The sequence below is a fragment of the Haloarcula montana genome, from assembly GCF_035666295.1.
Lineage (GTDB): Archaea > Halobacteriota > Halobacteria > Halobacteriales > Haloarculaceae > Haloarcula > Haloarcula montana.
The window spans coordinates 336,615-394,285 of record NZ_CP142029.1; the positions used below are offsets into that span (position 1 = coordinate 336,615).

The 57,671-nt window shown below is 60.2% G+C and carries 50 protein-coding genes and 7 pseudogenes (1 of these 57 only partly in view); 28 read left to right on the forward strand and 29 right to left on the reverse strand.

Annotated features, from left to right (window positions below; all coding sequences use genetic code 11):
* Positions 1-50 precede the first annotated feature (50 nt).
* A complete protein-coding gene (locus tag VJ109_RS19155; RefSeq protein WP_324760975.1) occupies positions 51-1,079 on the forward strand; it encodes an LLM class flavin-dependent oxidoreductase in 1,029 nt (342 codons plus the stop codon).
* A 54-nt stretch (positions 1,080-1,133) separates the two neighbouring features.
* On the opposite strand, the pseudogene VJ109_RS19160 reads toward VJ109_RS19155, so the two are convergent.
* The 3 pseudogenes from VJ109_RS19160 to VJ109_RS19170 all read right to left on the reverse strand — a co-directional run.
* Positions 1,134-1,480: pseudogene (locus VJ109_RS19160) on the reverse strand (winged helix-turn-helix transcriptional regulator).
* Between the two features lie 89 nt (positions 1,481-1,569).
* A pseudogene (locus VJ109_RS19165) lies at positions 1,570-1,932 on the reverse strand (RNA-guided endonuclease InsQ/TnpB family protein); the annotation flags it as partial.
* A pseudogene (locus tag VJ109_RS19170) lies at positions 1,922-2,413 on the reverse strand (DUF8170 family protein); the annotation flags it as partial. The pseudogenes VJ109_RS19165 and VJ109_RS19170, both read right to left, overlap by 11 nt.
* Before the next feature lie 128 nt (positions 2,414-2,541).
* Between VJ109_RS19170 and VJ109_RS19175 the strand changes: the two are divergent.
* The 3 genes and pseudogenes from VJ109_RS19175 to VJ109_RS19585 all read left to right on the forward strand — a co-directional run.
* Entirely contained in the window at positions 2,542-2,955 is a 414-nt protein-coding gene (locus VJ109_RS19175; protein WP_324760977.1) for a PadR family transcriptional regulator, read from the forward strand.
* 122 nt (positions 2,956-3,077) lie between these two features.
* Positions 3,078-3,401, forward strand: coding sequence for a DUF6788 family protein (locus tag VJ109_RS19180; protein WP_324760978.1), 324 nt, complete (start codon positions 3,078-3,080; stop codon positions 3,399-3,401).
* Between the two features lie 68 nt (positions 3,402-3,469).
* Positions 3,470-3,568, forward strand: a pseudogene (locus tag VJ109_RS19585) (IS1595 family transposase); the annotation flags it as partial.
* A 108-nt stretch (positions 3,569-3,676) separates the two neighbouring features.
* Here VJ109_RS19585 and VJ109_RS19185 read toward each other — a convergent pair.
* The 6 genes and pseudogenes from VJ109_RS19185 to VJ109_RS19210 all read right to left on the reverse strand — a co-directional run.
* Positions 3,677-3,937, reverse strand: a pseudogene (locus VJ109_RS19185) (transposase); the annotation flags it as partial.
* Between the two features lie 107 nt (positions 3,938-4,044).
* The gene (locus VJ109_RS19190; RefSeq protein ID WP_324760979.1) at positions 4,045-4,743 is read right to left on the reverse strand and encodes a DUF2270 domain-containing protein; all 699 of its coding nucleotides are present in this window, start codon (positions 4,741-4,743) and stop codon (positions 4,045-4,047) included.
* Positions 4,740-5,168, reverse strand: a complete 429-nt coding sequence (locus VJ109_RS19195; RefSeq protein ID WP_324760980.1) for a helix-turn-helix domain-containing protein — start codon at positions 5,166-5,168, stop codon at positions 4,740-4,742. Before VJ109_RS19195 ends, VJ109_RS19190 begins: the two co-directional genes overlap by 4 nt.
* Positions 5,169-5,226: 58 nt before the next feature.
* Positions 5,227-5,700, reverse strand: coding sequence for a DUF6691 family protein (locus VJ109_RS19200; RefSeq protein WP_324760981.1), 474 nt, complete (start codon positions 5,698-5,700; stop codon positions 5,227-5,229).
* Positions 5,697-6,161 carry a YeeE/YedE family protein gene (locus VJ109_RS19205; RefSeq protein WP_324760982.1) on the reverse strand — a complete coding sequence of 155 codons (465 nt, stop codon included), beginning with the start codon at positions 6,159-6,161 and terminating at the stop codon, positions 5,697-5,699. The genes VJ109_RS19200 and VJ109_RS19205 overlap by 4 nt, the downstream gene beginning before the upstream one ends.
* Entirely contained in the window at positions 6,161-7,333 is a 1,173-nt protein-coding gene (locus tag VJ109_RS19210) for an MBL fold metallo-hydrolase (RefSeq protein ID WP_324760983.1), read from the reverse strand. The genes VJ109_RS19205 and VJ109_RS19210 overlap by 1 nt, the downstream gene beginning before the upstream one ends.
* A 223-nt stretch (positions 7,334-7,556) precedes the next feature.
* Here VJ109_RS19210 and VJ109_RS19215 point away from each other — a divergent pair, with 223 nt between their 5' ends.
* The 7 genes and pseudogenes from VJ109_RS19215 to VJ109_RS19245 form a co-directional block, all read left to right on the forward strand.
* Entirely contained in the window at positions 7,557-7,808 is a 252-nt protein-coding gene (locus tag VJ109_RS19215) for a sulfurtransferase TusA family protein (RefSeq protein WP_324760984.1), read from the forward strand.
* Complete coding sequence (locus VJ109_RS19220) at positions 7,805-8,398, forward strand: DsrE/DsrF/DrsH-like family protein (RefSeq protein WP_324760985.1); 594 nt, start codon at positions 7,805-7,807, stop codon at positions 8,396-8,398. Before VJ109_RS19215 ends, VJ109_RS19220 begins: the two co-directional genes overlap by 4 nt.
* Before the next feature lie 481 nt (positions 8,399-8,879).
* On the forward strand, positions 8,880-9,026 hold the full coding sequence (locus VJ109_RS19225) for a hypothetical protein (protein ID WP_324760986.1): 147 nt from the start codon (positions 8,880-8,882) through the stop codon (positions 9,024-9,026).
* Positions 9,027-9,032: 6 nt separating this feature from the next.
* Complete coding sequence (locus VJ109_RS19230) at positions 9,033-10,400, forward strand: glycine cleavage T C-terminal barrel domain-containing protein (RefSeq protein WP_324760987.1); 1,368 nt, start codon at positions 9,033-9,035, stop codon at positions 10,398-10,400.
* 107 nt (positions 10,401-10,507) lie between these two features.
* Positions 10,508-11,173 (forward strand): helix-turn-helix domain-containing protein, encoded by a 666-nt coding sequence (locus tag VJ109_RS19235; protein ID WP_324760988.1) that lies wholly within the window; start codon positions 10,508-10,510, stop codon positions 11,171-11,173.
* On the forward strand, positions 11,157-12,392 hold the full coding sequence (locus tag VJ109_RS19240) for an MFS transporter (RefSeq protein WP_324760989.1): 1,236 nt from the start codon (positions 11,157-11,159) through the stop codon (positions 12,390-12,392). The genes VJ109_RS19235 and VJ109_RS19240 overlap by 17 nt, the downstream gene beginning before the upstream one ends.
* Before the next feature lie 46 nt (positions 12,393-12,438).
* A pseudogene (locus VJ109_RS19245) lies at positions 12,439-12,826 on the forward strand (transposase); the annotation flags it as partial.
* A 236-nt stretch (positions 12,827-13,062) separates the two neighbouring features.
* On the opposite strand, the gene VJ109_RS19250 reads toward VJ109_RS19245, so the two are convergent.
* A complete protein-coding gene (locus tag VJ109_RS19250) occupies positions 13,063-15,309 on the reverse strand; it encodes a hybrid sensor histidine kinase/response regulator (protein ID WP_324760990.1) in 2,247 nt (748 codons plus the stop codon).
* A gap of 209 nt (positions 15,310-15,518) precedes the next feature.
* Here VJ109_RS19250 and VJ109_RS19255 point away from each other — a divergent pair, with 209 nt between their 5' ends.
* Complete coding sequence (locus VJ109_RS19255) at positions 15,519-15,851, forward strand: AMP-binding protein (RefSeq protein WP_324760991.1); 333 nt, start codon at positions 15,519-15,521, stop codon at positions 15,849-15,851.
* 48 nt (positions 15,852-15,899) lie between these two features.
* Entirely contained in the window at positions 15,900-16,064 is a 165-nt protein-coding gene (locus VJ109_RS19260; protein WP_324760992.1) for a hypothetical protein, read from the forward strand.
* Here VJ109_RS19260 and VJ109_RS19590 read toward each other — a convergent pair.
* A pseudogene (locus VJ109_RS19590) lies at positions 16,061-16,699 on the reverse strand (transposase family protein). The gene VJ109_RS19260 and the pseudogene VJ109_RS19590 sit on opposite strands and share 4 nt — an antisense overlap.
* A 153-nt stretch (positions 16,700-16,852) precedes the next feature.
* Here VJ109_RS19590 and VJ109_RS19265 point away from each other — a divergent pair.
* From VJ109_RS19265 to VJ109_RS19290, 6 genes are all read left to right on the forward strand, one after another.
* Entirely contained in the window at positions 16,853-18,154 is a 1,302-nt protein-coding gene (locus tag VJ109_RS19265) for an MgtC/SapB family protein (RefSeq protein ID WP_324760993.1), read from the forward strand.
* Between the two features lie 318 nt (positions 18,155-18,472).
* Complete coding sequence (locus VJ109_RS19270) at positions 18,473-19,804, forward strand: ABC transporter substrate-binding protein (protein WP_324760994.1); 1,332 nt, start codon at positions 18,473-18,475, stop codon at positions 19,802-19,804.
* Between the two features lie 61 nt (positions 19,805-19,865).
* On the forward strand, positions 19,866-20,756 hold the full coding sequence (locus tag VJ109_RS19275) for a carbohydrate ABC transporter permease (RefSeq protein ID WP_324760995.1): 891 nt from the start codon (positions 19,866-19,868) through the stop codon (positions 20,754-20,756).
* Between the two features lies 1 nt (position 20,757).
* Complete coding sequence (locus VJ109_RS19280; RefSeq protein WP_324760996.1) at positions 20,758-21,636, forward strand: carbohydrate ABC transporter permease; 879 nt, start codon at positions 20,758-20,760, stop codon at positions 21,634-21,636.
* A 21-nt stretch (positions 21,637-21,657) separates the two neighbouring features.
* Positions 21,658-22,827: an ABC transporter ATP-binding protein gene (locus VJ109_RS19285; RefSeq protein WP_324760997.1), complete on the forward strand. Its 1,170-nt coding sequence runs from the start codon at positions 21,658-21,660 to the stop codon at positions 22,825-22,827.
* Positions 22,828-23,336: 509 nt separating this feature from the next.
* Positions 23,337-24,140: an IclR family transcriptional regulator gene (locus VJ109_RS19290; protein WP_324760998.1), complete on the forward strand. Its 804-nt coding sequence runs from the start codon at positions 23,337-23,339 to the stop codon at positions 24,138-24,140.
* Positions 24,141-24,208: 68 nt separating this feature from the next.
* On the opposite strand, the gene VJ109_RS19295 is transcribed toward VJ109_RS19290, so the two are convergent.
* Positions 24,209-25,402, reverse strand: coding sequence for an iron-containing alcohol dehydrogenase (locus VJ109_RS19295; protein ID WP_324760999.1), 1,194 nt, complete (start codon positions 25,400-25,402; stop codon positions 24,209-24,211).
* A 215-nt stretch (positions 25,403-25,617) separates the two neighbouring features.
* On the opposite strand from VJ109_RS19295, the gene VJ109_RS19300 reads away from it, so the two are divergent.
* Positions 25,618-27,132 carry an aldehyde dehydrogenase family protein gene (locus tag VJ109_RS19300; protein WP_324761000.1) on the forward strand — a complete coding sequence of 505 codons (1,515 nt, stop codon included), beginning with the start codon at positions 25,618-25,620 and terminating at the stop codon, positions 27,130-27,132.
* A gap of 469 nt (positions 27,133-27,601) precedes the next feature.
* Here the strand turns inward: VJ109_RS19300 and VJ109_RS19305 are convergent, their stop codons facing one another.
* Positions 27,602-28,864, reverse strand: coding sequence for an RNA-guided endonuclease InsQ/TnpB family protein (locus tag VJ109_RS19305; RefSeq protein ID WP_324761001.1), 1,263 nt, complete (start codon positions 28,862-28,864; stop codon positions 27,602-27,604).
* A complete protein-coding gene (gene tnpA, locus VJ109_RS19310; RefSeq protein ID WP_324761002.1) occupies positions 28,861-29,265 on the reverse strand; it encodes an IS200/IS605 family transposase in 405 nt (134 codons plus the stop codon). Before tnpA ends, VJ109_RS19305 begins: the two co-directional genes overlap by 4 nt.
* 245 nt (positions 29,266-29,510) lie before the next feature.
* Here tnpA and VJ109_RS19315 point away from each other — a divergent pair, with 245 nt between their 5' ends.
* Both VJ109_RS19315 and VJ109_RS19320 read left to right on the forward strand, forming a co-directional pair.
* Positions 29,511-30,767 (forward strand): Zn-dependent hydrolase, encoded by a 1,257-nt coding sequence (locus VJ109_RS19315; protein WP_324761003.1) that lies wholly within the window; start codon positions 29,511-29,513, stop codon positions 30,765-30,767.
* 89 nt (positions 30,768-30,856) lie between these two features.
* Entirely contained in the window at positions 30,857-31,300 is a 444-nt protein-coding gene (locus tag VJ109_RS19320; protein ID WP_324761004.1) for a RidA family protein, read from the forward strand.
* Here VJ109_RS19320 and VJ109_RS19325 read toward each other — a convergent pair.
* The 4 genes from VJ109_RS19325 to hutU (VJ109_RS19340) all read right to left on the reverse strand — a co-directional run bounded on the left by VJ109_RS19325 (position 31,297) and on the right by hutU (VJ109_RS19340) (position 37,301).
* On the reverse strand, positions 31,297-32,898 hold the full coding sequence (locus VJ109_RS19325) for an N-acyl-D-amino-acid deacylase family protein (protein WP_324761005.1): 1,602 nt from the start codon (positions 32,896-32,898) through the stop codon (positions 31,297-31,299). The genes VJ109_RS19320 and VJ109_RS19325 overlap by 4 nt on opposite strands.
* Before the next feature lie 208 nt (positions 32,899-33,106).
* Positions 33,107-34,105, reverse strand: coding sequence for an NAD(P)H-dependent amine dehydrogenase family protein (locus VJ109_RS19330; RefSeq protein WP_324761006.1), 999 nt, complete (start codon positions 34,103-34,105; stop codon positions 33,107-33,109).
* A 92-nt stretch (positions 34,106-34,197) separates the two neighbouring features.
* Complete coding sequence (locus VJ109_RS19335; RefSeq protein ID WP_324761007.1) at positions 34,198-35,589, reverse strand: dihydroorotase; 1,392 nt, start codon at positions 35,587-35,589, stop codon at positions 34,198-34,200.
* Between the two features lie 2 nt (positions 35,590-35,591).
* Positions 35,592-37,301 (reverse strand): urocanate hydratase, encoded by a 1,710-nt coding sequence (gene hutU / locus VJ109_RS19340; RefSeq protein ID WP_324761008.1) that lies wholly within the window; start codon positions 37,299-37,301, stop codon positions 35,592-35,594.
* 138 nt (positions 37,302-37,439) lie between these two features.
* Here hutU (VJ109_RS19340) and VJ109_RS19345 point away from each other — a divergent pair, with 138 nt between their 5' ends.
* Complete coding sequence (locus VJ109_RS19345; RefSeq protein WP_324761009.1) at positions 37,440-38,921, forward strand: HAL/PAL/TAL family ammonia-lyase; 1,482 nt, start codon at positions 37,440-37,442, stop codon at positions 38,919-38,921.
* Between the two features lie 4 nt (positions 38,922-38,925).
* On the opposite strand, the gene VJ109_RS19350 is transcribed toward VJ109_RS19345, so the two are convergent.
* The 4 genes from VJ109_RS19350 to VJ109_RS19365 are packed head-to-tail and all read right to left on the reverse strand — an operon-like array spanning position 38,926 to position 42,182.
* The gene (locus VJ109_RS19350; RefSeq protein ID WP_324761010.1) at positions 38,926-39,618 is read right to left on the reverse strand and encodes an ABC transporter permease; all 693 of its coding nucleotides are present in this window, start codon (positions 39,616-39,618) and stop codon (positions 38,926-38,928) included.
* Positions 39,611-40,570: an ABC transporter ATP-binding protein gene (locus VJ109_RS19355; protein ID WP_324761011.1), complete on the reverse strand. Its 960-nt coding sequence runs from the start codon at positions 40,568-40,570 to the stop codon at positions 39,611-39,613. The genes VJ109_RS19350 and VJ109_RS19355 overlap by 8 nt, the downstream gene beginning before the upstream one ends.
* Positions 40,567-41,190, reverse strand: coding sequence for an ABC transporter permease (locus tag VJ109_RS19360; protein WP_324761012.1), 624 nt, complete (start codon positions 41,188-41,190; stop codon positions 40,567-40,569). Before VJ109_RS19360 ends, VJ109_RS19355 begins: the two co-directional genes overlap by 4 nt.
* A gap of 35 nt (positions 41,191-41,225) precedes the next feature.
* On the reverse strand, positions 41,226-42,182 hold the full coding sequence (locus VJ109_RS19365) for an ABC transporter substrate-binding protein (RefSeq protein ID WP_324761013.1): 957 nt from the start codon (positions 42,180-42,182) through the stop codon (positions 41,226-41,228).
* 69 nt (positions 42,183-42,251) lie between these two features.
* Here VJ109_RS19365 and VJ109_RS19370 point away from each other — a divergent pair, with 69 nt between their 5' ends.
* Positions 42,252-42,947: a helix-turn-helix domain-containing protein gene (locus tag VJ109_RS19370; RefSeq protein WP_324761014.1), complete on the forward strand. Its 696-nt coding sequence runs from the start codon at positions 42,252-42,254 to the stop codon at positions 42,945-42,947.
* Between the two features lie 9 nt (positions 42,948-42,956).
* Here VJ109_RS19370 and VJ109_RS19375 read toward each other — a convergent pair whose 3' ends face one another.
* Together VJ109_RS19375 and VJ109_RS19380 are read right to left on the reverse strand one after the other, a co-directional pair.
* Positions 42,957-43,832: a sulfurtransferase gene (locus VJ109_RS19375; protein WP_324761015.1), complete on the reverse strand. Its 876-nt coding sequence runs from the start codon at positions 43,830-43,832 to the stop codon at positions 42,957-42,959.
* A 59-nt stretch (positions 43,833-43,891) separates the two neighbouring features.
* Entirely contained in the window at positions 43,892-44,470 is a 579-nt protein-coding gene (locus VJ109_RS19380; RefSeq protein ID WP_324761016.1) for a carboxymuconolactone decarboxylase family protein, read from the reverse strand.
* A gap of 199 nt (positions 44,471-44,669) precedes the next feature.
* Here VJ109_RS19380 and hutU (VJ109_RS19385) point away from each other — a divergent pair, with 199 nt between their 5' ends.
* The 3 genes from hutU (VJ109_RS19385) (at position 44,670) to VJ109_RS19395 (ending at position 50,806) form a co-directional block, all read left to right on the forward strand.
* Complete coding sequence (gene hutU / locus VJ109_RS19385) at positions 44,670-46,412, forward strand: urocanate hydratase (RefSeq protein ID WP_324761017.1); 1,743 nt, start codon at positions 44,670-44,672, stop codon at positions 46,410-46,412.
* A gap of 52 nt (positions 46,413-46,464) precedes the next feature.
* On the forward strand, positions 46,465-47,682 hold the full coding sequence (hutI, locus tag VJ109_RS19390) for an imidazolonepropionase (protein ID WP_324761018.1): 1,218 nt from the start codon (positions 46,465-46,467) through the stop codon (positions 47,680-47,682).
* A 562-nt stretch (positions 47,683-48,244) separates the two neighbouring features.
* Positions 48,245-50,806, forward strand: coding sequence for a cation-translocating P-type ATPase (locus VJ109_RS19395; protein WP_324761019.1), 2,562 nt, complete (start codon positions 48,245-48,247; stop codon positions 50,804-50,806).
* Positions 50,807-50,873: 67 nt separating this feature from the next.
* Here VJ109_RS19395 and VJ109_RS19400 read toward each other — a convergent pair whose 3' ends face one another.
* Both VJ109_RS19400 and VJ109_RS19405 read right to left on the reverse strand, forming a co-directional pair.
* Complete coding sequence (locus tag VJ109_RS19400; RefSeq protein ID WP_324761020.1) at positions 50,874-51,455, reverse strand: VIT1/CCC1 transporter family protein; 582 nt, start codon at positions 51,453-51,455, stop codon at positions 50,874-50,876.
* A 5-nt stretch (positions 51,456-51,460) separates the two neighbouring features.
* On the reverse strand, positions 51,461-51,751 hold the full coding sequence (locus tag VJ109_RS19405) for a DUF211 domain-containing protein (protein ID WP_324761021.1): 291 nt from the start codon (positions 51,749-51,751) through the stop codon (positions 51,461-51,463).
* A gap of 98 nt (positions 51,752-51,849) precedes the next feature.
* Here VJ109_RS19405 and VJ109_RS19410 point away from each other — a divergent pair, with 98 nt between their 5' ends.
* Positions 51,850-53,832 carry an oxidoreductase gene (locus tag VJ109_RS19410; protein WP_324761022.1) on the forward strand — a complete coding sequence of 661 codons (1,983 nt, stop codon included), beginning with the start codon at positions 51,850-51,852 and terminating at the stop codon, positions 53,830-53,832.
* Here the strand turns inward: VJ109_RS19410 and VJ109_RS19415 are convergent.
* The 3 genes from VJ109_RS19415 to gfo6 form a co-directional block, all read right to left on the reverse strand.
* Positions 53,776-54,231, reverse strand: a complete 456-nt coding sequence (locus VJ109_RS19415; RefSeq protein ID WP_324761023.1) for an EamA family transporter — start codon at positions 54,229-54,231, stop codon at positions 53,776-53,778. The genes VJ109_RS19410 and VJ109_RS19415 overlap by 57 nt on opposite strands.
* Before the next feature lie 1,246 nt (positions 54,232-55,477).
* The gene (gene dgoD, locus VJ109_RS19420) at positions 55,478-56,626 is read right to left on the reverse strand and encodes a galactonate dehydratase (protein ID WP_324761024.1); all 1,149 of its coding nucleotides are present in this window, start codon (positions 56,624-56,626) and stop codon (positions 55,478-55,480) included.
* Positions 56,627-57,059: 433 nt separating this feature from the next.
* Positions 57,060-57,671, reverse strand: partial view of a D-xylose 1-dehydrogenase Gfo6 gene (gfo6, locus tag VJ109_RS19425; protein ID WP_324761025.1) — the 3' portion only. The gene runs 462 nt beyond the window's last position; the window shows 612 of its 1,074 coding nt (coding positions 463-1,074); its start codon lies beyond the right edge, outside the window; the stop codon is at positions 57,060-57,062.

Genomic DNA, 57,671 nt, shown 5'->3' on the forward strand with positions numbered 1-57,671 from the left:
TGAACGATGCCTAACCAAACCGTTATTTCTCGCAATCCCCGATCTCGGCCATGGATCTCTCTATCGTTGATCTGTCTCCCGTACCCACTGACGGGACCGCGAGTGATGCGTACGTGAACACCGTAACGGCTGCTCAGCGGGCCGAGCAACTCGGGTACTCCCGGTTCTGGGTGGCGGAACACCACGGGATGGCGGACACTATCGCCGGGACGACGCCCGAAGTTCTGCTCGGGCACCTCGCCGCCGAAACGGACTCGATCCGACTGGGGTCGGGAGCGGTCTTGCTCAATCACTACAGCCCGTTCAAAGTCGCCGAACAGTTCGGCGTGCTGGACGCGCTCGCTCCGGGACGGATCGATGCGGGACTCGGCCGAGCGAACGGATCGCCAGCCGCAGACCGTGCACTCGGAACGGACCGCCGCGTGCAGAATCCCGACGAGGACCACGCAGAGAAGATTACGGCCGTCGTCAACCATCTCTACGACGACTACCCAAGCGACCATCCATACGGTGACCTGACTCTTCCGCGTTCGGATGGGAATACACCCGATCCGTGGGTCCTCGGATCGAGCCCCTCCAGTGCCGCTATTGCCGGTGAGCTGGGACTTCCGTACTGCTTCGCCGCGTTCATCCGACCGGAGTTGGCCACCCAATCGTTCGAGGAGTACCGAGCGCAGTTCCAGTCGTCACCACTGGCTGGCGGGACGGACGAACCACAGGGGATGATCGCAGTGAACGCAGTCTGTGCAGCGACCGATCAAGAGGCTGCACGGCTTCGGTCGGTCGCGGAAGCGACCTACAAGCGAATGCAACGCGGCGTCGTCGGGACGAGACCGACGATCGATGACGCAGTCGACGAACTCGGTGGCGTGCCCGAACCGACTCCCGGGACGCTGGACTCAGACGAGTGGCCGCGGGCGATTTCTGGTAGTCCGGAGACACTCACCGGGCTTTTGGAGCAGCTCACCGACCGTGTCGGCGTTGACGAGGTAATGATTCAACACGTCGTTTCGGACCACGACGACGCGCTGCGTTCGCACGAATTACTGGCTGATGGTGTCGGACTGACGGAGCAGTGACTGTCGCTGTCAAAGTCCACCGCTGCAGGAAATAACTGGTCGTATGCCGGACAATCATGTCGACGATAGCGAGTGTCCGACAGACCGTTTCACAGTATCATCGACGCTTCCTAGCCCAGTGCTGTCTCCCGTCGTCTCGACACCGTACTCTTCACTCCGGTCGAACAACGAATCGATAACTGGTTTGATCCCATTCCCGCGCTCAGTGAGTGAGTATTCGACCCTGACGGTTGGTCGGAAACGATTGTCCGGGCGACGAGTCCCTGCTCCTCGAGCGAGGAGAGGCTCTCAGAGAGCATCTTCGACGAAATTCCCTCGAGATCGTTCTTGAGACCGCTGAATCCCATGGGGCCGTCTTCGAGAAGATAGTAGAGGATGCGTGGATGCCACTTCCGTCCCAGGACGGCCTGCGTGTCGCTGAATACCGAATCCGGGTCAGTGAACTACCCCACCCTACTCGCTCACCGCTGACGCGGTTCGCTCCTTGAGGGAACATCTCCCACGCCGCTCCTGCGCGGTTCCGTAAGTTCCCCGGTAGCTCGACCAAGCCCTTCGCGTCGAGGTCTTCGACCGCTACGAAGTCGTACTCCCGAGCGTAGTAGTTCGAGAGCTTGTGGAGGAAGTCGTGGCGCTTCCGTTTCAAGTCGGCGTGACGTTCGGCCACGACTCGGCGCTGTTTCTCCCAATTCGCAGACCCGTGTTCCTTCCGCGAGAGGTCGCGTTGTGCGCGTTCCAAACGTTCGCGATCGTCGGACAGGTCGAGGGATTCGACGGCGGTTCCGTCTGTGTCGTGGGCGTACTTTATAATGCCTACGTCGATACCGACGCACTTCTCGGGATTCTCGGGCTTCGCGGTCGAACAGCTCGAAGACGCCGTCCTGCATCCAGCCGAAGGGGTGTTCTTCGTCCTCATACACCCGCTTGAGGACGTGGCTTTTCGAGAAGAACTCCGTCGTGCCGACGAGGAGTCCCTGTTCAACGAGAAAGTCACTCGGTTCCTTCTCGGCGACGCCGACCAGGTAGGTCACGATGTCGGCGATCAAGCAGAACTTCTGGATGCTGTTGTCCCACTCGCCACGGATGTCGACCATCCGGAAGGCGTAAGCGTCCTGCCGGCGATTGAGTCGATCAACCACGAGATTCAACCGGCGGATCGGTTCCCGGTCGTAGTTGCCCAAGACGAAGTACGAACGTTCATTTTCGTAGACGGGAGTCAGTTCGCTCAGGGCATGGAGGATCTCCTCGTTGTCCGTCAGCGAAATCTCTTCGTCGTCGAGTTGGTCCTTCGCACTCGTGAGGACTTCCTCGGGGACGGGCGGCTCATCGTCGGACATATACGACCCCTCTCAGCGCCATGCGATATGGTTTATGGAGTAAATTACCAACTTAACCAGGTGTGGTTTACTCCAAAGTATTTTACTCAAGGGTAAACTACTCTCTGCCGGGCTGTGTATCGTGTCGTATGAGTACCGACCTGGAGACGGCTGTGGGAATAGAATCCCACGAACTCGTCCACTTCGTCACCCAACAAACCCGATTTGTGCTGATCAACAACATTCACCAGCACCCCGCGCAGCTCCCCTCGATGTACGAACTCGAGGAGCTCAACCCCAGTGTGAGTGAATCTACCGTCTACAAGCACATTCAGAAGCTCATCGACGCCAGCATCGTCAACGAGGTCGCCCTGGACGACGATCAGCGCCGACAGAGCTACCCGTGGAAATTCTACGGCCTGACCGAGGGGGGTCGAGAGTTCCTAGAGGAGTACAACCTACTCGCCGCGGAAGAGACCCTCCAGCAGATCTACGATACTATCTCCGACAAGCCCGAGAAGATGGTCAAGTACGAGAACGCACCCCGTCCTGACGACGTCTAGCGGCGTGTCTCTTTCCGAATAGTTTGCTCTTCGGACTCTTTCGCCCGTAACGACGCGAGATCGTATTAACCAACAAATCTATGCCGATACGTGCTTTGTTGGTTAACACGAGGCGACCGCTAATGTCCTACGAGCCCCCGACGCCGCCAGCGGAACTCCCGACAGAGATCGTCAACACACTCAACGGCTACTCGTCAGACCAGCTCCAGCACGTCGCACGCTACGCTGAAGAGCTGGCAGAGCACAAAGCTCGCGAAGCGCGTCCCGAGGAGGAGTCGGCGGACGACGAGATCGAGCAGCGACCGGGCGATTTTCCGGACGGCGTCCCGTCGAAGGCCACGATCACAATCAAGGAAATCAACGACAATCGCTACTACTACTGGCAGTGGCGAGAAGGAGAGAAGGTCAAATCAAAATACAAATCGCCAGTCAACCCAAGCGAGTAAGGCGACAGCTGCTGGTATTTCGCCGGATCACACCCCCCATGAGCGAAGTGAATTCCCGGGAAACTCATCGAACCTTCGGCATCGGTCGCTCACTCAACCTAGCGGGTGAATCTGCCGACTCAATCGTTGATTGTCTCGGTATCGGGGCTTTCCGCAATTCTACATAACAGCGAGACGGGCGTCTGCGAGACCCAGCTCCGGTGTTAGCTTCCCGAAACGTGGACCGCTACGAGACAGTGACATCTCCAGTAGAATCCCGATCGTCTCAACGGCGCAGTAAACCACCATTGGGAGACGCACGGGAAGCCGACGACGACTGTACCGTTCTCGGTCGTGTCGATTTCCCAATTCTGGTTGTTGACGGCGAACGGCTGACTCTGTCGGTAGCAAATCGTCCCGTCCTTGCTGTGGTCGGATTTCGCCTCTCGAATGGCTTGGTTCTGGATAGCCGAGTAGAGGTCGTTGTTGATGCTGGCTGTGGTCACGGACTTCCCGAAGTCGCCGTTCTCCCATCCGTCGATGCAGAACTGTTTAGTGATACATGAGTGTTACTAGACGGTCTTTCCACAGCTTTGCATAAGAGCGAATGGGTATCTCGCCGGGGCACAACAACCCCCGGGTCCTCACGGCAAACGAGGTGTCGTTATTCGTGGGGGCTTCTGAGATCCTCTGTCCGCAGTTCATCGTGTGCTCGCCACGTTCGGGGCCGCACAGCAATGAACACCGTCCCAGCGAACACCAGGGCGACCGCCCCTGTGACGACGGTCCCAGGAAGTATCCCCACCGTTGCGCTCGCCGGCCACTTGGCCGGGCTGAACGCCGTCACCCGGAGTACCCACGCACCGTTGAGAATAGCCAGCAGCGGCAGATACACGCGTCGCAGCCGGTGGGCAATCGCCTCCTCGGCGGAGATCTTCAACGCGGGCTGGTGGTAATCCGACGCGAGCCGGCGGCGCCAGTCGTCAGCCGGCTCCCGAGTTGGATCAAGTCCGACGGCGAAGACGTTCCGCTGGAGGGTCCGAACCCGTGAGCGCCACATGTCGTAGGCACGATACCGACGCGCCTCGATGACCAAGAAGAGCCCGACGGCGAGGTTACCGATGAGCAGGACATAGTGTGGGTTAGAGGCGTTTGTGAATGCCCACGTCAGGATAGCCGCGAGCAAGAGCACCGCCCAGTTCGTGGTCCGATCCAACCGTTCGCGCCACAGCTTCATCCGGTGGACCTCACCTCGATAGAGGTGAGCCATCGCACCCGACGGCCCCATCTCCTCGTCGAGGAGGCCGTGGCCGACAGCCGGGTCATCAGCCATCTCGTCCGGATCGGTGGTTTGCTGGCTCATTTGGGGTCAGGTGGCGCCGCTGGTTCACCATCGGTCTCGACATCGCCGTCGACGTCGTCGTACTTTTCACGGAACTCGACGATGAGTTGTCCCATCATCGCGTACCAGTCGTTGAGCAGCCGCTGCATGTCGTCGGCAATCTCGTCCGGGTCGGTCGGCGAGAATACGTGGTAGTAGCTGCCCGACTCGAAGCTTCGCTGGTCCGTCTCGACGATGCCGGCCTCCTGCAGCCGCTGGAGGGCGCGATACGCTGTGGTCCGTTCGCGGTCGATCTCCTCGGCGAGTTCGTCCACTGTCAGCGGCTCGCCTGATTCCACGAGGAGCCGGAACACCTGGCGGTCGAGGTCGTTCAGGCCGTGGAAACAGTCTAGCAACGACTCACACTCGAGGTCCCGGCCAAGCATGTCGGCCATCGAGTCAACCATTATCTGTTATCTCCGGGAGCAGTGCCAAATACGTTTGTGAGGTCCGACTGCGGTGGGCTCATGTTCCGCCCTCCGCCGTGGTGCTGGTGTCCGGGAGCGCAGTCCGGAGCCAGCCCTGGAGGTACGCGCCGGCGAACATCCCTCCGATCGCCCACAGGATCGGGAGATTGCCGACGCCCAAGCTGGCGTATGCAGCACCGGGACAGATACCAGACAGCCCCCAGCCCACGCCGAACACCGCGCCGCCGGCGAGGACGTTCCGGTCGAACGTTTTCAACCGTCGGCCGTACTGACGGCCAGTTAGCGGTGCCTGGCGGCCGGACCGCACGGCGAGGGTGATCGTCACGGCGGTCACGGTCGCGGCGCCGCCCATCACGAGCAGCAGACCGAGATCCTCGAACTGCAGGAAGTCAAGGACGACCTCCGGGCGGGCCATCCGCCCGACTGCAAGGCCGACCCCGAACACGAGCCCACCGATGAAGACGACGGGCAGGAACAGCGGATGCTGTTCGTGGTCCGGTGTGGTACTCACGGCACCACCCCCACGGCTGCGACAAGTTGGGCGGTCCCGATGGCGATCGCCAGGAACGTGATGACGCCGACGATGGATGTCCGGGAGCCAGAGCCCACGCCACAGACACCGTGGCCCGAGGTACAGCCCTTCCCGAGCCGGGTCCCGACGCCGACGAGAAGGCCACCAACGGCGAGTCGCCACGGCTGGACATCGGTCGTCCACGGCCCGGCACCGAGCGTAAACGCATACGCCGCAGCGCCGAGGACAATACCGACCGAGAAGACGACGCGCCAGTCACGCGAGGCTCGATAGCGGGCGAACCGCGGCTGGTCAGATACGTACGACAGCGTGGATTCGAGGAACGTACTCGCCCCTGCCGGAATCGCCGTCGCGAGATAGATGACGGCGGTCCCAACTCCGATGAAGACCCCGCCGAGCAGGTACGGCAGCCAGCCGTTCGGGAACAGTGCGTCGAGCATCAGTCCCCCGCAGCGCAGTTGTTCGGCCCCAGTTCCATCGTGAACGCTTCGTTGTCGTCCGCGCTTGCGCGCCCGAGGTTCGTCGCGATGATGTCCTCGTAGTTGGCCGGCCGCGGCGGCATGTCCTCGAGGACGAACGGGACGAACGCCTCTCGGTCGAGCCCGAGCAGATCTAACTCGTTGTGCAGGTCATCCAGCGACCCGAGGTACGCGCCGTCCTGGCGAGGATCGGTCGTTTCGCCGAAGTGCGCCGGTGCCACGAGCGTCTCACCCGGCAGGGTCAACAGTCGCTCGTGGAGCGTCTCGTACAGCTGTTGGGCTGCCGTGCGAGCGCCTGCATCCCCTTCCTCGAGGTCGGGCCGGGCGACGCTGTCGATGAAGAGCGTATCCCCGGTCAACGCGAGCTTGTCGTCGATCCGATAGGTCGTCATCCCGGAAGTGTGTCCCGGCGTTGCGCGAACGGAGAGGGTCGCCCCGCCGACGGCAATCCTCTCGTCGTCGCGAACCGTCGTCACGTCCTCGGTGTAGGTCACGCCGCGGTCGGCGGCTGCGGCCGGCAGCACGGCAGTCGCGCCCGTCGCGGCGGCTAGCTCCCGCAACCCGCTCACGTGGTCGGCGTGGATGTGGGTGTCGAGGACGTATTCAATGTCGGCATCGAGGTCGGCGGCGTCGGCCACGTATCGATCGACGAAGGCCCGAAGCGGGTCAACGACCGCGGCAGCGCCGTCGTTGACCACCATGTACGCCAGACAGCCCGACGACGGGCGGCGGTACTGTCGGACGAGCGTCCCGGTCGCCAACTCGATGTCCGTGTGTTCGTACAGTCTGGCCCACCCCCGCATTCCATCGGCAAGGTGTGAGGTGTTGTAGCCCGCATCAGCGAGCAACCCGGCGACGAACTCACTGGACTGCCCTTTTGCACACGTCACCACGACAGGCTTGTCGGCTGGAATATCGGCGACCAACTCCTCGTCGATACCGTCGAAGAACTCGAAGTACGGCACATTCACCGTCGTAACGTTCTCACCGCCGATGTGCCACTCCTCGAAATCGCTCTTTGCGCGGGTATCGAGGAGAGTGACTCGATCGCCAGCATCGATGCGTTGTTTGAGTGACTCGGCGCTCGTCGGCTCAACGTCCGCCTCGGTGTCCGGGAATTCTGGGGAACTCATACCTCTTCCTTACTGACCACCGTCTAAAAGGATTGCGTTTATTTTGCAATATATCTGTAGCCCCTGAACTCTGGTGATCCTACGAAGCAATACGTACCATAGCAAAATAACCAACTAAATAGCTGTAGAGTTGGCTGAAACGTGTTTATACGAAATGAAGAAATTGTGGCTGTCCCGAAATACTCTTGTACTCCCAATTCAAGATTGCAAATAGGGTGCAATAATGGATTCCGACATACCGACAGAAACACTGGATGTCACCGGTGAATCGTGCCCGATGCCGGTCGTGAAGACCAAGCAAGCCGTTGACGACCTCGCAAGTGGAGACCTGCTCGAAGTCCATGCGACGGACGCGGGGAGTGTCAGCGACATCGACGGCTGGGCAGACGGGACGCCGGGTGTCAAACTGGTCGAACAATCCGAACAGACAGAGAACGAGGAAACGGTCTACGTGCACCGGGTGCGCGTCAAATGAGCACTGACGCCGAGGCGGCCACACCTGACGAGTCACGTACCGAGGCCGCGGAGCGTATTGCAGCGCTGGAAACACGTATCGAGGAACTGGAGGATGCGGTGGCCAATGCTACAGCCGCCGAGAGGGACGATGAGAAGTCGATGGTAATCATTGCGACGCAGGGAACTCTCGATATGGCGTATCCGCCGTTGATCCTTGCTTCGACAGCGGCAGCCTTCGACTGGGATGTCACCGTCTTTCACACCTTTTGGGGGCTCGATATCCTCCACGAGGAACGGGCGGCAGATCTGAAACTGTCCGCAGTCGGCAACCCTAACATGCCGGTTCCAAACGCCATCGCTGCGCTACCGGGGATGGACCGGCTGGCGACAACGATGATGGAACGTCGGATCGCCGACAACGACGTTGCGACAATCGGGGAGTTGCTTGAGACATCGTTGGAGATGGGAGTTGACCTCCAAGCCTGTCAGATGACGATGGATCTGATGGACTACGATGACGATGCGTTCTACGACGGCGTCACAGTTGGCGTCGGTGCGGCGACTGCGCTTTCACAGATGGCTGACGCCGACCTCCAGTTGCTCGTATAAATTGAGAAGGGGAGAAGTTCGTAGACAGTTCCCCGATACAGCGCGAGAACGGGCTCCCAGACTACGACGGCCACCTGATGGGGTAGTTCCGGGCACTGAAAGACCTCGTTGCGATATAGTCGACAAGGGTGTGTTCACCCAGTCGACGGCTCACCGGTACTTCAGGCAGAAACTCGGTGAGTGGGTCGGGAAGCCCCAGGAGGTGCGTATCCCGAGCGGTGAAGCACCGTCTACAGACGCGACACGCAGCCGCTCGCAGGTCGATCTGCGTCAAAGCAGATGGTGGTTTTTTTGGGCAGAAAGGACTGGCCCCACCGTAGGCTCGTGATTTGATGCCCGAGAACCCAGACGACGATCCATTCCACGATTGCGAGTTCGGTACCGACACAATGACGAATCTACTGGTACTCCGGGACCCGATATAAAGGGGTTATACGAATAAGCTACAGAGCAATACAGTTACGAGTCGTTCCCTGATCGTATGGCAACGAAAACCCGCGCCGACCAGGATAGCGCGACCGACTTAGAACTCTATCTCCCCGCCGGGGTCACGCCGTCGGGCGAACCCGGTCGGCTCAAGCGCCTCTGGGGACACCTGTTCAACCACGGCGTCGAACCTCCGAAATAGATCGTAATGTGCGAAAACAGACACCATCAGAACCACCCAAGCGTGGACCAGTCGGACCGCATCGTTCCCCGAAACCTCCGGCAGACGGGCGATGCCGATGTCGACCTGGTGATATCGAACCGGGTCCGGGAGTCCCCGTTCTGGCACCTCTCCGTTGAGGAAGGCTGTCATGAGGCGACAGTGTACAACCATATGTATCACCCCCGGGCGTTCATCGACCCCGAGGACGGCGGGGCGGAAGCCGAGTACGACCTGCTAGTGAACCACGTCGCGCTGTGGGACGTCGCGGTTGAGCGTCAGATCCGTGTCAAGGGCCCCGACGCCGAGGCGTTCGTAAACTTCGTCATCACGCGGGACGCGACCGATATCGAACCGATGCGGGGTAAATACGCCATCTGCTGCACCGAGGACGGCGGCATCCTCAACGACTTCGTCCTGTTGCGCCTCGACGACGACGAGTTCTGGTTCTCCATCGCCGACGCGGATCTGCTGCAGTGGCTGGAGGGCGTCACGGTCGGGAACGATTTCGAGGTTGATATCGACGAGATCGATGTCTCGCCAATGCAAGTACAGGGTCCGAAATCGCCCGACGTGATCGAGTCGCTCATCGACGCCGGGATCGAAGACGTTCCGTACTACGGCCTGTTGGAAGCGACGATCAACGATATCCCGGTGTTGGTGAGTCAAACGGGCTTCTCCGGGGAGGCGGGCTTCGAGATCTACGTCCGTGAGGCGACGACGAACGCCGAGGCAGTGTGGAACCCGGTTCTGGAAACCGTCAAAGACCACGGCGGTGCCGCGGCGCCGGTGAACGGTCGTCGACGGATCGCCGCCGGGATCCTATCGCTGGGGCAGGATATGGACTACGAGACGTCGCCGTTCCAGGTCAATCTCGGCTACCAAGTCCCCGACGACAAGGACGCCGACTACATCGGGAAAGCCGAGCTGGAACGCCAGAAGGAAGCCATCGAAGACGGCGTGTATCCATTCACGCACAAACTGGTGGGGCTGAAAATGGCCGGCGAGCCGATCATCGAGTGGGCCTCGGACTTCTGGCTCATCTCCGACCCCGAGACGGGCGAAGAGTGTGGCTACCTGACCTCGGCGGGATGGAATCCGGAGCTCGAAGCCAACCTCGCCCTCGGCTACGTACCGGCAGAGATGCTCCAGGCCGCGACCGACGGTCCGCTCGACGACTCGATCTACGACGCCGACATCGACTTGGAGTTCGAGGTACACCTCCCGGATGAGTATGCAGAGGAGCCCGGCGAACCTGTTTATGCGACGGTAGCGAAGGTCCCGTTCAAGCAGTCGGCCAATCCTAGTGCCCGCGAACAGGCCAAGATTCACGCCAGGGACGGTACGGAGGAGTGAGCGTGATTCATACCATTGGGCGTCAAGAAAATGACGTTTCGTGTGAATCAACGTAATGCCGGTCGATCGGGAAGGATAATATATCAAATCACCTACTATACAGGACGATGACTGGTATTAAAGCTGCTGTGCGAATCGAGCATCCCGACATAGTGCTCACAGAGACCGTCGCACACGACCGAACTTCGAGCGTCAGATCGGTGTCAGAGGCAGGGACCGACCCGACCTCGGGAAAGTTCTTCTACCGTGTAGAGTCGTCTGACTTTTCCCGGTTCGAAGACGGACTGCGGAACGACCACACCGTTGGCGAATTTGAGCGGGTGATTGAAACCGGAGACGGGAAAGCGATCTACAGTTTCGGGTATACCGACGAAGCAAAAATCTTCTCGCCGGTCATCTCGACCGAGAACGGTGTCGTGCTCGATATGGAGAACGACGGAGACGCCTGGATATTCACCGTCTGGCTGCCCGAACGGACGAACTTAGCTGCTCTTTGGGATACTGCGCGACGGCACGACATCGACATCGAGTTACTGCGTGTGAACCAGTATACCAGTTTAGGCTCGACGGACGCCGGGTTGACCGACAGTCAACGGGAGGCACTACTCGTCGCGCTGGAAGCGGGGTACTTCGAGGAACCACGGAACGCGACGCTCGGCGAGGTCGCTGCTGAACTGGACATCTCGCAGCCGGCGGCCGGCGGGCTCCTTCGACGTGGAATCGAGCGACTCATCGTCTCGTCTCTGGCGGAGGAGAGTGACCGACCTGACTGACGACTGTCCGTTCGCCGCCGGGTCAGAAAGTCGGTGGACAACCATCGCGGCCGGATGGTTGCTGCTTCTGTTCGTCGGTGCTTACCTGATCACGCCAGCCAGTCTCCTCCCGCTGGTGATGAGCGACCTCGGAATCACCGAGGCCACAGCGGCCGCCCTCGTCTCGATGCCCCAGGTCGCTGCAACAGTGATTGGGATTCCAGTCGGAATTTATTTGGACCGCGTCGAGACCCGTGTGACGGTGCCAGCTGCAGCAGCCGTGCTCCTCGTCGGCAGCGCTGGCGACTGGGTCGCTGCGAGCGGGGGCACCGTTTCGTTGTTGATCGCCTCGCGATTGTTCGCAGGCGTCGGGATGTTCGTGCTGTGGGTGACCTGCATCAACGTCGCGTCGAGTACGTTTCCACCGACGAGGCGGGCGACGGCGACGTCTATCATCATCTCGGGCTATCCGGCGGGATACGCGATCGGGCACCTGGGTGCGCCACGCGTCGCCGCGGTCGTTGGCTGGCCGGGGGTGTTTCCAGCCTTCGGCGTCGCGGTGCTGGTGATGTCGGTCGCCTTCTATGTCGCTGTCGGGCGCGTATCGCGGTTCCACACGTCTACGGAACCGATGACGCTACTCGGGTTCAAACAGGTGGTTCGGAACCGGAACGTGTGGGCGGTTCTCGCCGTCACGGTGCTGGGCTACTCGCTGTATATGATGTTCAACTCGTGGATGCCGACGTACATCACCCGACGGTTCGGCGTCTCGCTGGCGGAGAGCGGCGCGTTCGTCGCGCTGTTTCCCGCCGTCGGGGTCTTCGCCCGCCCGATCGGTGGGTGGCTCTCGGATATGGTGCTGGGCCAACGGCGACGGCCCGTTTTCGCCGCTTCGTTCGTCGGAGCGACGATGCTCGCGGTCGCGATGTTTTACAGCACGACAATCGCGGTGCTGGTCGCGATACTCGTTCTCGCAGGGGTGTTCGTCCAGCTCCAGATCGGGTTGATGTACCAGTCGATACAGGAGTTTGTCGAGCCTCGGGCCGCCGGGACGGCCGTCTCGCTGGCGAGCGTGGCCGGGTGGTTGGGGTCGTTCGTCGCACCCGTAGTGGCCGGGGAGTTGGTCGCCACTACGGGGATCGACGCCGCCCTGTTCGCCTTCGCGGTCGGTCTCGGCCTGACTGGTGGACTTACTGTCTGGCAGATGGCCGAGTCTGGCGAGTCTACGGCGCTAGTCTGATTGTACCGTGGGTTGAACATCGGTGAGAGATTCCCAGCACGTGCTCGAGCAGTTAGCCGAAAACCGTATCAAATATGGAAACAGGATCCGCGGATTCCTCTCCGATCACGGCATCACCGGAGACGTGAAGCCCCTGACTAAGGAGGCGATAGTTCCTGCGGGAACTCTCGCTCCCGACGCCATGGGCCTCGTTGCGAAAGTCGTATATTGAACTGATTGAGACGGTCACCGAGGAAATTCGGAACCTCGAAGAAACGATCGAAGAGCGCGCTGGGTCTCTTTCAGAGACCCAGCTGCTGATGACGATTCTCGGCGTGAGTTACTTTACGGCGTTAACGATATACGCCGAGTTAGGCGATATCAGTCGATTCGACGGCAATAAACCGGTTGTCAGCTACGTCGGGTTGAACCCGGTGATCCGCGAGTCAGCAGACCTCCACCTGCGGCCCTACTACGGTGGCGAGGACGAGCCAGATGGTCTTCTTCGAGTTGCTCCAAGAGGACTACGACAAGGACATCGACGGCGTCGTTTCGGTGGTCAATCCAGACGCCCACGAATAGCTCCATGAAACCGATTGATAGCTGGGAGGGTCGTACTGACGTAGTGAACCACTGGTATCTGTCTCTGAGCCGTCAGATTTGGCTGTTCAAGATACAGGGCGCGTATTCATCATATGTCGCCGGCTACGTCTCGGAACTCGAATCGTGCCCCGCCCTCGCTACTTTTGCTGAGAGATACCGTCCAGTTGTGAGCTTGAGCGATGCGGTTGACTATTGTGAGACCGATTCCACTCCCACTGAACCCTGTGGTATAGCCATGTTCGAAAACAGTATCGCGCTGTTCGGGATCGATCCCTTCCCCGGTATCCTCAACGAAAAACCCGTTATCAAGTGGCCCAACCCGAACGGTCACATCTGGACCACCGTGACCGACAGCATTTCGGAACAGATTCTCGAACAGTGTCGTAAATTGACTCCGGTCACCGGTTACAATACACTCCTCAGTCGAAAGCGTCGCTGATCGTGTATCGATCAAACTCCACGCTTCATGGGCGATCTCCGGAAGAGAAACAGGTTCATGTTCACCATCCGTCGTCCCATGGCGTGCGAGTGCGGTAAGATCTGTTACGAGTTCCTCGATTCGCGTGAGTGACCGCTCTATGTCATCAAGATTCGAGGCATCGCCGGTTTCTCGGTATAAATCGAGCCGGCCCGTTGCAACAGATAACGGATTACGCAGATCGTGAGAGACCATACTGGCGAACTGTTCAAGCCGCTCATTACGCTCCTCAAGTTCATCTTCCCGGTCTCGTAATTGCTGCTCCTGCTCGATCTGGTGAAGCGCGGTCACGAGATGGGTTGCGAGAAGTTCGCCAACAGTTTCGTCTTGGTGATCGAACTCCGACGGGGTCGGCGAGCCAGCGATCAAGATTCCGAACGCTCCAAGCGGCAAGTACAATTCGCTTCGGAGTGCAGTTTCTGGGTTGTACGTATCCAGGTCGTCACGGACATCATCGATAGCAACCGGAGATCCCTCTGAATACACGCGCCAGGCGATTCCTTCTCCGTTTTCGAATGTCGGAAGCTCACCGACCAAGTTCTGGATCTCAGTAGTGCTGGCCCTCGGAACGAGCCCATCAACTCCGTCGTCATAGAGATGAATCGCACATGCCTCCAGCCCAAGTACATCTCGTGCCGCTTCCACCCCGACCGCTGCTACTTCCTCGACCGTATCGGCATTCAATAACTGCGGTATGGTATGGTTGAGGTCTTCGAGTTGTTGTTCCCGGTGTTTGCGTTCCGTGATGTCTGTTGAAACCCCAAAGACACCATCAACCTCACCGGCGTTGTTTCTGGTAGGAACTTTGAGTGAGAGAAAAATCCGTTCAGCATCGCCTACAGTAATTCGTTCTTCGACTTCGAGTGGCTCACCAGTGTTGAGCACTCGCTGATCATTCTCCCAGACAGCGTCGGCCATTGCTTCTGAGTGAACGTCCGCGTCAGTCTGCCCCACGATCTCGGGACTCTGAAGATCGAACAATCGTTCGTACTCGGCGTTCACAAACACGTAGCGGCCATCAGCATCCTTCAGATACATCACAGCAGTCGTATTCTCCAGGATGAGTTGGAGCCGCCGGTCAGCCTCTTGCAAATCAGAGACGACGTGTTTCCGGTCGAGATGCGCAGTGATTAACTGAAGAATCGTTCTGAGGAGTTCTTTCTCTTCGGGAAGAAATGGGTCCGTCTCCTTCTTGGCTACTGTTGGGTCCACATAGCCGACTGTGAGTTCAAGTTCGGTGCCAGCGAGTGTCACGTCGTGAGCAGTCAGACAGTACGCTGGTGACTCGTAGTCCGATGACGTGAATGTGTCACCGTTCACAATGAGTTGTGCGACGGCTTGTTCTGGATATTGCAAAGATCGTGGGATGTACTCCACGATTTGCTGGAGTGGTTTCGTCGAATATTCCTGGTTCTCTGAGAGAAGATTACTGATCGTCTGGATGGCCGTGAGTTCTTTGAGTCGCTCTTTGAGCTGGTGTTCTGTCTGGTATTCAGCAACTGCGTGGCGTATTCTCTTAGCGAGCCGGTCGTACTGTTCCGTCCCCCGTTTTTGAAGGTAATCAGTAACGCCGGCGGAGATGGCCTGGCTGGCGATTTCTTCCGAGCCTTTCGCAGTGAATAAGATGAACGGCAGGTCGGGGTACTGGTCGCGTACTGACTCTAAGAATTCGAGCCCGGTCTGCTCGGGCATCTCGTAGTCACTGACGATACAGTTGACAGAATGAGATGTAAGATAGTCGTTCGCTTCGCCTAACCGTGTAGCCGTGTGAACCGTCGCCGAGGGGAGTTTTTGTTCGAGAAACGTCGCTGTAAGATCCAGAAAATCTGCATCGTCATCGACACAGAGAATATGCATTACGATGGAGGTGGGAACCAGCATAAAAAACGGTTCTGGTGAACCACCTCAACAGCATAGTGCTGTACAATACGACTCTACTGTTGTGCTTGAATTTGCTGAATACTCCCTCTCTAGTCGGGTTGTGGGGAGAACTGTGAAGACTGTCAGCCCGGTACGTACGTGTAGAAGATTCACAGTACGCGGCCGAGCGTCTGTATACGTACGCCGTGTACCCTCGAACGCTCCCCGGACTCTTCGACCGTGCCCTGCGGAAGTACGCCGACCGCACCGCGCTGAAAGACGGGACGCAGTCGCTGACGTACGGGGACGTCGACGACCGATCAGCGAAGGTAGCTGCGGCACTGGTGACCCTCGGTATGGAACAGACGGACCGGGTGGGCGTCCTCCTCGGGAACGCGGCGGAGGGGCCGGTCATGGATATCGGAATCGCGCGGGCTGGCGCGGCACGGCTCCCGCTCAATCCACAGCACAGCACCCAGGAGTTACAGTACCTCCTCACCGACGCTGGCGTGGAGACCCTCGTCTGTAATGCGGCATGACTGGATACCGTCGCGGCTGTTGCAACGAGCATCGACTCGCTGCGAACGGTGGTCGTCGTCGGCACCGACGACCCACACTCGGTCGACGCCGTCGACCTCCACCACTACGACACACGCCTCGCCGACTACGACGGCGACGCCGACACGCCGTCGCCCGACCCCGAGGACGTCGCCGGCCACTACTACACCGGCGGGACGACGGCATCGCGTTAAGTTTGGCGTGAATTGTGGTAGATAGCGAAGGCTTCGAGCCACTCTTGAGCTGTCTCTAGCTCGACATGGCTAAAATTATTCGCAAATAAGAAGGTTCGCTGTTCTACTTCCCAAAAAATATGTTCGGTAGCATTCCGATCTCCCTGTGTAAGCGTCTAAAATCGGTAGTCATCTTCAGCCAGAACTGGACCGAGATAATCAGCACCGTCGATAAGAAATAGCACGTCGTCAAGCTGATATCGATGGTGGAGCTCGGCCAAAAACCACCGCGTCTCTGTTTTGTCGCCGTCGGAAAGAGGCTGACGTGCAGGATTTCGTTCGTTTTGGGATTAACAGCGCCGTACAGCCAAAATTTCTGCCCATGGGGGGCAGATCGTCTTTTCGTCGACCGCGAGTTGATCCGCAGTCACCGTTGGGATCGGCTGTAGATCGGCCTTGTGAACCCACTCGTGGATCGAGACATGACTGCGTTGGACCTCAAACTTATCGAGAACTTTACTTGTATACAGAAGTGATATAATCGTCAGATAACATTGGATGCCCACTTGAAACGCCGACTCGGGAGTCCGTCGACGCTCCACGAACGACAAGTCGAGCCACACGATAGATCCACTGAGGCGGTCGAATTCGGTTATACATACTCTGAGTTCGTCCGTCTCATTCTCTAACGTAACGCGACCCCAACCTCAAGGCCAACACCTATTACTTATCAGTATAGTTGTTTCTATATAGAACATAGTAGTATATAGGCTATATAAAAATGACGGAACCACCGCTTGTAAGCTAAGATGACTGTACTGAGTGCAATCGCGAATACGGCTGTTTTCGGAGGTATAGAGGGGATAACTGTCGATCCTGAGATACTGCACCTTTTTATTGCAGGTGCGCTGGGGATGCTGCTTGGACTCGAACGAGAGTGGGCAAACAAGTCGGCGGGCATCCGCACGTTTACCCTGACCAGCCTGGTCGGGGCTGCCGCAATGTCGCTCAACGAGACGATCCTCCTCGCTTCTGGAGGAGCATTGGTTCTCGTACAGGGGGGGTTGCTCGGGATTCGGGGTATCGTCGCACAGTGGACCGGCGACGATGGTGACCTAGAGTCTGGCTTATCCCTGACAACGTCGACCTCACTCCTTGTCGCGTACGCGGTCGGAATTTTGGTCGGAGCCAATCACGTCTTGATCGGCGTCATCATCGGCATAACGTCGTCGTTCCTGCTAGTTCTTCGGAGAGAGCTACACGAGTTTGCGAACCAGTTATCGCGAGAGGAAGTCCGTAGCGCCGGTGAGTTTGCGATCATCTCATTTGTCGTGTATCCGCTCCTGCCTGGCGGAACGTACGGGCCGTGGGATGCGATTGATCCGAAACTGGTCTGGATGCTGGTGATCGCGGTCAGTGGAATCGGGTTTGTCAACTATATCGTGATGCAACGATACGGCAGTAGGGGGATCGCTGTCACTGGCTTTTTCGGCGGTTTGGTGAACTCCACCGCCGTGATCGGTGAAATTGCGGGCCGTGCAAAGAACAATGTGGGAATCACAGAGCTCGCAGTGGGAACGATACTAATAGCTGATGCAGCGATGGCGGTCCGGAATTTAGCGATCATCGTTGCATTCGTCCCCGAGTCGGCTGTCAGCGTTGGACTGCCGCTCGGTCTGATCGCCATCAGTGGCGTCGGACTCGCTTATTACGATAACGACTGGGAGGGTGATCTCGAACTGGATTTCGACTCGCCGTTTAGCAGCGCGAATGCGCTGAAGTTCGGCGTGCTCTTCCTTGCCGTCTTGATTCTCACTGCTGGCGCACAGCGCATCTTCGGAACAACTGGCTTCCTGATTACGAGCTTCCTCAGCGGCATCGTTTCGAGCGGCACGACAACAACGACTGCAGTGACGCTGACATCGACTGGTCAGATATCGCCGGCAGTAGCGGCACAGGGTGTGCTGGCAGGAACCCTCTCCAGTATCCTCGTGAAAATCGGGTTTGCAGCGAGTATCAACCGTTCACTGTTAGCGCCGGTAGTGCGAAAGTCACTCTATCTGTCGCTGATCGGAATCGGTGGTGTGGTCGTCAGTCTCCAGTTGACATGAACAGGCAGAGCTATCGGAGGGAGTGGTACGAGGGCCGCCGCGGCCCCTGCGGCAAACGAAAGGCCTGTGATTTCGTCAGCAGCGGTTTCTGCTGACGTATCACCGTTCGAGATGCGGGGGACCCTAGGTGACGTACACCAGAGCTATTATTACTCTCGACGGAACGGTGTATCGAGGGGAGTCATTAGTTCTCTCGCCTCACTTTTCATGCTTAACTAAACACTACCCTCCCAAATATAATAAAAGTTTAATAATCATGCGATACTGCAAGATAAATGCATGGTGAGAGATACCTATCGTCGAAGCTTTATTAAAGGAGTGGGCGCCGCAACCATCGTCGGGTTGGCAGGCTGTAGCGGGGATACCGGCGACGGATCAAGCGGCACCGACAGTGGGACCTCAACCGGCGGAACGACGGACGGAACGACGACAATCGAGTTCTGGCCTGCGTGGGGAAGTTACTACGAGGAGACGTTCAACGAGATGATCGACCGGTTTGAATCGAACCACGATATCACCGTCGAGACGTCGGCACAGGGGTCCTACGGCGAGGCGCAGAAAGCCGTGTTCTCTGCTGCCAAGGCCGGCAACGCCCCGGACATCGCGCACCTCGGCAAGAACAGTACGGTCATCGCCCGTGACACAGGCTATTTCAAACCCATCGGAGATGTCATGCCCGACCTCGACACGAGCCAGTACATCGGGCCGGCAATCGGCTGGAGTGAACTGGAAGGCAAACTCTGGTCGCTTCCGTTCAACAACTCCCAGATCCTCCTGTACTACAACAAGGACCACTTCAGAGAGGCCGGCCTCGATCCGGAGTCACCGCCACAGACCTTCCAACAGGTCAAGGAGTACTCACAGCAGATCGTTGATCAAGGCGTTGCTGAGAAGGGGATCAGCTGGCCAAACGTTGCCTGGTGGACGATGAGTTGGCTCTCGGAACAGCAACAACTGTTCTGTAACAAAGAGAACGGTATGAACGGTGCGCCGACTGAGACATTCCTGGCCAGTGATGCCGCGGAGACGATGTTCGACTGGTGGATCAACGACATGGCGGACCTCTATCACTACCCCGGCAAAGACGACTGGGGGGCGTCCGAAACGGCGTTCAGGGAGGGAACAGCGTCGATGCATATGAACTCATCCGGTGGGCTGGCGTACCTCCTCGGAGGATTCCGTGACAAGGGGATTGATGTCGGCGTTGGCCGACTGCCGACACCGAACATGGAGCACGGCGGCCACAGCACCGGTGGCGCTGCCGTCTGGGTGACGGACAAAGACCGGAGCAATGCCAAACGCGATGCAATCCGGAAATTCCTCCGGAGTATGACAGGACCGGAACAACAGGCGCTGTATTTCAAAAACACCGGCTACTTCCCGTCGCACAAGGAGTCAATCACTCAGCTCGAAGACGAGGGCTTCTTTGCCGATAATCCGCTCTACGACACCGCGTTCAATCAGCTTCAGCAGTGGGAAGCTGTGCCTGCGACCCAGGGGATCTTCATGGGAACGCTTCCCCGGACAACGGATCTGATTATCGACCAGACTGACCGGATGTGGCAGGGTAAAGATGTCGACCAGGCGCTGGCTGACATGAAAAGCGAGGCTGATGAACTCCTCAGCTCGTATGAGCGGGTCTCGTACTGAGCCCGGGTAGTTGGATAGAGTGATGCATTTTATAATAGTTGGCTTGATTGAGGACTAACATATGCAGGTGTACCGCAACCGGATTCAAGGCGTCCTGTTGTTGCTACCAACGCTCGTCGTGAGCCTCGCGTTCTTTTATTGGCCGGCCTGGAAGACGATTCAACTGAGTCGTGTCCGCACTATCGGGGGCGTACAGAAGATCCCGAACGGCTGGGACCACTTCACGACGCTCGCGACCAGCGGTTCGTTTCAGTATTCTGTGTCGATGAGTTTCGTGTTTGCGTTCATCGTCGTTGCCGGGTCGATGCTCATCGGACTGTACCTCTCCTATCTCATCTACCGCGTGTCGGCAGGGCAAACGGTCTACCTTGTCGCTGCGATCTTCACGTACGCGCTCTCGTTCGCCGTGACTGCCAACATCATGGACGTCCTGTTCAATCCGACCGTCGGCTTGTTTAAAGAGGCGCTCACGGTGGCGACACAAGCTGTCGGAATCCAGTTTGCGTTCGACTTCACGACGAACCCGCTGTGGGCCTGGATATTCGCGACCGGGGCCACAATGTGGAAAATGATCGGATACAACGTGATATTCATGATGGCGGCACTGAGTGGAATTCCCGAGTCGATCAACGAAACCGCCCGGATTGACGGGGTTGGGAGCTTCCAATTGGTCACCAAGGTGTACATTCCGATGATCTCCCCGACACTTGCGTTTCTCGCTATCGTCAACACGGTAAACGCGTTCTTCCTGCCGTTCCCGGTGATCCAGGAGATTTCGGGCGGGCCGAGTAACACACTAAACATCCTGATATACGATATCTGGATGACGTACAACAACAGCGTCATCGGGCTTGCGTCGGCGAAATCGCTCGTGCTGTTCGCGATTGTCGGGCTGCTCACTGCCGGACAGCTGTACCTCTCAGATCGGTTTGCACATTACGGGGGGACCTGAGATGGCGAGCGAACAGGGCCAGACGACACAGCGGGACGGTCAGCTGATAGACCTCACCGTGGTCAAACAACGGCTCCGCCAACAGCCCGGCCTGCACCTGAGCTTGATCGGGTCGCTGGTCGTCTTGGCGCTGCCGGTCATCATGACCGTGCTGATGAGCACGCAACCGAGTACAGAAATAAGTAGCAGCACGCTCGCCGGAATCGGGTCGGAGGGACTGAGCAACTACCAGCAGGTGCTTTTTGACGCCAATTTTGCGACCTATCTGGTCAACTCCCTGATTATGGCGCTCGCGATTGCCGTCGGGAAAGTGGGCATTGCGCTGCTTGCGGCACTCGCATTGGTGTACTACGACCTCCCGTTCAAGCGGCTTATTCTGCTGTTCATCCTATTCACCTTAGCGCTCCCTGTGCCGGTCCGTATCGTTCCGATGTACGAAATCATGGTCTCGCTCAACTGGGAGAATTCGATGCTGGGACTCGTCGTCCCGTATTTCGCGAGCGCAACATCGGTGCTTCTGCTCAGACAGCATTTCCGCTCGATATCGGATTCAATGGTCGAGAGTGCGAAGCTCGACGGAGTCAGCCCGCTGAAATTCCTGGTTTACGTGCTGATACCGATGTCGAAAAGCATGATCGCGGGACTGTTCACCATCGCCTTCATCTGGGGGTGGAACCAGTACCTGTGGCCGCTGATAATCATCAACGACCAGTCAAAGCAGGTGCTCCAGGTCGGCCTCGCACAGCTCAACCCGACCGCTGGCGAAGCACTCTGGGGGCTTATCATGGCCGGCGCAGTCATTACGTTGCTGATTCCGATGGTGCTCATGCTCGCCCTGCGGGAACCGCTGCTTGACACAGTCAGTATGCAGACCAAGTAATCACTGAGACACACGAATCCTATGACCTCAAACACAGACGCGATCCCCATTACGCTCAACGGTATCGGTAAACAATACGGCGATGTCACTGCTGTCACTGACCTCGATATGGCGATCCAGCCCGGCGAGTTCCTGGTCATCGTCGGGCCCAGTGGGTGTGGCAAGAGCACCACCCTTCGGATGATTGCCGGGTTAGAGGACATCACCTCCGGTGAACTCCGGTTCGACGGAACCGTCATGAACGACGTAGAACCCAAGGACCGCAACGTCGCGATGGTGTTCCAGAACTACGCGCTCTACCCCCACATGAGCGTCGCTCGGAACATGAGCTTCGGCATGAACTCGGCCGGCGACTACACACAGGAAGAGATCGACCAACGGGTCGGGGAAGCGGCCGAGACGCTCGGGATCTCGGCGTATCTGGACCGCAAACCCAACCAGCTCTCAGGAGGTGAGCGACAGCGCGTGGCGATCGGACGCGCCCTCGTGCGTGATCCCGATGTCCTGCTGTTGGACGAACCGCTGTCGAATCTGGACGCGAAGCTCCGTGTCGAGATGCGCTCCGAACTGGCCGCACTCCACGACAAAGTCCAGACCACATCGGTGTATGTCACCCACGACCAAACCGAGGCAATGACCCTCGGTGACCGCGTGGCCGTTCTCAACGAGGGCGAACTCCAGCAGATCGACCCGCCACAGGAGCTCTACGACCGGCCAACCAACAAATTCGTCGGCGAGTTCATCGGGAGTCCACAGATGAACTTTCTCCCCGTCGACGTCCGGACAGCCAACACCCAGCCGCTGGTAACAGGCGAGACCGGCGAAGCGACGAGTTTCGAGGTCGCACTCGGTGGTGCCCCGCAGGTCGAGTCCGGCCCCTACACACTCGGCGTCCGGCCGGAGGACCTGTACCCGGTCGATACGTTCGACCACAGCCCAAGGGAGCCAATCACGCTCGAGGTGGATATGACCGAGCCACTGGGTGACGTGAAACTCGTGTACGGAATGCTCGCAGGCCAAGAGATCATTGTGCAGGTAGACCCACATTACGAGGTGGAAAAGGGAGAGCGGATAGAGTTGGTCGCTGACCCGAACAAGCTACACCTGTTCGACCGGCAGACCGGTGACTGCGTCTATCACTCGTACGATGTCGCCGAAGAGCAGCAGGTAGAACAGGGATCACAGTCTTGAGCAGGTCGGGAAGTCACCGCGGCAACGCATCACTGTAACAGAATTCGATCACCGTTTTTTGTGCGCTGCTCAACTCGCCGATGATGGCCTTCGAGTAGTGTCTTTATGTAAAAAGTCAGTCAGTGGCAGTCCGCGGCCGCTGGACTGTGCATCGATATTCGTGAACGCCTCACGGGGCACTGGGTTCGCAGACTGGAAGGTGTGTACGGACCTCTGCTCCCAGCCTGTACTGTTTCGCTGAATCGAACTTTTAAACAATGTCCTCAACCGCCCGACCCATTGCTTCGCTACCAGTGTCCGTGGGTTGATGTGTCTATACAGGGCGCTCGTCAGAATAATAGCCGTACGTCTGTTATCCAAGCCGCGTGTCCCGCTATCTTGTTTCGCTCAGTCGAACTCCAGAGCGTTGTCATGTTATACTGTGACACAGAGGGGGTGCGGTGGGGAGTAAGGCCCAATGAGTTTCGTTCTACCGTACTCTTATATTGATTCGGGCACTGGCATCACGTATGACTGAAACAGACGAACAGTACACCGTCGAAACGACCCAGCAATCGCTGCAAATTCTCGATATCGTGGCGGAGACGGGCGGGACCAGACTCCGGGAGATACAGTCAGAGCTGGACGTCGCCAAGAGTACGGCACACAAGCACCTGCAGACGCTCCAGGCAAACGGCTTGTTAACCAAACGCGGGGAGACCTACCACGTCGGATTGAAATGTCTGAATCTCGGAGAAGAAGCCCGGAGTCGGTGGCCCGGGTCACCGCATATCGACGAAGCGATCGGAACCCTGACAGAGCGGACAGAGGAGGAGTGTGACTTCGTGGCGCCGGATCGAGGCCGGATCATCACTATCGCCGAATCCTACCACAAATGGGCCAAATACGACGATTCGGGACGCGATGGTGGGTCGAAAGATTACCGTGCGCGGACGGGGTCGTACTACCGGATGCACGCGACTGCGTCCGGGTTGGCGATCCTGGCGACGTATCCACGGGAGAGGGTGGACGCGATCATCGACCGATGGGGTCTCCCCGCTCGAACAGAGTACACGATCACCGACCGCGAGCAGTTGTATGACGAGCTCGCGACGATTCAGGACCGCGGGTACGCCATCGACAACCAAGGCTACACTGAGGGGATGCGAAGCGTCGGGAAGGCCGTGCACGGCTCTGGCGAACAGGTGATCGGCGCACTCAGTATCTCGGGTCCGACCTACCGTGTGGATGGGATGGTGCTCGAAGAGGAGATCCCGAACGCGTTGGTTGCTGTCGTTTCGGAACTCGAAGCCAAGCTCGGTCAAGCCAGGTGAGCGGCGACCTAGTGGAAGGGAGGATCTCGCCGTCCCTGATCGTTCCCAGGGCTGGCACAGCGGCTCTGTCAGTACGCGTCCTGGGCTATCTCGTAGAGGTCATCGACATCGGCCGCCCGGGGGTTGTCGTGGATTTCAATGGTGTCGAGTGATTTCTCGGCGATGGTCCGGAGGTCCGATTTCTCGACACCCACCTCCGAAAGCGTCGAGGGCAGGTCGACTTCATCGATGAGCGCCTCGACAGCGTCGACGGCTGCATGGGCGGCCTCGGTGTCCGAGAGTCCGGATACGTCGACCCCCATCGCGTCCGCGACCTCGGCGTACCGCGTGGGATACTCCGCAAGGTTGTACCGCATCACCGGCGGCGTGAACACAGCGATCGCCTCGCCGTGGGGGATGCCGGGATACATCCCCCCTGTCACCTCTGCCAGCGAGTGAATTGCCCCGAAACCGGCGAAGTTTTCGCAGAACCCCGCCATGTGAGAGCCAAACAGCATCTGCTCACGGGCTTCCATCTCACCGGTCTCGTAGGCTTCTGGGAGATACTCCGGCACGAGCCCCATCACGTGGCGTGTGTATGGCTTGACCAGTTCCGGTGCCCCCGCTGCGACGTGATTTTCCAGCGCGTGCGAGAACGCGTCAAAGCCCGTCGCAGCCGTCTGGCGTGGCGGCAGCGAGGCGGTCAGCTCCGGGTCCACGAGCGAGATCTCCGCGCCCAGGTACGGGCCGTTCGGGTACAGCGGCGGCTGGCCGATCGCCATCTTGAACTCCCGCTCTTCGGACGTGATTACGGCCCAGTAGTCGACCTCACTGCCTGTGCCAGCCGTCGTTGGGATGGTCACCAGGGGATGGGTGTGGTTGTCGATGTTGCCGGCTGTGACCTCCTCGGGTGTACTGACCTCATACTCCTCCAGGTCACCCTCGTTGGTCGTCATCAAGGTCGCACATTTCGCCGTGTCGATGACGCTTCCCCCGCCGACGGCTACGACTACGTCGTGACCTCCAGTGGTCAGGACCTCGACGGCTGCTGACACCATCGACACCGTCGGGTTGGGTTCGACCTCATCAAACACATCGTATTCGATACCCGAAGCCTCCAGTGATGAGAGCACTCCGTCCAGGATGCCGGCCTCACGGATCCCTTGGTCGGTCACGACCAGCGCACTGTCCCACCCCTGAGAGTCGATCACATCCCCTGTCCGGTCGCTTTTGCCGTTACCGAACTCGACCCAAATCGGGAACGAAAGGGTGGACTCGTTCATCGTCATCGGCGCTCCCCTGTGGTTTCCGAGCGGTTGGGACACGCTACACTGCGCACGCAGCAAGGGCTGTCTTGTCGCATTCATGCCAATTTTTATCCCATCAAATATTAATGTACTGGTACAAGCAAAGACATACAGTACCGTCGTGGGGAACTGAAACACGCTCGCTGGACACCAGCCGGTACTTTTTACTCCTAACCATTCGATCGCATGGTATGGGTAGTCAACCTCCCGACCGGAGTAGTCTCTACCGTGCTCACGTCTCAAAACACGATGAGGTGCGAGCCGGTGCTAAATTCGAGGCGTGGATCAACGGCGAGACACACACGACCGACGATACCGTTGCAGTCTACGACCCTGTTATCGACGAGCAGATACTCACTGTGCCTGACTGCACGGCGACCGAGGTGGATGCGGCAGTGACTGCGGCCTGGGACGCGTTCGACAGGACGTGGGAGTCGACGGTCCCACGCGACCGGTCCTCGCTGCTGTTCGAGTGGGCGGACGTGCTCGAAGACCATCTTGACGAACTCACACTGCTTGAGTGTCTGGACTGTGGAAAACCAATTTCACAGGCCCGGGGTGAGATAGAGGGGGCTATCGATACGCTGGAGTATTACGCGTCAGTCTGTCGTGCACAGCGGGGCAGTGAGGCGCCCGCCGCCACCGACCTCCACCTCTACATGAAACACGAGCCCTACGGCGTCGTGGGTCAAGTCGTGCCGTGGAACTACCCACTTTGGGCGGCCGCGTGGAAACTCGGACCAGCCTTGGCCGCTGGGAACGCCTGCGTGCTGAAACCCTCCAGTGAGACACCGTTATCAACGCTCCGGGCCGCGCAGCTCTCGGCTGATATTTTCCCGGATGGGGTGCTTAATGTCATTACGGGTAGTGGAAGTACAGCGGGGAAAGCACTCGTGGAGCACGACGACGTGCGGAAGGTTTCTTTCACTGGAAGTACCGAAGTCGGCAGTGGTGTGATGCAGGCGGCGGCGGACCGTGTCGCGCCTGTTACGCTCGAACTCGGTGGGAAGTCACCGTTTATTGTGTTCCCTGATGCTGACCTCGACAAAGTTGTTGACGCAGTCGCTGACGGGATATTTTACAGCACTGGCGAGATCTGTGATGCGTTGTCCCGGGCACTGGTTCACGAGTCTATCGTCGACGAGTTCACCGAACGGTTTGTCGAGAAGGCAGAGTCGTACGTTCTCGGGGACCCACTGGATGAGGCAACCACGATGGGACCACTCACCTCGGAGGACCAGTTCCAGACAGTCACCGACTACATCGAGACCGGCCAAGAAGAAGCAACACTGCTGTGTGGTGGTGGACGGCCCGACGATCCCGCGCTGGCTGACGGCTGGTACGTTGAACCTACTGTTTTCGGTGACGTATCAAACGACATGACGATTGCACAGGAGGAAATTTTCGGCCCCGTCCAGACAATCAACACGTTTGCTGACTACGATGAGGCAATCTCCCTCGCAAACGACACCAAGTACGGGCTTGCTGCTGGGATCGGTACCGAGCGTACTTCGCGCGTCCATCAGACGGCAGATGACCTTGATGCCGGGCTCGTGTATGTCAACGAGTACGGACCGATCCTGCCCGAAGCACCCTACGGCGGGTTCAAACAGTCCGGGTTCGGGAAAGACCTTGGATTAGAGGCACTAGACCACTACCGCCGGACAAAGAGTGTATACGTGAACCTTGACGATCCGTCGTTGTAACTTGCCGAGACGATTGGTCAATAGCCGGATCTCTTCCTAGACATACACTATATGTATCCACTCTGATGAGTGTTATTCTTCTTTGATGGATTTGGCACCATAACTCAGGTATTATTTGTCTGCTCGGAACCACTCGTCGACAAGCGTACCGAATACGATACTCGATATGCTGATGCGGCGAAATCCGTCCGCCGACTCTCACTCACGCCGTTCGAGGCTCCCTATGGTACTGTCCGAGAAACTAGCGACCGTATCGATATCGTGTATCAGACTGCAGACACCGCTATCGAGACACTCGAATCGGACGGCGTCGTCGAAGAGATAACCGGCAACGAATAGAACCGCGTCTTCAGGGGCGGGAGGATGTCAAAGACGTCGTTGAGCGGCCCGCAAACCACTCCTTTGTGCCTCATTCTCTGATAACATCTGAACACTTCTGCGTCGGAGAACCGGTACGATGGTCCGTGAACTACCCCTGCCTACTCGCCGCCGTTGGCGGCTCCTTGAGGCAGGGGCTTCCTGGTTCGATGACGCGCTTTGCAGGAACCACCGTGGTTCCCGCAGGGAGCGCAGTCTCCACAGGCGTTCCTTCGGAGTGACCCACTCCTAGTTTGGCGAGTCCGCGAGAAAGTATGTTCCACGCCGCGTTTGCGTCTCTGTCCACCTCAAGCCCGCAGGCAGGACAGGAATGTTCACGCACCCACAGCGGTTTGTCGGTTTCGACGCCACACTTCGCACACTCTTTGGTTGTGCCTTCGGGTTCAACTTCCACGAAGTGTGTGCCCTCACGCTTGCACTTGTGTTCAAGAATATCGGTGAAGGTGTTCCATGCTGCCGACGCCGTGTTGCGACTGTTACGCGGTGATTCTAGCATGTCTTTCACGTCGAGGTCTTCGACGGCGACCAGTTCATACTCCCGAGCGTAGTAGTTCGAGAGTTTGTGCAGGAAGTCACGCCGCTTTCGCTTGATGTCGAGATAGCACTCAGCGACACGCCGACGTTGGTTCTCCCAGTTGTTCGACTCGTACTCTTTGCGTGAGAGTTTCCGCTGCTCTCGTTCGAGCCTGTCGCGTTCTTCCGAGAGGTCGAGTGATTCGACTGCTACGCCGTCAGTATCGTGGACGTACTTCAGAATACCCACGTCGATGCCGACCATCTCGTCAGTGTCAATATCCTCTAGACATGGCTTGGCTGGCTGGTCTGTGTCCATCTCGATTCCGAAGATGGCGAACCACTCGCCGGTTTTCTCCTTTTTGAGCGTGACTTCTTTCACGGTGGCGTTGTCGGGCAGCGGTCGGTGGAGTTCGATGGGAATATCTGCGAGTTTCGACAGCGACACCACGGTCTGACCACCCTTCTTGTCGAGTTCGAAGCCAGACTGGTTGTAGGTGAAACTGCGAAACTCCCGAGGTGACTTCCACCGAAGTTCACCGACGTTGTAGCCTTGTTCTTTGAGTTTCCCGAGAGCAGTGATGTTCTTGGCAATCCGCATGACAGTGGGCTGAAGCACCTTCGAGTAGATGTCGGTGAGTGTATCCCACCAGTCTTTGAGGTCGGGAAGCTCGTCACGGATCATGCGGACACGCTGTTTGACGGTGCCCTCGTCTTCTGGAATCTGGTTGAAGCGGTACAGCGCGTGATTATAGAGTTGACGACAGGTATCGCGGTGGTAGTCCAGCGTCTCACGCTGGCGTTCGGTCGGCTTGAGGCGATACCTGTAGTTATAATTCATGCTCGTTGGTTTTCGACGTACTCTTTCAATACATCCAGTGACACTTGTCCTGTCGAGAGGAGACAGTACGAGTCGTTCCAGAATGAGTCGCCCCACAGGTCAGTTTTGAGTTCATCTTCGTACTCGTTGCGGATGCGTCGAGCAGTTGCGCCTTTGACAGTGTTGATGAACTTCACGAGGTCTGTGGTTGGCTCAGCCTGGAACAGGATATGAACGTGGTCGTCTTCGCCGTCGAGATTGGTCAGTGTGACACCGTACTTGTCCGCGAACCCCTCGATGACCCCACGAATGAATTGGGTTCGCTCCTCGGTGAGCACACCACGCCGATACTTGGTGGTGAGTATCAGGTGGTAGTGGAGTGAATGCACCGAGTGCGCTCCCGTGTCGAGGTCGTACTCCATTGGGTTCAATCAATATTTGTATACCCTAGTAGAAAGAAGTTACGACTACGTGGGCCTGTGGGCCATCAACAGAACAGTGTATGGAAGATGATGACGGCGCTGTATCCCCTCCCTACTGTGCTCCTTGTCCGCTTGCGCGGACTGCGTGCTCCTTGAGGGAGGGGGCTTAGCGCCTGCTATCAGCTAAACAGGACCACCCGAACGGTGGTCACGGATTTATGAACGGGGCGGCGAAGCGTAGAGATATGCACGTCGATACGGACCGTCTGCGTGAGGATATCGAGGCGAACGCACGGTTCGGGGCAGTCGATGCGTCCAGGGGCGTCGGCCGGACCGTTCTGACCGGCAGCGAGGCGGACAGGCAGGTCAGAGAGCGCTTCGTCGAGCGGTTGACTGCGGCGGGCCTGTCCGTCCGTGTCGACCCTGTAGGAAACATCGTCGGTCGCTGGACGCCGGCAAGTTGCGATCCGGAGGCCGCACCGGTCGCGGCCGGGAGCCATCTGGACTCCGTGCCTCGGGGTGGAATCTTCGACGGGCCGCTGGGGGTCTACGCGGCGCTGGAGAGCGTCCGTGCCATGCAGTCGGCCGATGTTGCTCCCGACCGGCCGATTGAGGTTGTCTCGTTCACGGAGGAAGAGGGGAGTCGGTTCGGTGCCGGAACCCTCGGGTCGTCCGTGGCGGCGGGACAGCGGACGCCCTCGGAAGCGCTGTCGCTCACGGACGACGACGGTGTCTCCCTCGAAGAGAGGCTGCAGGGCATCGGCTTCGCCGGCGACGACACGGTTGAGGCCGATCGGTGGGATTCGTGGGTGGAACTCCACGTCGAACAAGGGACGACGCTCACGGACACCGGTGCCGGAGTCGGTATCGTCGACTCGATTACGGGCATCACGAACTGTGAGGTGTGCATCACCGGCGAGGCAGACCACGCGGGTTCGACGCCGATGAACGAGCGAACCGATGCGTTCGCGGCGGCATCGGAGTTCGTCCTCGATCTGGAACGTGCCGGTCGGGACTGTGCCGAGACGAGCGACGCCGCCGTGGCGACTGCCGGGAAGGGATCTATCGCGCCGAACGCGCGAAACATCGTCCCCGAACGCGTGGAGTTAGACCTCGATATCCGGGATGTCGACCACGACAACATGACGCGGATGGTCGAACGCTGTCGGGACAGCCTCGCGCGGTTGGAGCAGAGTCGGGGCGTGGACACGTCGATAGAGCGGTACCGGGACAGCGCCCCGACGCCCTGCAGCGACCGGTTTCTCGTAGCGGCCGAGACTGCGGCGACAGCGACCGGCGTCGAGTCGGTACGGCTGTCGTCTGGCGCGATGCACGACACGGCCAACGTCGCCGCCGTCACCGACGCCGGCCTGCTCTTTGCGCCGTCGGAAGGCGGCTACTCACACTCCCCGCGGGAGTGGACCGACTGGAACGACTGCGCCGCGGCGACGGCCGTGCTCGCGGAGACCGTTCGCTCGCTCGCATCGGACGACAGCGAATGACCGGCGGCGCGGGTCCAGTTGGGGGGAGGGCTGTCGGACCACCATCCGGAGGGTGACGTTTTTTCCCTGATATCGATGATGGTGGGGCTGTGACCAGTTACGCTATCAACCCCCCGGAACTCAAAGACGCCCGGGACATCGGCTACAACCACGCGCGTATCGACGGCGGGACCTTCTACATGGCCGGGCAAGTCGCCATGGACGCCGACTCGACGGTCGTCGGGGACGACATCGAGACGCAGGCCCGGAAGGCCTACGAGAATGTCGGGATTCTGCTCGACGCTATCGACAAGGGCTTCGGCGACATCTCGAAGGTGACGACACACATCGTCGATCCGGCCGAACACTACTACGACGGCTACAAGGAGGTCTACTGGGAGACCTTCGACGAGCCGTACCCGTGTCACACCGTGCTCGGCCACGACCAACTGGCCAACGAGGAGTACCTCGTCGAGATCGAGGTCGAGGTCCCCCTCTCGCCGGCCGACATCGAGACCATTGAGGCCGACGGCGAGACGATACGCGAACTCTAACGCGACGCCCGGAGCGCCTGGCCGGGGGCCGCGCCGGTCGTCTCGCCGTCCCTGACGACGAACTCGCCGTCGACGAGCACATGGTAGATGCCCTTGGGGTGTTGTCTGGGGTTGTCGTACGTCGCCGGTGAGGAGACGATATCCGGGTCGAACACGACGAGATCCGCGTCCATCCCGGGGCGAACGATGCCTTTCGTGTCCAGCCCCATCGACCGCGCGGGCAGGGAGGTCATCTTCCGGACGGCCTCCTCCAGCGACAGGAGATCCGCCTCGCGGACGTACTTGCCCAGCACCCGCGGAAACGCCCCGTAAACCCGTGGGTGAGGGTTTCCGCCGAAGAGCCCGTCGGTGATGACGTTGACCCGCTCGGAGCTGAGGATGTCGCGCACGTCATCCTCGTCGATGAAGTGGTTGATGACACTGACGCCCAGTTCCTCCTCGGCCAGCAGATCACAGACGGCGTAGACCGGCTCGGTGTCCCACCGATGGGCCAGTGCCGCGACGGACTCGCCCTCGACATCGCTGTTTGCGTCGCTCTCGACGGAGGCGATAACGACGTTCTCCCAACCGGAGTAAGCGCCGGGGTTGTCCCAGCCCTCGATGCGGTCCTGTTCGATGTCCGCTCTGATGCGCTCGCGGGCCTGCTCGTCACGGAGGTATTCGACCGTTTGCTCGGGTCCCTCGGCGTGGACCCACGGCGGCAGAACGTACGACAGCAGTGTGTTGCTCGCTGTGTAGGGGTACTGATCGGCCGAAAAGTCGACGCCCCGCTCGCGGGCCGTTTCAACGAGCGCCAGCGCCCGGTCGGACTTGCCGTGCTGGAGCGGGCCGCCCAGTTTGAAGTGCGAGAGATGGACCGGCACGCCGGCTGTCGCGCCAATATTGACGAACTCGTCCAAGGCGTTCCAGATGTCCCCCCGCTCGCTGCGGATGTGGGCGACGAACGGACGGCCGTACGGCGACAGTTCCCCGGCCAGCGCGGTCAGTTCCTCGGTCGTGGCGTAGGAACACGGCGTGATGACCAGCGCCGTCGACAGCCCGAACGCCCCCTCGTCCATCGCTTCGGCGACGAGGTCCCGCATCTCGGACAGTTGTTCGTCGGTCGGCTCCGCGTCCTCCATCCCCAGCACGTTAAACCGCACCGTCCCGTGGCCGACCAGGGTCCCGACGTTCGGCGCGACGCCCGACTCCTTGACGGCATCGAGATACGCGCCGACGCCGCCCCACGTCCACTCGTGGTCGACCCGCCCGGCTAAGCCAGCCAGCTGATTCTGCCACTCTTCGGAACCACCCTCCCGGTACATCGGGGCCATCGAGAACCCGTCTTGGCCGAGTATCTCCGTCGTGATGCCCTGCCGGACCTTCGGCGCGAGCGTCGGGTCGGAAAACAACTGGAGGTCCGAATGCGAGTGGGTGTCGATGAAGCCTGGCGAAACGACGTTCCCGCCGACATCGACGACGGTCTCGGCGTCCATCGACTGCTCCGGAACGCGACTCACGTCGGTTATCTCGCCGTCTTTGAGACGGACCGTGCCGCGGAACCACGGGGCACCGGTCCCGTCGACGATACGGGCGTTCGTGAGAAGGATCGTACTCATGGCGCTACTGTGGACCGGCAACTCGCGTATATATACACCCCCCATATGGGTACGGAAGGTTACGCTGAAAAGACCAGGCCAAGCACGGACAGCGTCACCACGCTGGCAGCGAGCAGCGCCGCGACGGCTATCGCCCGCCAACCGCGGTCAAGGGCGGCCACGCGTCCCGCGGCCGTCGCCAGCAGTCGAGTCGCGCGGTCGCCATCGTTCAGACTTCCCGGGTGAACGTCGGTATCAGGTCCGTCATGCTCCGCAGGCCCGGTTCGGCGGCGATGACCGTCGGGGCGACGTTGGCGACGACCGCGGAGGTGCTCACGTCCCCGTGGTAGCCACCGTCGACCGTGACGGAGACGGGCGGTTCGCTCTCGAAGTGGACCTCGTCGCGTGGCTCGTCGGCACCGACGTACATCTGCAGGTCGAGCGTGATGCGCTCCTCGCCGTCCGCGTAGCCGCGTGCGACCTGCCGGATGCCGGCCACCTCGCCGGCTTCGACAGTGAGATACTCCGTCTCGACGCGATCCTCCGCGATGACCGGCTCGATGGTCTCCTCGATGTCGTCGATGTCGAAAGACAGCGCGTCCCCGAGCATGGCGACGGATTCCGTGCTCCCGACGTGGCCCGCCTCGGTGGCGATTTCGCGTTCGAAGGCCTCGACGGTGACGCCAGCCCCGACCTTCCGCTGTAGCGGCTCCCGGCGACTTGCGGCATCCTGTACCCGCTCGACGGTGACGCGGTCGACGCTGGCCATCGGCGTCGAGAGGAACGCCGGCATCGTGTCCATCACGAACCCGGGGTTGATCCCGGTTCCGAGCACCGTCGCGCCGTTGTCCGTCGCTGCCTCGTCCAGTTCGACGGCGGCATCCGGCGCGGCCCACTGTGGGTACGCGAGTTCCTCGGTCGTTGAGACGATGTTTGCTCCCGACTCGACGATCTCCAGTAACTGCGGGAGCGCGGTTTCAACATCCGAAACCGTCGAATGGAAGACAACGTCTGGGTCCGCGGCCAGCGCCGCCGCCGCGTCGTCGGTCACCTCGACGCCGACGGACTCGCCGAACCCGGCGACCTCCCCGAGGTCGGAGCCGACCTTCTCCGGGTCGATGTCGACGGCCCCGACGAACTCAAACCCCGTCCGGTGGGCGGCGTTCGCGATGCGGCTTCCTATCGGCCCGATACCGTACTGAACAGCGGTTGGTGTCTCGTCTGTCATGGCTGTGATGCCGGCTACCGTCTCCGGCGTTCAGTACGTGACGAACGCCGACTGCGCGGGTATCTCATCCCGCTCCGAATGGAGGGGCAATGTCACCCATCCCGCTCGTCGCCGGCGACTATCGGCCGGTCGATGTGTGTGCCGTGGCCTGGCGGGGCGGTTACCTCCCCGTTCTCGTAGGCGATTCGCCCGCGGACGAGCGTCTGGGTCGGCCATCCGGTCACCTCCCGCCCGGTGTACATCGTGTAGTCCGCGCTGCTTTGCAACAGCTCCGGGGTCACCGTCTTCGTCTCTTCGATGTCAGCGACGACGATGTCGGCGTCAGTCCCCGGACGGAGCGACCCCTTCTTCGGGTAGATATCGTACGCCTTCGCGGCGTTGGTGCTCGTCACGGCTGCGACGCGCCGGAGCCCGAGGCGGTCCTCGTGGAGCCCCTCCGAGAGGACGAGCGGGAACAGCGTCGCTGTCGACGGGGAGCCCCACATCGACTCCCAGATGTCCTCGCCGACCTTGTTCGCCCGCTTGTTGGCGATGTGGTCCGTCCCGACGATGGAAAGGGTCCCCCCGGCCAGATGCTCCCAGAGAGCATCCTGATCGGCTTGTGACCGGATCGGCGGGTTGATCTTCATCCGGTCGTCACACTCCTCGCTCGTCAGGCAGAGATAGTGCGTACAGGTCTCGCCGGTCACCCCGTACCCCATCGACTGCAGGCGGGCCAGTTCCTCGGCCGTCTCCTTCGCGCTGACGTGGACGGCGTAGAAGTCGTCGTCGTAGCCGTGCTGTCGGGTGTGTGACGCGCCGGCGACGAGGCTCTGTGCCTCCGCGTATCCGGGGAACCGCTCGACGATAGCGTCGTACCCGTCCCGGCCGGCGTCCTGTAGCTGCTCGGTCAGGTGAGCCGTTATCTCGGCGTTCTCGGCGTGGTACGCGAGCGTCGTCGGTTCGTCGACGGCGGCCAGTTCCGAGATGAAGTGGTCGGCCACGTCGTCGAGCAGGTTCTGCTCCAGGCCGAACCGCTCCGCGGCCTGCAGTTTGTAGTTCATGTACCACTTGAACGACGTGATACCGAACTCGTCGATGACCTCGTCTATCTCAGTCGCGTGGGCGTGCGAGAGAAGCCCGAGTGTGAAGAAGTAGTCGTGGCGGTAGTTTGACTCGGCCGTTTTGAAAAAGTCGTCCATGATAGCGGGGTAGGACTTCCCTCGTCGGAAGATGTTCCCGGTCGTCGTGACACCCCCAACCAGCCCGGAACGGGACTCCGTGTCGGCGTCGTCGGCTAACGGCCGAAAAAGACCGAAGTGGGTGTGTGGATCGATGACGCCCGGAAAGACGTGCCGGCCGGTGGCGTCGATAGCTCGCTCGCCGTCGATGTCGCCGGCCGTCGAGACGGTCGTTATCAGCTCCCCGTCGATACCGATGTCGGCCTCGAAGATGCCCTGTTCGGGGCTGACGACCGTGCCGCCTTTGATGACAACGTCGTGCATCGTCACTCCTCCGGCCCGTCCTCCATCGGAATCTCGATACCGGACCGGTCGGCCTCCCGCAGTGCCTTCTCGTAGCCGGCGTCGGCGTGGCGCATGACCCCGCTCGCGGGGTCGACGTCGAAGACGCGGCGGGCCTTCTTTTCGGCCAGTTCCGAGCCGTCGAGGACGACATGGTTGTTTGTCGAGGTCACTTCGCCGACGGCCCCGGCGCTCGAATGGAGGCTGACGATGTCGGCGCCGGCGGCGCAGTTCAGCAGGGCGTTGAGGATGGGCCAGTCGGCGACGGCGTCGGTCCCGTCTTTCATGTCTTCGGTGGCCTCGTTGGGGTTCGCGATACTCCCTCCGTCGAGTTGGTCGCGCGTGACCACTATCGGCGCTGATATCTCGCCCTCGGCGACGAGTTCGTTCACCCGGAGCGCGAACCGGGCGCGCTCGCTCAGTCCGTCCTCGCCGGCCTGATAGCCGAGCCAGCAGACCCGCGCGGGCAGTCCTTGGAAATCGACGTGTTCCTGTGCGAGGTCGATCCAGCGCAACAGCGAGTCGTTCTCGGGGAACAGCTCCTCGATAAGCGCGTCCGTGCGGTCGATGTCTTCGGGGTCCCCCGAGAGAGCGACCCACCGGAAGGGGCCACGGCCCTCACAGAACAGTGGCCGGACGTACTCGGGGACGAACCCTGGGAGGTCGTGGGCCTCGGTCATGCCGCGCCGGTCCGCGACCTGTCCCCGGATGCCGTTCCCATAGGTGAACGTGACCGCACCCTGCTCGTACATGTCCAGCAGCGCCCGCACGTGCCGTTCCATGGTGTCGAGGCTCTCCTCGCGGTAGCGGTCGGGGTCGCGCTCACGGAGGTCGTCGGCTTCTTCGATCGTATAGCCGAGCGGATGGTACCCCGTCAGTTCGTCGTGGGCGGCGGTCATGTCCGTGACAACATCGGGGACGAACTCCCGGTCGAGCATCCCTTCCAGCAGCGAGACGACGTTGGCCGGGACCGCGATACTGCGGGCTTCACCCGCCTCAATCGCCGCCCGTGCACGCTTCAGCGCCTCCTCGACCGAGGCCGCCGACTCCTGACAGTACCCCTCGTCGATGCGGCGCTGGATTCGCTCGTCGCTCACTTCAGCGACGAGACAAACGCCGCCGTTCATCGTGACCGCGAGCGGTTGGTTCCCCCCCATCCCACCCAAGCCGGCGGTCACCACGAGACGGTTGGTCAGGTCGCCGTCGAACTCCTGTTCGGCGACCGCGGCCAGCGTCTCGTAAGTGCCCTGTAACACGCCCTGCGAGCCGATATATCCCCACGATCCGGCGGTGTAGTTCCCCATCATCATCTTCCCGTCCGTCTTGAGCCGCCGGAACTCCTCCCAGTTGTCCCACTTGCTCACGAGGTTCGTGTTGGCGATGAGTACGCGCGGGGCCTGCTCGTGTGTCCGTAGCCGGCCGACGGGCTTGCCCGACTGGACGACTAGCGTCTCGTCGCTCTCCAGTTCCCGGAGTGTCTCGACTATCGTGTCGTAGGCGTCCCACGAGCGAGCCGCCTGTCCGACACCGCCGTAGACGACGAGGTTCTGGGGGTCTTCGGCGACTTCGGGGTCGAGGTTGTTGTTGAGCATGCGGAGAGCGGCCTCCTGTCGCCACCCCTCACACTCGATCTCCGTCCCCGTCCGCGCGCCTCGGTACTCGCGCCACACGTCGCTGGGTGTCTCGCTCGCCATAGGGTCACTGCCCCCAATTACCGCAAATAAATAGCCTCTCCCCTCGGAGGGTCAATGTTTTATTCCGCTCGCGCCGCCTCTCGGAACACTGACAATGCAAGCCAAGCCAACCGCTAGTCCGCAACTCGCTGTGGTGGCATGATACCGATCGACGGTAGTCTCACCGTCGGCGAGGTGCGGGCTGTGGCCGACGGCGAACCGATGGAACTGACCGACCACGCCCGGGAACGAATGGACCAGAGTCGGGCGGCGGTCGACGACATCATCGACGGCGACGATATCTCGGTCTACGGGGTCAACACCGGCTTCGGGGACCTCAAGGACATCTCGGTCGGCCGCGAGGAGATGGAACAACACCAGCAGAACCTGCTTCGCAGCCACCAGACAGCGACGGGACCGCCCGCGTCGCCGCGGCTGACGCGGGCCATCCTGGCCGTTCGCGCGAACGCCCTCGCCGTCGGCGTCTCCGGAGTCCGCCCGGAACTCGTCGACCGGCTCTGCACGCTGCTAAACGAAGACGTGCTCCCACTCATCCCCTCGGAGGGGAGCGCCGACAACGCGTGTGAACTCGCCAACGTCGGCCTCGTGCTGGCCGGCGAGGGCGAGGCGCTCGTCGACGGCGAGCGGTGTTCGGGGTCGGAGCCACTCGACGCCGCCGGACTGGACCCGTTCCGCTTCGGACCAAAGGAGAGTATCGCGCTTATCAGCGGGACCGCCGTGACGACCGCCCGGACCGCGGTGGCGATTGCGGACCTCCGGGCGCTGGTGACAGCGGCCGACATCGCCGGCGCCTGGACGTTCGAACTCGTCGGGCAGGAGCCCGGGGCCTTCGACGAGCGGATATCCGACGCCCGGCCCGTGGCGGGCCACGCCACCACCGCCGCACATGTCCGGGTGCTGACCAGCGCGACACCGTCCTCGGCGGACATGACACAGGACCCGCTCTCGATTCGGTGTCTGCCACAAGTAAACGGCGCACTGCGCGAACACCTCGGTATGGCGACTGCGACCGTCGAGACCGAACTCGCCAGCGCGACCGACAACCCGCTTATCTTCCCCGACGGGACCGCGCGGTCGTGTGGGACGTTCAACGCCCAGTACGTCGCCGGGGTCGCTGACCTCTTGGCACTGACGACGCGGAAAGTCGGTACCGGAAGCGAAGCGCGGTCGACACTGTTGCTAGCTGCCGACGAACACAGCCCCCACTTGGCCGATGAGCCGGGGCTGGAAAGCGGCCTCGCGCGCGCCCAGTACACCGCGGCGTCGTTGGTGACCGAAGCGGGGACGCTCGATACGGCCAGCGACCGCTCCTTTGTCGCCTCCTCCGGACAGGAGGACATCCACAGCGCCGGCAACGTCGCCAGCTCGAACCTGCTGGCGACCATCGACAAAATCGCCCGGGTCGTCGCCGTCGAACTCCTTTGTTGTGCCCGTGCGACCCGGCAGACGGGGACAACGCTGCCCCCCGGTCTCGCCGCTGCCCGGGAGTTCGTTGAGGACGCGGCCGACGTGCGAAACGGCGACGTGCCGTGGTCGGCTGACATCTCGTCGCTGGGTGACGCAGTTCGGGACGGATCGCTCGTGGATGCAGTCAGGAAAAGCGGCGTCGATATCGAGTGAGCCGTTAGGCCGCCACGTTCGTGTCAGCCTCGAGGTCGCCCGAGATGACCTCCGGCGTGACCGCCTGTTCGATGTATTTGAACAGCTGGTCGAAGGCCAGCACGGTCAGCGCGCCCGGAATCGCGCCGGCGAGCATGATATCGTAGCTGACCGACGTGAGCCCGGCCTGCACCCAGATACCGAGTCCGCCCGATCCCACGAAGACCCCGATGTAGGCGACGCCGATACACAGCACCGTCGAGGTCCGAATCCCGGCGAAGATGACGGGCAAGGCGTAGGGCAGTTCGATCTGTCGGAGCCGCTGGAGGTTCGTCATCCCCATGCCCCGGCCTGCCCGGACCATCGAGTCGTCGACCTGTCGGATGCCGGCCACCGTGTTCTTCAGAATCGGGAAGACGGCGTAGATGACGATAGCCAGAATCGTCGGCCGCTGGCCGAGCCCGAGAACCGTGAACGTGAGCGCGACGACCCCGAGTGCCGGAATCGTCTGTGCGGTCGCCCCGAGGCTCTCGATCACCCGCGCAGCGCGGGGATCTCGCGTCGCGAGGATGCCCGCCGGCACGGCGATGATAATGGCGATCAACTCGCCGATGCCGACCATCCGGATGTGGCCGGCGAGCAGTTCGAGAAACTGGTTCTGATTCGCCATGATGTACTCTAACCACCCCGTCGCGAGGCTCTGGAGCGGACTAAACATTTGTGACACCCTCGACCGTTGAGTCAGAGACGACATCTCGGATGTCTGCTTCGCTGAGCGAGCCGACGATCGTCCCATCTTCGATGACCGACAGCGGCTCGGTCGCGTGATAGAACGTCTGTAGCGCGGCTTTCAGGCTGTCGTCCGGGTGCAACACGGTCTCCGTCCGGTCGGGCAACTCGTGCGAGGTCATGACTTCGCGGACGGAAATCAGCGAGAGCCGCTTGAGGAGACGGTCTTCGCCGACGAAGTCCTCAACGAACTCGTTTTTCGGGTTCGCGAGTAGGTCCCTTGGGGAGTCGTACTGCACCAGCTCCCCGTTGTTGAGCACCGCGACCTTGTCACCCATCTTCAGCGCCTCGTTGATGTCGTGTGTGACGAAGACGATCGTCACGTCAAGCCCGGCCTGAATCTCGACAAACTCGTCCTGTAGCTCCTCGCGCGTGATCGGGTCGAGCGCGCCGAACGGTTCGTCCATGAGCATGATGTCGGGCTCAGCCGCCAAGGCGCGAGCGACACCGACGCGCTGTTGCTGGCCGCCCGAGAGGGCCTCGGGATACCGGTCTTTCGCGTCCGCGGGGAGCTGGATCAACTCCAGCAGTTCGTCGATGCGCTCCTGCTTTCGCTGCTCGTCCCATCCCCGCAGGTCCGGGACGAGACCGATGTTCTCCCCGACGGTCATGTGGTCAAACAGGCCGATCTCTTGGATGACGTACCCGATGTTGCGTCGCAGCTCTATCTTGTCGTGTTCGCTGATCGGCGTCCCGTCGATGATTATCTCGCCGTCGGTCAGCTCTGTGAGCCGGTTTATCATCGTCAACATCGTCGTCTTGCCACACCCGGACGGGCCGACCAGCGTCGCCGTTTCGCCCTGTGCCACCTCGAAACTTACCTGACTGACCGCCTCGGTACTGTCGCCGTAGACCTTGCGTACGTCGTTGAGTTCTATCATGCGTTGAGCCCCCGCTTTCCGCCCGGAATCCGTCGCTGTATCAGTCCCAGTCCGTAGTCGGTGAGAATCGCAAACACGGAGACGACAAGGGTCGCCCCGACTATCTGTTTCGGGAGATTGAGCCTGATACCGGCGAAGATTGACGCGCCGAGCCCTCCCGCGCCGAAGAAGGCCGCGATCGTCGTGATACCGATAATCAGCACCGCAGCCTGCCGGATTCCCGCAAATATCACCGGGACTGCCATCGGCAGTTTCACGCGAACTAATAGCTGTCGCTCAGTCATTCCGAGCCCCTCTCCCGCCCGTTCGACCGCGGTTCCGACCTCCTTCAAACCCGTATACGTGTTCCGCGTGATCGGCAACGCGGCGTACAGCACCAGCGCCACTATCGCGGGCGTCGTCCCGATACCGACGATAGGGATGAGGAGGGGGAACAACACGAGACTGGGCAGGGTCAGTATCATCCCCGCAACGCCGATGACCGGCGTAGAAAACCGGTCGTAGTGGTAGATGGCCACGCCGAGGGGGACCCAGAGGAAGGTACCGATACCGATAGACGTGAACGCGATGTCCATGTGCTCGAGTAGCTGCTCTACGAGCAGGCCGGTGTTCCCGAGCATCCAATCGACTGTCTCTCGAAGAATCATTGGACTGTCTACAGCAGGTTCTCGGACTCGAGCCAGTCCTGTGCGACGTTCTCGGGACTCTCCTCATCGATCGAGACCCGAGCGTTCAGTTCGATCATCGTCTCGGTGTCGAGCGCCGAGACGGGGGCGTTCAGCGCCTCGCGGACGGTGTCGTTGAGCACGTCTTGGTCGACGATAGGGGCGGGGTAATAGATGACGAACCAGTTCTGGTCGTCCTCGATGGTCGCGATGTCGAACTCCTGTAAGTTCGGGTTCGTCGCGAAGCCGACGCCGAGGTCGACCTCGCCCTCCGCGACAGCCCGGTAGTTGATGGTCCCGATCGCCATCCGTTCGTAGGTGACGTTGTCCATGTTCTCACCGTACCCGTAGAAGTCGGGCAGGTCCCCGAAGGCCGTCGGGTTGTTGATGTACTCCTGTGACACCGCCCACGTCACTTCGCCGCCGCCGTTGATGTACTCGGCCAACCCGGAGAGGGTCTCGACGCCGGTTTCCTCCTGCCAGTCCGTGTTCGCGGTCACAACGTACGTGTTGTTGAAATCTGCCGTTTGGAGCCATTCGATGCCATACTCCTCCTGATAGGCTTCGTTGACACTGTTGTACAACTCCTCGGGGTCTCGTATCTTCTCCTCCTCGTTCCCTAGGTGGAAGTTCCAGCCAGTCCCGGTGTACTCCCAGTAGTGTGTGGTCTCTCCGCCGATTATTGCCTCGTGGTTGGCGGTGTTTCCGCCTACCGGGAACGCGTCGTTGATCGACACGCCGGCGTCTTCGAGCATCAACGCGCTCATGTTACTGAGAAGCAGTTGCTCGGTGAACTGCTTGCCGCCGATGGTGACCTCTGTACTCTCCCCGAACGCGCCCTGAATCGAACTCGCACACCCGGCCGTACTGGCCGCGCCGCCGACTGCCGCCCCTTTCAAAACGCTTCGCCGTGTGAGACTATCACGCATGGTGAGTAAAACGACCATACATCAGTGTATATTATACACCTCCATACGTGTGGCCAATTATATACCCTGACCAATCCAAATCCGCATATGCACGAAGCAACGTTTCACATTCGTGGCGGCGTTCCTTACGAGAAAGCGACAAAGAATCGAGACATCAGCATCGAATTGTGGTGTAATAATCATTGTGATTTGCTACATGTCAAAGGACGCGTGACCGACGAGGTCCAAAACGAGATCGCGGAGACGGTGGGCATTGAACATTCGAGTAGCAGTCAACCCGGGATCGAAGAGACGGTCGAGGGCGATAGCGAGCAGGTCATCATCACGTCCCAGTGTCTCCGTCCACACACCGAAAACAACATCGAGAGCTACCTCGCCAAGCACGACTGTCTCCTGCTCCCGCCGCTGCGGTACGAACGGGGGGGCAAGGTAGTCCGCGTCATCACGCTCGATCCAGAGAACCTGACGCGGTTCTATCAGGACATCCAGGAGTCGTTCCGCGTCGAGGTCCATTCGAAACGGAAGATCGACGCCATTTCACAGGACCAGCCGATGCTCTCGGTCGAGTCGCTCGTCCCCGACCTCTCCGAGCGCCAACAGGAAGCCATCCTGATGGCGTGGCAAGCCGGCTACTACGAGATTCCCCGGGAAACCACGACCGAAGAACTCGCCGCGCGCATGGACATCGATCGGCGAACGTTCGAGGAACACCTCCGGATCGCGGAGAACAAGTTCATCGGCGCGCTCGTCAACCGACTCCTCAACACGCGACGGCCCAACTGACGAGGGAAGCTACTCCGCGTCGGCGGTCTCGATGGGCGCGTTCACCAAGTTCCCCCACTCGGTCCACGAGCCGTCGTAGTTCTGGACGGCGTCGAAATCGAGGAGTTCGTGCAACAGGAACCACTCGATTGACGACCGTTCTCCGAGCCGACAGTAGGTGACCGTCGAGTCCTCCCCGTCGAGACCGGCCTCCGTGTACAGCTCCCGCAACTCGTCGGGACTTTTGTACGTGCCGTCCTCGTTGTGGACCTTCGGCATCGGCACGTTTGTCGCGCCCGGGATGTGACCGGCCTGCTGTGCCGTCGGTTCGAGCCCCTCCGGCGCGATGACTTCGCCGTCGAACTCCTCGGGCGTCCGGCCGTCGAGCAGGGCCGCGTCGCCCTCGATTGCGGCGTCCACGTCTTCCTTGTAGGCGCGAATCGACTCGTCGGGTTCGCTCGCGTCGTACTCCAGGGCGGTGAAGGACGGTACGTCGGTCGTCGTCGGATAGTCGTTTGCCAGCCAGTACTGCTTGCCGCCGTCGAGTGCCCGAACGTCGTCGTGGCCGTAGTAGCTGTACACCCAGTAGGCGAACATCCCGTACCAGTTGGGGACCCGGCCGTTACCGTAGATGACGACGGTCGTGTCCTCGGTGATGCCGGCCTCGGCATTGAGGCGGGCAAATCCCTCCCGGTCGACGATAGTCCGTCGTTTCTCGTCCGTGAAATCTCGGTTCCAGTCGAAGAACGTCGCCCCCGGAATGTGTGCCGTCTCGTATGGCGTGTGCTCTTCTGCCGTGACTTCCGGATTGTTCACCTCGACGAGTCGGTACGCCGGGTCGTCTCGCTTGAACTCTTCCAGATGATTCTCGACCCAGTCGGCCGTGACGAGAACGTCGTCGTTCATACGTTATAGATATATTACTCAGAAGTTATAACTATCGGTCGACCGCCGCTCGTCGCCGGTCAGAGCGCGAATTCTTCGGGGAGATAGGCTGGTTCCGTCTCACCGCGGTCGGAGAGCGCCATCCCGGTCACCGTGGCGATGGTCGTCGCCGTCTGTGCCTCGCAGGTCAACAGCAACAGCTCCACGATATCACCGTCGTCGTAGCCCGCCGTGCGGAGGGCCGCCAGCTTCTCGTCTTCGACACCGTCCGGGTCGTGGACGGCCGCACGGGTGAACGAGACGACCGCCTGCTCGCGGTCGGACAGTCCCGAGTAGTCGCCGCCGGACAGCGCGGTTATCGTTTCCGGCAACACGTCGTGGTTGTCGACGAGGTATTTCGCGTGGGTCGCTGCGACGAAGCGTGTCTCCGTGACCAAAGCGACGGTTAGATACGCGAGTTCTTTCTCCCGTTTCGGGACAGCACCGCCACCCATGAGTTTGCCGAAATACTCGACACGGCGGTCGAACACCGACGGGACGTTCGCGAGCATCTCGTAAAACAGGTGCCGCTCCTCGGCGTCGGCGTAGGCCGACTCGTCGAGCGCGTCACGGATCTCCGGAGAAGCGTCGTCGTACCGAACGTAGTCGATGCGCGGCATCTCTTGAAGCCGTGGACGCGACACGTACTGGGTACGCGCCCCGCTTGTGGAGGGGGAATTTTATACCCCGAACGATGATCGACGGGCCGATCCGGTGCTGTTCGGGTCGTGTTCCGGCGATTGGTCTTTCCGACCGGATAAAAATCCCCCTCCCTTCGGTGGCGATTCAGTGTTCTCGTTGTGTGCCCACTGTCCACATATGAGTCAAGACGGCCTCGAACCGGCGAGTGAGACGCCAAGCGACGAGTGGCTCTCGTATCAGGGTGCCCCGACCGGGACGGAGATCGAGTGTGAGGGGTGGCGACAGGAAGCCGCCCTCCGCATGCTCAACAACAACCTCGACCCCGAAGTCGCCGAAGACCCCCAGAACCTCGTCGTCTACGGCGGGGCCGGACGCGCGGCCCGTTCGTGGGACGCCTACGACGCCATCCTCTCCGAGCTTCGGGACCTCGGTGACGAGGAGACACTGCTCGTCCAGTCGGGCAAACCGGTCGGCCGGTTCCCGACACACGAGCAGGCCCCGCGCGTGCTCATCGCGAACTCCAATCTCGTCGGGAACTGGGACAACTGGGAGCACTTCCACGAACTCGAAGCCGACGGGAAGATCATGTACGGGCAGATGACGGCCGGTTCGTGGGCCTACATCGGGACCCAAGGCATCATCCAAGGGACCTACGAGACGCTGGCCGAACTCGCCAGACAGGAGTATGACGGCGATCTCCGCGGGAACACCGTCGTCACCTCCGGATTGGGCGGGATGAGCGGCGCACAGCCGCTCGCGGTCACGATGAACTACGGCGTCTGTATCGTCGCCGAAATCGACGAGTCACGTATCGACCGCCGCATCGAGACCGGGTACTGCATGGAGAAAGTTGAGACGCTCGACGAGGCCATCGAGCGTGCGATGGACGCGGCCGAGGCCGGCGAACCCTACAGTGTCGGCGTCCACATGAACGCCGCCGAGATGCTCGACGGAATGCTGGAGCGGGATTTCGTCCCCGATGTCATCACCGACCAGACCAGCGCCCACGACGTGATGGAGGGGTACTACCCGTCGGGCTACACGATAGAGGAGGCCGGAGACCTCCGCGAACGCGACCCCGACCGCTACCGCGAGGAGAGCCTCGACACGATGGAGCGACACCTCGACGCTATCCTGACGATGCAGGACCGCGGCGCGGTCGCGTTCGAGTACGGCAACAACATCCGTGGACAGGTACAGGAACACCGCGACCGGGACGACGCCTTCGACTTCCCGGGGTTCGTGCCGGCGTACATCCGGCCACAGTTCTGTCGGGGCCGAGGCCCGTTCCGCTGGGCGGCCCTCTCGGGAGACCCCGAAGACATCCGCCGCACCGACGAGGCGATTCTGGAGTTGTTCCCCGAGAAAGAGCGCCTCGCGCGTTGGATCGACCTCGCCCAAGAGCAAGTGCAGTTCCAGGGGCTACCCAGCCGCGTCTGCTGGCTCGGGTACAACACCGACAGCGAGGGCGACGAAGCCGAGGACTCCCTGACCGAGCGTGCCCGCTTTGCCCTCCGCATCAACGAACTGGTCGCCGAGGGGGAGATATCCGCGCCGGTAGTGGTCACGCGCGACCACCTTGATGCGGGCAGCGTCGCCAGCCCGTTCCGCGAGACAGAGGACATGAAAGACGGGACCGACGCCGTCGCCGACTGGCCCATCCTCAACGCCCTCCTGAACTGTGCTGCCGGCGCCGACATCGTCAGCGTCCACGATGGCGGCGGCGTCGGTATCGGGAACTCGCTGCACGCGAACAACCACGTCGTCCTCGACGGCTCGGAACTGGCCGAAAAGAAGGCCCGCCGCGTCTTCACGACCGACCCAGGCATGGGCGTCGTCCGCCACGCCGACGCCGGCTATGAGGAGGCCATCGACGAGGCCGAGGAGTCCGACGTGCCGATTCCCATGCGGGACAACTGAGCATGACGCCGACACACCACTCAACGGTGACACCGGCGTTCCGGGGGCAGGCATGACCTACACCGTCGTTCACGATGCGGGGGAGGTCGTCACCGGCCCGGCCGACGGGGATCGCACCCTCGATACGGTGACAGACGCCGCCGTCGTAATCGAGGGTGGGACGGTCAGCGAGGTGGGTCCGTCGGACGAAATTACCGCGGACTACCCGCCGGAAAACGCCGACACCGCCGTCGGCGCCGACGGGAACTGCGTCCTCCCCGGCTTCGTCGACTCGCATACCCACGCGCTGTTCGCCGGTGACCGGTCCGACGAGTTCGAGGCGAAGCTCTCGGGCACGTCGTATCAGGACATCCTTGCTGACGGCGGGGGCATCCTCCGAACCGTTCGGAACGTCCGCGAGGCCACCGACATGGAACTCGCCGAGCGGCTCCGGGGCCGCCTCGATGTGATGCTGGAACACGGGACGACGACGGCCGAGGTGAAGTCTGGCTACGGTTTGGACACGGAGACCGAGCTGCGGATGCTTTCGGTCATCGACCGGGTCGACGAGACACATCCGGTCGATCTCATTCCGACCTTCATGGGTGCACACGCGGTTCCCGAGGACGTGACCGCCGAGGCGTACACGGAGTCGGTAATCACTGAGCAACTCCCCGCGGTGGCCGACCAAGGTATCGCGCAGTTCTGTGACGTGTTCTGTGAGGCGGACGTCTTCTCCGTCGAGCAGTCCCGCCGAATCCTCGAAGCCGGCCGGGAGCACTCGCTCACACCGAAGATTCACGCCGACGAGTTCGCGCGGCTGGGCGGGTCACAGCTCGCGGCCGATCTGTCGGCGGCCAGCGCCGACCATCTGCTTCAGTCGACGCCGGAGGACGCAGCCCGTCTCGTCGACAGCGGCGTGACGCCCGTGTTCCTCCCCGGAACTGCGTTCGGCCTCGACGGGGAGTACCCGGCACTGGAACCGTTCCGGGAGCGGGAGACGCTGCCGGCTGTCGCGACCGACTTCAACCCCAACTGCTACGCACCGACGCTCGGGTTCGCAGCGACACTCGCCTGTGTCGGTATCGGCATGACGCCCGCCGAAGCGATACTCAGTATCACCGAGCGCGGTGCCGCCGCAATCGACCGCTCTGACGGCTGCGGGACCCTCCGACCCGGTGCACTCGGCGACGTGGTTGTCCTCGATGCCCCGTCGTACCGGCATCTCCCCTACAAGTACGATATCGATCTCGTCGAGACGGTCGTCAAGAACGGTAGCGTGATTGTTTGACGCGCCCTCGGTAGAACGCGGGTTTCCACAGATTGGGTCAGACTGCTTTGACCGCGAGGAAGGCCCTGATAATCGTAGGAATCCGCAATTAGCTCCGGATTTGCGTCCTCGCCGAATTCGAGGAAGTTTCCAGCGGCTTCGACGACGGCCTGGTGAACCCTTCTTCGACTCTCTGCTGATCTTCACGACGTTGGAGAGGTACAGGCTATCGGAGCAACTGGCTTCGAGATACTCTCCGGGCACGGCATGGTTCGGACAGTTCCGAGAACTTGTTCTGAAAGCGACTCTTGTCCGGGACCCGTGCGAGATATATAAATTCTGATTGAGTGGGCGCTGTTTCTTGCCTCTCATCTGTCGAATGGTATTGTTCCCAGACCAGTGAGCGATCCGAGTCGAAGTGGCCGTGCGGTAACCGGCCGAGTAGACCCGTCAAAAGTGAAAGAAAAACTTGTATACCAAGCTACAGTACACAGAGGTGGTACATGTATCTTGAGAACCCAGGTTGGGGGCGATCCCAAGCCCTATCCAGTCGTCTGATTGCACTCGACTGGGCGTGCTGATCATGGCTTGGCATACTCGTTCTCTCGAGGAGATATACGACGAGTTGGAGACTAACGAGGCGGGGCTGGACCGGGAAACAGCAGACGAGCGCCGTGCGACGTTCGGACGTAACGAAATCATCGGTGACCACGGACGTGGACCGGTCCAGATTCTACTCGCACAGTTCTCGAGTGCGCTCATCTGGGTATTACTTGTCGCTGCCGCGCTGTCCTTTGCCATCGGGCACGTTGTTGATGCTGTTCTCATAGCTATCATCCTGCTGTTGAACGGCGGGTTCGGATTCGTTCAGGAGTACCGAGCAGAACAGAGTCTCGACGCGCTCCGCGAGATGGCAACGCCGGAGGTTACTGTTCGTCGGTCGGGAAACAGCGAGGAAATCGACTCGACAGCGCTCGTGCCTGGTGATATCATCCTTGTTGAACAGGGGGATGTCGTCCCCGCTGATGCTCGGCTCGTGGAGATAACCGATCTAGAAATCGACGAAGCGGCGCTGACAGGTGAGAGCGTGCCGGTCACGAAGACTACGACAGCGGCCACTGCAGAGGCGCCGCTCGCAGAGCGCCAGAACATGGTTTACAAAGGGACGAACGTCACCCGCGGACGGGCAGTTGCCGTCGTCGTCGAGATCGGGATGGAGACGGAAGTCGGTGAGATCGCGACGGCACTTATCAGTGCAGAGGATTCACGCACACCTCTTCAGCGCGACCTAGATCGACTCGGTCGTCGCCTTGGATTCGCTGTCGTGGTCCTCTCGGCACTCGTCGTCTCGCTGCTTCTGGCCGGGGGACGTGGCCTCCTCCAAGCTAGTTTGACCGCTGTGTCGCTGGCGGTGGCGGCCGTCCCCGAGGGACTGCCCGCAGTCGTCACGCTGACGCTTGCGCTTGGCGTCCGGCGTATGGCCGACGAGAACGTCCTCGTCCGGACACTCCCGGCCGTCGAAGCACTTGGCGCGGTTGATGTCGTCTGCACTGATAAGACGGGAACGCTGACTGAAGGCGAGATGCGGGTCCAGACAGCGTGGGTCCACGATCAGGTCGTTGGAATTGACGAGGAGAGTGACGACGACAGGCTGGACCTCCTGTACGAGATCGGAGCGGTCTGTAACGACGCGACGGCCGACGAGGGCGACCCAACCGAGCGAGCACTCGTCATGGCCGCGGCCGACCGAGGAATCGACGTTGCAACCCGACGCGCGGATCGCCCACGACGTGACGAGGTTCCGTTCTCGGCGGAGCGCAAACGGATGGCGACAGTTCACGACGACGTGGTCTATGTCAAGGGAGCGCCAAGTGTCGTCCTTGAGCGGGCGACACGAGTGCTCGGCCCGGAGGGTCCAGTCGAACTAGATACGGAGACACGGTCCCAAATCAGCAACCAGGTTGAGGAGTTGGCCGAAGACGCGCTCCGTGTCCTCGGGTTCGCATACAAGAACCGAAACGACGGTGGGGAACCCGAGGATACCCTCGTGTTCGTCGGGTTACAGGGACTGCTCGATCCACCGCGAACGGAGGTCCGCGAGGCGATTGCTGACACTCACCGCGCGGGTATCGACGTCAAAATGATTACCGGTGATAACGCAGTGACGGCCCGGGCTATCGCCAGTGAGGTCGGTATCGAGTCGGACGTTGTGACTGGCCAAGAGATCGAAGAGATGGACGAGGAGACACTTCGTGAGTGCGTTGCGGAGGTCAACGTGTTCGCACGGGCCGAACCGACACACAAGGTCCGGATTCTCGAGATGCTCCAGGCAAATGGCGCTGCGGTTGCGATGACGGGTGACGGCGTCAACGACGCCCCGGCACTAAAAAACGCAGATGTCGGCATCGCCATGGGCATTCGCGGAACCGACGTGGCCAAGCAGGCCAGCGACATCGTCTTGCTGGACGATAATTACGCCTCAATTCGTACCGCAATACAGCGTGGCCGGACCATCTTCGATAATATCTGGAAGTTCGTCGCCTACCTACTCAGTGCGAACGCCGCAGAGGTCGCAGTCGTCTTTTTTGCGTCGCTCTTTGGCTACCTCATCCTTCCGGCAGTCCAGTTGCTGTGGATCAATTTGCTGACAGACGGCTTGCCCGCACTGGCACTCGGGACGGACCCAGGTGGCGACGTGATGGACCGAGCGCCCCGGGACCAATCAGCGGGGATTATCGACACCGAGATGCTCGGCTTCGTCAGTGGGGCCGGTCTGACCGCGACGGTCTTGCTTCTCGGCGTGATGTTCTACACGCTTGAGGGTGCATCGGCTGTCACACCCTACGCTATGACGATGGTGTTCACCGGACTCGTAATCTTCGAGTTCGTCAAATTGTACGTCGTTCGGTGGACCAAAGGGACACCCGCACTGTCGAACCCTTGGCTCGTTGCTGCCGTCGGGGCGTCGCTGGCGCTTCAGCTCGCTGTCCTCTATACGCCGCTGAACCAGTACTTCGGCACTGTTCCACTGGGTGTCACCGACTGGGCGTTGTTGGGAGTCGTGCTTCTCGTGGCCACACCGATCCTCATGATGATCGGGTGGCTGGTCAGACGTCATGCGGCCCGCAAGCATGCAACAACGTAGGTTTAGCCTGAATCTCCGAGTCGCGGCCGAGTCAGCGGCCCGCTGCCTGGTTGCGGTCAGGAGTCCGCTATCCGGGGAGGAAGATGTTGATAATCGTGACGACGAGACCGGCCAGAGCCATCCGGAGTGCCGACACGTACCACTTCTGGCCTGAAATCGAACTCATGTACGCGCCGAAGACAGCGAGGATGCTGATACCGAGACCAACGCCAACGACACCTGCTTTCGCCATCGAAAACGCGGTGCTCTCAAACAGAAACGGCGTGAGCGGGATTAGTACACCGATGAGTGGACCGAGTCCACTCGCAGTCGCGTGTATCACGCGGGCCCCTCGTTGTTCGTGCTGGACGCGTGTGTCGTCTAGGTTGGTCAGCATCGCCTCTTCGATTCGGAGAATCTCTGCACGTGTCTCGGCGCGTTCGATTTCCCAGACGCTCCAGACGGCAGACGTTCCGAGACCGACCGCGGCACCGAGGCCGATCTTGATGACCGTTACCCCGTCGGGAACGCCCGATAGAATCGCCCCAACAATGATACCGATACACGTCAGGGTGCCGTCGAATCCGTTCGAGATGAAATATCGCCGGGAGATAGAGCGTACCTCTTCCCGACCGAGCAGCGACCGAAGGAGGGCGGGTTTCGAAGGCACGTCGATTAGTCGTCCTGAAGCGTTCGCTGCTCCTTGACGACGTACTCACCATAGGCAACCTGATCGACCGAGTGAACGGTCCCACCGAGTCCGCTGATTGCCTCCTCAATTGCCTCGTAGTCAATGTCCTCTCCCTCAACTGTGAGTTTCACGTTCTCGACTTCCTTGTCGAGTTCGATCAGTGACGCAGTGACGCCGTCGACACACTCAATCGTGTCGATACGCTCGGAAAACACGAGCAACGGAGGATCGTGCGGTTTCAGGATATCGAGTACGACACGTCGGAGTTTTCCCATATGCGTTATCTGTCGATAGCAGTCAACTTAATACCAGGCTTTGCGTACATAAGTTAGAGTCTGTTCCAGAGCCAATTCATAGTAATGGTACGCCCGGCATGACTGACGAATTTACTCACCTGTTTCAGCCCGGACGCATCGGCTCGACGGACATCCGAAATCGACTGGTCATGGCCCCGATGGGGACAAACCTCGCTAGTGAGCGCGGTGAAGTCACAGACCCACTCATAGAATACTACGCCGAGCGTGCGAAAGGAGGAACGGGGTTAATTATCCTCGAAGTGGCTGCTATCGACCACCCGGTCTCTGATACGATAGCCAACCAGCTCAGAATCGACGACGATGGCTGTGTTCCTGGGCTTAACCGACTAACACAGCGTCTCCACGACCACGGTGGGAAAGTATTCATCCAGCTACACCACGCCGGGGGGCAGACGACGGAGAAGAAAACAGGCGGCATCCGCCCTGTCGTCCCCACACAGTCCGAGAGTGGCTACAGTGCACGAAATCCGAGAGAACTCGAAACTGAGGAAGTCGAAACACTGGTCGGGAAGTTCGTCAGTGGGGCAAAGCGGGCGCGAAAATCCGGGTTCGACGGCGTCGAACTCCACGGCGCGCACGGCTATCTCCTCGAACAGTTCATGTCTTCGCGGACGAATACCCGAGAAGACAGATACGGCGGGAGTCTCCAAGAGCGAATGCAGTTTCCGGTCGAGATTGTCGAGGGTATTCGCGAAGAACTCGGAGACGATCTCAGCCTCTCGTTTCGCCTGACTGCGGACGAATTTGTCGAGGACGGATACGGGCTAGACGAGAGCAAGCAGATGGCGGCGTTGCTCGACGAAGCCGGTGTGGACGTTCTCCACGTGTCTGCCGGTACCTACGGGTCCGCTCCACAGACACTCGAACCGATGCGGTTCGAGGAGGGGTGGCGAAGCTATCTGGCCGCCGAGATTGGGTCTGTCGTTGACGTCCCAACTATCGCTGTCGGGGTCGTCCGACAGCCGACGACGGCGGACGAGATTATCGCGGACGGTACGGCGACATTCGTGGCAATCGGCCGCGGGCATATCAGCGACCCATACTTCGCACGGAAGGCCAAAGAGGGACAATTGGAGGATTTGAACCGCTGTATCGGCTGTAATATCGGCTGTATCGGTGAGGGGTTCATGGCCGACAAACAGATCGGGTGTACAGTCAACCCGACAGTCGGTCGAGAGCGTGAGTTCGCAACCCTCGGGTCTGCCCCCACACAGCAAGACGTCCTAATCGTCGGGGCGGGTCCCGCTGGGAGTCAGGCAGCGATACGGGCTTCGGATCGGGGTCACGACGTGACGCTGTACGACGCCGCCGATAGAATCGGTGGACAACTCCACATCGCAGCACAACCACCCGGAAAAGAGAAAATCCAATGGTACCACAAGTACCTTGATGAGCAACTCTCGAAGCGAGATGTCGACGTTCAGCTTGGCGAATACGTTGACTCGGACCTAATATGTGAAACCCAACCGGACGCCGTCGTCGTGGCCACGGGTGCACGACCCCGTGAACTCGACTGTCCGGGGAGCGACAAGCCACACGTCGTCCAAGCGTGGGATGTTCTCAATGGGTCGGTAACTGTTGATACTGACACTGCTGTGGTCATCGGTGGTGGCGACGTGGGGTGTGACGTTGCTAGCTATCTCGCGAATCAAGATGTCGCGGTCACCATCGTCGAACAGGGGAGCGAGATTGCCCCCGAAAAAGAGTTGGTTAGCCGAATCGATATGCTCCAGCAGTTCGGCGAGAACGAGCAGATAACGACGGAAACTGGGGAGGATGTCGTGTCCATCAAGGAGTCAACTGTTGTCACCGAGAACGGCGTCGGCTCTGAATCCAAGTACAGCGCAGATACCGTCGTCCTAGCAGTAGGACACCAACCGAACGACGAACTCGTAAACGAACTCGAACCTACCCCGGCGGATGTCTACGTCGTCGGCGACGCGCGTGAATCACGGAACATCTACCGCGCGACCCACGATGGTTCAGAAGCAGGCATTTCGATTGGGGCAGTGGATCCCACGTATAGCCCACAGTTTTGAGGGGGAAGAGACAGGGACTGCGGGGCCAGTGGCCACCTTCCTCGCTGTCACTGCTTCCCATAGAACGAGGATGCCGAGGAGTGCCCCACCGACGAGGAACATCCCGAACACCGGAACGACGATGCTCACAGGGCCGGTCGAGAGTGCGCGGAAATACCCGACCATCGCACCGGTGAGACAGAGCCCAGCCAACAGCGCGAACGGGACAAACCGACTCGTCAGTGACTGAGCCGACCAGTCCCCATACAGCGCCGCCACGGTCGTCGCTCCGACGGCCAGTGTGAGGACTGCAATCGGCATCACGGTGAACGCTGGCAGCTCTTGCAGTGCGATTTTCATGAACAGAAACGCGAACGAGTAACAGACCATCGCCAGCAGGGCCCACAGGACGTAGCTCACGAATACCACTCGCCGGTGTCTGTGACGCTTCGGTTCCGATGCCGGGAACTCATAATTCTGGACAGACATTAGCGAGGTTCGACTAAAAGGTCGGTGCTGGCATGGGAGAATTGGAGACGAGAGCACTCGTTACTTCTCCTGTACTGACCGACGAAGAGATGAAGAAAACAGTACGGAAAGCGTTGTTTCTGACTCGGTTTCCGCTGCTTTCCACCTCTTGTGGAAGTACGCCAGTGCCGTGTTGGACTTCTCGTCAACCGCAAATTGATCCGCAGTCACCGTCGAAATCAGCTGTAGATCGACCGTGTGAACTCACTCGTGGATCGAGACGTGACTTCGTTAGAGTTCCTAACTATAAAAATTCTTGCTTAAATATGAGAATGACATGTTCGATAAATGTCACTGTACGCCGGCTTGGCTGTACGCCCACTTGGCAGTCCACCACCACCGCTCCACAAACGACAAGTCGATCAACCCGACACATCCATTGAGACAGTCGAGTTCGGACATAGACACGCAGTGTTCGTCCGCCTCATTCTCTAACGTAAGGCGACTCAGAAAATCGGGTTACAGCTATAGGAACTAGTGAATATCGCTACGTACCTGATCACACGATAGCAGAGAGATCGGCGTGTCTATCGTTTCAATTGGTACGATAGACGGGAAATGAAACACCGAATCGGGTCGTGATAATCAAAAGTACTATTCGCAGCTTCTATCAGTAATACAGTTGGACAATCAATTGGAGCTACCACAAACAAATTCCAGTCTATCCGTTGGTTTCTACGTTCCCGGCTTTCTAATCGTATTTTCTCCGAAACCCTCACCAGAGACGCGATGGCGTCACTATAACTCCCGACGATGATACGGACTGGCCCAAAACAGGCCTGTAACGAAACGAGTCGGATCCCTGATGCGGACCTCATAGAACCCGGATGCTATTAAATATATTTTTGGAGAGAAGCTGAAACCTATTTTATTCCAAACCATTCAGTCATACCGAGCTAGAACCAACCGAAACGCGGTTGGGACCTCCCGAAGCTTAGTACAGTTCTGCTAACTGAACAAGCCCTCCGTCGATCGGAACACCAGGAGTACAGAGCTATCAGTTGACGGGAGCTGGTAACTTGGCTGGAGGGTGAGAGTAAACTGCCTGACCGGGAGCGGGCTGCTGGCCGTGCTCATGGCGGCGTTGCAAACGCCGTTCCGGACGGTTCCGGGGACTATCATTTGCATAGCAGCCAAGTCACCACTCGGCGACACTTCCGTCGGGGTGGCGCCACACATCGCTGTCGGACTCGTCTGTCGTATCGAGAGGGACGAACGCGTCTTCGTCGAGTTCGATGCCAAGCCCCGGTCCGTCTGGAATATCGACGTAGCCGTCTTCGTACGCAAGAGCCGACGGATTGTCGAGATAGTCACGCAATTCCGCACCTTCGTTGTAGTGTATCCGCAGGCTCTGTTCCTGGATGAGGGCGTTCGGCGTACAGGCGTCGAGTTGGAGGCAGGCAGCCAATGCGATCGGCCCGAGCGGGCAGTGCGGTGCGAGCGCCACGTCGTAGGCTTCGGCCATGCTGGCTATCTTCTTCACCTCGGTAATCCCGCCGGCGTGTGAGAGGTCCGGCTGAATCACGTCCACTACCCCCTGTTCGAAGAGGTGTTTGAACTCCCAGCGAGAGAACTGCCGTTCCCCCGTCGCGAGAGGCGCCGTCGTCTGTGCGGCTATAGCGGGGAGTGCTTCGTTGTGTTCGGGGAGTACCGGCTCCTCGATCCACAGCGGCTCGTACTGATCGACGGCAGCAGCCAACCGGGGTGCCATCGGCTTCGAGACGCGGCCGTGGAAATCGAGCGCAATATCCCGTTCCGGGCCGATGACTTCTCGGACCGAAGCGACCCGCTCCCGCGCGGCCTCAACCGTCGCCGCGTTGTCGACTCGCCGGAGTTCGGACGTGGTGTTCATTTTCAGGGCGGTGAATCCCTCGTCGATGCGATCACGCGCTTTTTCGCGGACGTCGGCCGGTCTGTCGCCGCCGATCCACGCATACACCCGCACGCGGTCACGGGCGCGGCCGCCGAGCAGTTCGTGGACTGGGACACCGAACTCCTTGCCTTTCAGATCCCAGAGTGCCTGGTCGATGCCAGCGATCGCGGCCATGAGAACCGGGCCGCCGCGGTAGAAGCCACCACGGTACATCGTACTCCAGTGGTCTTCAATTCGGCCAGGGGCCTCGCCGACGAGATATGTATCCAGCAACGTCTCTATCGCCTCGGGAACAGTGTTTTCCCCGCCCAGGGAGACGGCTTCTCCCCAGCCGACGCGGCCGTCACTCGTTGTCAGTTTGAGGAACAACCACCGAGGTTCGACGGCGTAGAGACTGTAATCGCTGACGTACATCGACCGACTGTTCCGCTCGGACGGTCTTGAATCGTTCGGGAATGGTGGGTCCCCCTTCGATCCGCGATTGATTCGCCCACGGGTCGAACGCCGTTCGCTCGGGGCGAGTTTGACACGAACAATCGATACTTCCGCGGCGAGGGCTCCAGGATATCTGTAGAGTAGAATAGTATTGCTGTCTCTATAGTGACAGTAGCGAGAACAAACAGGATATCTCGGTTCCAAATAACAGGAGTACGGGCGTTATTATCGGACGCGTCATCCGGGGATTGCAGTCGGATCGCCTGTTGGAGGGCGGTGGGCTCTCTCTACCATGATGTTAGCAATACTGGAAGTTAGTCAGTATGAATGGAAAGCAGCGCTTGATAGCAGCTCGGATGGGGCCGGTAACGTTCTGTACGTACTCAGCAACGGTCGCGCTGATACCATCGTCTCAATCGATCTCGACCCGTTGCTCCGACTCGGCAGCCGCGTGTATCGCGGCGATTGTCCGCAGGTCTACGAGTCCGCTCCGACCCTGCGCCGTACCGTCAAGGTCGGTCAGTACGGCTTCCGCAAAGTACTCGAACAGTTCCGTCATCTGGTTCGGGTTCGGTATGTCGAACTGGACTGTGCTGTCGTCAACTGTCACTTCGAGGTCGGTTTCCATGTGGTAGGCGGGTTCGATACGGAGTCGTCCGTCTGTCCCGGTGATCTCGAGGGACGTATTTGCCTGAGAGTTCTGACTCGTCGTACACGTCGAAAACACCCCGTTCTCGAACTCTAGCATGAACGACGCTCGCTCGTCGGGAACATCGTCGAACGCCTCGTGATCGGACGCCATCGTCGCGTGTGCCGCGATCGGGTCGGCATCGAGCAGGAACCGGGTCGTGTTGATATGGTAGATGCCGAGGTCCATCACAGAAGCGCCGTATCCGGTCAGGTCCGAGTCGAGACGCCACTGGTCCCGGTTCGAGATGACATCCAAGAGCGTCTGTGTGTTGGTCCCTCTGGCAAACTGCGGTTCGCCGATCGCGCCATCTCGAATCAGATCGCGAGCGCGGCG

Coding starts and splice junctions, on each gene's coding strand:
- VJ109_RS19335 (WP_324761007.1), bottom strand. CDS start 35,589: ATGCACGACGTTGTCATCAAAGGCGGCACGGTCGTCAGCCCCGAACAG.
- VJ109_RS19380 (WP_324761016.1), bottom strand. CDS start 44,470: ATGCCGCGCATCGACTACGTTCGGTACGACGACGCTTCTCCGGAGATC.
- VJ109_RS19155 (WP_324760975.1), top strand. CDS start 51: ATGGATCTCTCTATCGTTGATCTGTCTCCCGTACCCACTGACGGGACC.
- VJ109_RS19365 (WP_324761013.1), bottom strand. CDS start 42,182: ATGGTCGTTTTACTCACCATGCGTGATAGTCTCACACGGCGAAGCGTT.
- VJ109_RS19180 (WP_324760978.1), top strand. CDS start 3,078: ATGTCCTACGAGCCCCCGACGCCGCCAGCGGAACTCCCGACAGAGATC.
- VJ109_RS19205 (WP_324760982.1), bottom strand. CDS start 6,161: ATGCTCGACGCACTGTTCCCGAACGGCTGGCTGCCGTACCTGCTCGGC.
- VJ109_RS19290 (WP_324760998.1), top strand. CDS start 23,337: ATGACTGAAACAGACGAACAGTACACCGTCGAAACGACCCAGCAATCG.
- VJ109_RS19300 (WP_324761000.1), top strand. CDS start 25,618: ATGGGTAGTCAACCTCCCGACCGGAGTAGTCTCTACCGTGCTCACGTC.
- VJ109_RS19210 (WP_324760983.1), bottom strand. CDS start 7,333: ATGAGTTCCCCAGAATTCCCGGACACCGAGGCGGACGTTGAGCCGACG.
- VJ109_RS19195 (WP_324760980.1), bottom strand. CDS start 5,168: ATGGTTGACTCGATGGCCGACATGCTTGGCCGGGACCTCGAGTGTGAG.
- VJ109_RS19350 (WP_324761010.1), bottom strand. CDS start 39,618: ATGTTTAGTCCGCTCCAGAGCCTCGCGACGGGGTGGTTAGAGTACATC.
- VJ109_RS19305 (WP_324761001.1), bottom strand. CDS start 28,864: ATGAATTATAACTACAGGTATCGCCTCAAGCCGACCGAACGCCAGCGT.
- VJ109_RS19295 (WP_324760999.1), bottom strand. CDS start 25,402: ATGAACGAGTCCACCCTTTCGTTCCCGATTTGGGTCGAGTTCGGTAAC.
- VJ109_RS19355 (WP_324761011.1), bottom strand. CDS start 40,570: ATGATAGAACTCAACGACGTACGCAAGGTCTACGGCGACAGTACCGAG.
- VJ109_RS19330 (WP_324761006.1), bottom strand. CDS start 34,105: ATGACAGACGAGACACCAACCGCTGTTCAGTACGGTATCGGGCCGATA.
- hutU (WP_324761008.1), bottom strand. CDS start 37,301: ATGGCGAGCGAGACACCCAGCGACGTGTGGCGCGAGTACCGAGGCGCG.
- VJ109_RS19235 (WP_324760988.1), top strand. CDS start 10,508: ATGACTGGTATTAAAGCTGCTGTGCGAATCGAGCATCCCGACATAGTG.
- VJ109_RS19410 (WP_324761022.1), top strand. CDS start 51,850: ATGACTGACGAATTTACTCACCTGTTTCAGCCCGGACGCATCGGCTCG.
- VJ109_RS19225 (WP_324760986.1), top strand. CDS start 8,880: ATGGCAACGAAAACCCGCGCCGACCAGGATAGCGCGACCGACTTAGAA.
- VJ109_RS19265 (WP_324760993.1), top strand. CDS start 16,853: ATGACTGTACTGAGTGCAATCGCGAATACGGCTGTTTTCGGAGGTATA.
- hutI (WP_324761018.1), top strand. CDS start 46,465: ATGACCTACACCGTCGTTCACGATGCGGGGGAGGTCGTCACCGGCCCG.
- VJ109_RS19360 (WP_324761012.1), bottom strand. CDS start 41,190: ATGCTCGGGAACACCGGCCTGCTCGTAGAGCAGCTACTCGAGCACATG.
- VJ109_RS19325 (WP_324761005.1), bottom strand. CDS start 32,898: ATGAGTACGATCCTTCTCACGAACGCCCGTATCGTCGACGGGACCGGT.
- VJ109_RS19395 (WP_324761019.1), top strand. CDS start 48,245: ATGGCTTGGCATACTCGTTCTCTCGAGGAGATATACGACGAGTTGGAG.
- VJ109_RS19190 (WP_324760979.1), bottom strand. CDS start 4,743: ATGAGCCAGCAAACCACCGATCCGGACGAGATGGCTGATGACCCGGCT.
- VJ109_RS19215 (WP_324760984.1), top strand. CDS start 7,557: ATGGATTCCGACATACCGACAGAAACACTGGATGTCACCGGTGAATCG.
- VJ109_RS19175 (WP_324760977.1), top strand. CDS start 2,542: ATGAGTACCGACCTGGAGACGGCTGTGGGAATAGAATCCCACGAACTC.
- hutU (WP_324761017.1), top strand. CDS start 44,670: ATGAGTCAAGACGGCCTCGAACCGGCGAGTGAGACGCCAAGCGACGAG.
- VJ109_RS19345 (WP_324761009.1), top strand. CDS start 37,440: ATGATACCGATCGACGGTAGTCTCACCGTCGGCGAGGTGCGGGCTGTG.
- tnpA (WP_324761002.1), bottom strand. CDS start 29,265: ATGGAGTACGACCTCGACACGGGAGCGCACTCGGTGCATTCACTCCAC.
- VJ109_RS19280 (WP_324760996.1), top strand. CDS start 20,758: ATGGCGAGCGAACAGGGCCAGACGACACAGCGGGACGGTCAGCTGATA.
- VJ109_RS19230 (WP_324760987.1), top strand. CDS start 9,033: ATGTGCGAAAACAGACACCATCAGAACCACCCAAGCGTGGACCAGTCG.
- VJ109_RS19275 (WP_324760995.1), top strand. CDS start 19,866: ATGCAGGTGTACCGCAACCGGATTCAAGGCGTCCTGTTGTTGCTACCA.
- VJ109_RS19250 (WP_324760990.1), bottom strand. CDS start 15,309: ATGCATATTCTCTGTGTCGATGACGATGCAGATTTTCTGGATCTTACA.
- VJ109_RS19220 (WP_324760985.1), top strand. CDS start 7,805: ATGAGCACTGACGCCGAGGCGGCCACACCTGACGAGTCACGTACCGAG.
- VJ109_RS19370 (WP_324761014.1), top strand. CDS start 42,252: ATGCACGAAGCAACGTTTCACATTCGTGGCGGCGTTCCTTACGAGAAA.
- VJ109_RS19285 (WP_324760997.1), top strand. CDS start 21,658: ATGACCTCAAACACAGACGCGATCCCCATTACGCTCAACGGTATCGGT.
- VJ109_RS19405 (WP_324761021.1), bottom strand. CDS start 51,751: ATGGGAAAACTCCGACGTGTCGTACTCGATATCCTGAAACCGCACGAT.
- dgoD (WP_324761024.1), bottom strand. CDS start 56,626: ATGTACGTCAGCGATTACAGTCTCTACGCCGTCGAACCTCGGTGGTTG.
- VJ109_RS19315 (WP_324761003.1), top strand. CDS start 29,511: ATGCACGTCGATACGGACCGTCTGCGTGAGGATATCGAGGCGAACGCA.
- VJ109_RS19375 (WP_324761015.1), bottom strand. CDS start 43,832: ATGAACGACGACGTTCTCGTCACGGCCGACTGGGTCGAGAATCATCTG.